This is a genomic window from bacterium (assembly GCA_023230585.1).
Lineage (GTDB): Bacteria > Ratteibacteria > UBA8468 > B48-G9 > JAFGKM01 > JALNXB01.
On sequence record JALNXB010000003.1, the window covers coordinates 1 to 57,671 of the forward strand.

Annotated in this window: 50 protein-coding genes, 1 tRNA gene and 1 pseudogene; 15 read left to right on the forward strand and 37 right to left on the reverse strand. The window is 36.1% G+C overall.

The genetic code is table 11. The annotated features are described in order from the left end of the window. Positions 1-463 precede the first annotated feature (463 nt). From M0P98_01190 to M0P98_01215, 6 genes are all read right to left on the reverse strand, one after another. The gene (locus tag M0P98_01190) at positions 464-1,708 is read right to left on the reverse strand and encodes a DegT/DnrJ/EryC1/StrS family aminotransferase (protein ID MCK9265492.1); all 1,245 of its coding nucleotides are present in this window, start codon (positions 1,706-1,708) and stop codon (positions 464-466) included. Positions 1,709-1,954: 246 nt separating this feature from the next. Then, on the reverse strand, positions 1,955-3,298 hold the full coding sequence (locus M0P98_01195; protein MCK9265493.1) for a DegT/DnrJ/EryC1/StrS family aminotransferase: 1,344 nt from the start codon (positions 3,296-3,298) through the stop codon (positions 1,955-1,957). A gap of 19 nt (positions 3,299-3,317) precedes the next feature. Then, positions 3,318-4,262 (reverse strand): hypothetical protein, encoded by a 945-nt coding sequence (locus M0P98_01200; protein ID MCK9265494.1) that lies wholly within the window; start codon positions 4,260-4,262, stop codon positions 3,318-3,320. After that, the gene (locus M0P98_01205; protein MCK9265495.1) at positions 4,255-5,703 is read right to left on the reverse strand and encodes a hypothetical protein; all 1,449 of its coding nucleotides are present in this window, start codon (positions 5,701-5,703) and stop codon (positions 4,255-4,257) included. The genes M0P98_01200 and M0P98_01205 overlap by 8 nt, the downstream gene beginning before the upstream one ends. Positions 5,704-5,731: 28 nt before the next feature. Further along, positions 5,732-6,742: a Gfo/Idh/MocA family oxidoreductase gene (locus M0P98_01210; protein ID MCK9265496.1), complete on the reverse strand. Its 1,011-nt coding sequence runs from the start codon at positions 6,740-6,742 to the stop codon at positions 5,732-5,734. 84 nt (positions 6,743-6,826) lie between these two features. After that, positions 6,827-10,213 carry a right-handed parallel beta-helix repeat-containing protein gene (locus tag M0P98_01215; GenBank protein MCK9265497.1) on the reverse strand — a complete coding sequence of 1,129 codons (3,387 nt, stop codon included), beginning with the start codon at positions 10,211-10,213 and terminating at the stop codon, positions 6,827-6,829. Positions 10,214-10,320: 107 nt separating this feature from the next. Here M0P98_01215 and M0P98_01220 point away from each other — a divergent pair, with 107 nt between their 5' ends. The 11 genes and pseudogenes from M0P98_01220 to M0P98_01270 all read left to right on the forward strand — a co-directional run bounded on the left by M0P98_01220 (position 10,321) and on the right by M0P98_01270 (position 21,077). Next, complete coding sequence (locus M0P98_01220; protein MCK9265498.1) at positions 10,321-10,965, forward strand: SGNH/GDSL hydrolase family protein; 645 nt, start codon at positions 10,321-10,323, stop codon at positions 10,963-10,965. After that, positions 10,962-11,765 (forward strand): amidohydrolase family protein, encoded by an 804-nt coding sequence (locus M0P98_01225; GenBank protein ID MCK9265499.1) that lies wholly within the window; start codon positions 10,962-10,964, stop codon positions 11,763-11,765. The genes M0P98_01220 and M0P98_01225 overlap by 4 nt, the downstream gene beginning before the upstream one ends. A gap of 31 nt (positions 11,766-11,796) precedes the next feature. After that, a complete protein-coding gene (locus tag M0P98_01230; GenBank protein ID MCK9265500.1) occupies positions 11,797-12,567 on the forward strand; it encodes an AAA family ATPase in 771 nt (256 codons plus the stop codon). Then, positions 12,564-12,779: a hypothetical protein gene (locus M0P98_01235; GenBank protein ID MCK9265501.1), complete on the forward strand. Its 216-nt coding sequence runs from the start codon at positions 12,564-12,566 to the stop codon at positions 12,777-12,779. The genes M0P98_01230 and M0P98_01235 overlap by 4 nt, the downstream gene beginning before the upstream one ends. Before the next feature lie 58 nt (positions 12,780-12,837). Then, positions 12,838-14,547, forward strand: coding sequence for a GspE/PulE family protein (locus M0P98_01240; GenBank protein MCK9265502.1), 1,710 nt, complete (start codon positions 12,838-12,840; stop codon positions 14,545-14,547). Between the two features lie 3 nt (positions 14,548-14,550). Beyond that, positions 14,551-15,681 (forward strand): PilT/PilU family type 4a pilus ATPase, encoded by a 1,131-nt coding sequence (locus M0P98_01245; GenBank protein MCK9265503.1) that lies wholly within the window; start codon positions 14,551-14,553, stop codon positions 15,679-15,681. A gap of 10 nt (positions 15,682-15,691) precedes the next feature. Next, complete coding sequence (tadA, locus tag M0P98_01250) at positions 15,692-17,410, forward strand: Flp pilus assembly complex ATPase component TadA (protein MCK9265504.1); 1,719 nt, start codon at positions 15,692-15,694, stop codon at positions 17,408-17,410. Positions 17,411-17,440: 30 nt separating this feature from the next. Beyond that, the gene (locus M0P98_01255) at positions 17,441-18,730 is read left to right on the forward strand and encodes a type II secretion system F family protein (protein ID MCK9265505.1); all 1,290 of its coding nucleotides are present in this window, start codon (positions 17,441-17,443) and stop codon (positions 18,728-18,730) included. Positions 18,731-18,746: 16 nt separating this feature from the next. Then, the gene (locus M0P98_01260; GenBank protein ID MCK9265506.1) at positions 18,747-19,499 is read left to right on the forward strand and encodes a DUF1559 domain-containing protein; all 753 of its coding nucleotides are present in this window, start codon (positions 18,747-18,749) and stop codon (positions 19,497-19,499) included. Between the two features lie 12 nt (positions 19,500-19,511). Next, a pseudogene (locus M0P98_01265) lies at positions 19,512-19,616 on the forward strand (prepilin-type N-terminal cleavage/methylation domain-containing protein). A gap of 711 nt (positions 19,617-20,327) precedes the next feature. After that, positions 20,328-21,077: an undecaprenyl-diphosphate phosphatase gene (locus M0P98_01270; GenBank protein MCK9265507.1), complete on the forward strand. Its 750-nt coding sequence runs from the start codon at positions 20,328-20,330 to the stop codon at positions 21,075-21,077. Positions 21,078-21,262: 185 nt separating this feature from the next. On the opposite strand, the gene M0P98_01275 is transcribed toward M0P98_01270, so the two are convergent. From M0P98_01275 to M0P98_01320, 10 genes are all read right to left on the reverse strand, one after another. Continuing rightward, complete coding sequence (locus M0P98_01275) at positions 21,263-22,396, reverse strand: GNAT family N-acetyltransferase (GenBank protein MCK9265508.1); 1,134 nt, start codon at positions 22,394-22,396, stop codon at positions 21,263-21,265. Between the two features lie 421 nt (positions 22,397-22,817). Beyond that, positions 22,818-23,954 (reverse strand): GNAT family N-acetyltransferase, encoded by a 1,137-nt coding sequence (locus M0P98_01280; protein ID MCK9265509.1) that lies wholly within the window; start codon positions 23,952-23,954, stop codon positions 22,818-22,820. Positions 23,955-24,205: 251 nt separating this feature from the next. After that, complete coding sequence (locus M0P98_01285; protein ID MCK9265510.1) at positions 24,206-25,519, reverse strand: alginate export family protein; 1,314 nt, start codon at positions 25,517-25,519, stop codon at positions 24,206-24,208. Between the two features lie 331 nt (positions 25,520-25,850). Then, positions 25,851-26,276, reverse strand: a complete 426-nt coding sequence (locus tag M0P98_01290) for an ACT domain-containing protein (GenBank protein ID MCK9265511.1) — start codon at positions 26,274-26,276, stop codon at positions 25,851-25,853. A gap of 3 nt (positions 26,277-26,279) precedes the next feature. After that, on the reverse strand, positions 26,280-27,575 hold the full coding sequence (locus M0P98_01295) for a phenylacetate--CoA ligase (GenBank protein MCK9265512.1): 1,296 nt from the start codon (positions 27,573-27,575) through the stop codon (positions 26,280-26,282). A gap of 65 nt (positions 27,576-27,640) precedes the next feature. Further along, positions 27,641-29,155, reverse strand: a complete 1,515-nt coding sequence (locus M0P98_01300; protein ID MCK9265513.1) for a sodium:solute symporter family protein — start codon at positions 29,153-29,155, stop codon at positions 27,641-27,643. Between the two features lie 107 nt (positions 29,156-29,262). Beyond that, positions 29,263-29,448, reverse strand: a complete 186-nt coding sequence (locus M0P98_01305) for a hypothetical protein (GenBank protein ID MCK9265514.1) — start codon at positions 29,446-29,448, stop codon at positions 29,263-29,265. A 5-nt stretch (positions 29,449-29,453) separates the two neighbouring features. Next, positions 29,454-30,821, reverse strand: a complete 1,368-nt coding sequence (locus M0P98_01310; protein ID MCK9265515.1) for a hypothetical protein — start codon at positions 30,819-30,821, stop codon at positions 29,454-29,456. Between the two features lie 160 nt (positions 30,822-30,981). Then, positions 30,982-31,413, reverse strand: a complete 432-nt coding sequence (locus tag M0P98_01315) for an ACT domain-containing protein (protein ID MCK9265516.1) — start codon at positions 31,411-31,413, stop codon at positions 30,982-30,984. A gap of 56 nt (positions 31,414-31,469) precedes the next feature. Beyond that, positions 31,470-32,768, reverse strand: a complete 1,299-nt coding sequence (locus tag M0P98_01320) for a phenylacetate--CoA ligase (protein MCK9265517.1) — start codon at positions 32,766-32,768, stop codon at positions 31,470-31,472. 238 nt (positions 32,769-33,006) lie between these two features. Here M0P98_01320 and iorA point away from each other — a divergent pair, with 238 nt between their 5' ends. Then, positions 33,007-34,788, forward strand: coding sequence for an indolepyruvate ferredoxin oxidoreductase subunit alpha (gene iorA / locus M0P98_01325; protein ID MCK9265518.1), 1,782 nt, complete (start codon positions 33,007-33,009; stop codon positions 34,786-34,788). After that, the gene (locus M0P98_01330; protein MCK9265519.1) at positions 34,778-35,350 is read left to right on the forward strand and encodes an indolepyruvate oxidoreductase subunit beta; all 573 of its coding nucleotides are present in this window, start codon (positions 34,778-34,780) and stop codon (positions 35,348-35,350) included. Before iorA ends, M0P98_01330 begins: the two co-directional genes overlap by 11 nt. A gap of 83 nt (positions 35,351-35,433) precedes the next feature. Here the strand turns inward: M0P98_01330 and M0P98_01335 are convergent, their stop codons facing one another. After that, entirely contained in the window at positions 35,434-36,438 is a 1,005-nt protein-coding gene (locus M0P98_01335; GenBank protein MCK9265520.1) for a hypothetical protein, read from the reverse strand. Between the two features lie 220 nt (positions 36,439-36,658). Here M0P98_01335 and M0P98_01340 point away from each other — a divergent pair, with 220 nt between their 5' ends. Next, positions 36,659-37,090 carry a hypothetical protein gene (locus M0P98_01340; protein ID MCK9265521.1) on the forward strand — a complete coding sequence of 144 codons (432 nt, stop codon included), beginning with the start codon at positions 36,659-36,661 and terminating at the stop codon, positions 37,088-37,090. A gap of 50 nt (positions 37,091-37,140) precedes the next feature. Here the strand turns inward: M0P98_01340 and M0P98_01345 are convergent, their stop codons facing one another. The 18 genes from M0P98_01345 to M0P98_01430 all read right to left on the reverse strand — a co-directional run bounded on the left by M0P98_01345 (position 37,141) and on the right by M0P98_01430 (position 54,704). After that, on the reverse strand, positions 37,141-38,580 hold the full coding sequence (locus tag M0P98_01345; GenBank protein MCK9265522.1) for a hypothetical protein: 1,440 nt from the start codon (positions 38,578-38,580) through the stop codon (positions 37,141-37,143). Positions 38,581-38,650: 70 nt separating this feature from the next. Then, positions 38,651-42,856 carry a right-handed parallel beta-helix repeat-containing protein gene (locus M0P98_01350; GenBank protein ID MCK9265523.1) on the reverse strand — a complete coding sequence of 1,402 codons (4,206 nt, stop codon included), beginning with the start codon at positions 42,854-42,856 and terminating at the stop codon, positions 38,651-38,653. Positions 42,857-42,911: 55 nt separating this feature from the next. Next, a complete protein-coding gene (locus M0P98_01355; GenBank protein MCK9265524.1) occupies positions 42,912-43,832 on the reverse strand; it encodes a V-type ATPase subunit in 921 nt (306 codons plus the stop codon). After that, entirely contained in the window at positions 43,832-44,410 is a 579-nt protein-coding gene (locus M0P98_01360; GenBank protein ID MCK9265525.1) for a uracil-DNA glycosylase, read from the reverse strand. The genes M0P98_01355 and M0P98_01360 overlap by 1 nt, the downstream gene beginning before the upstream one ends. Beyond that, positions 44,379-44,948: a hypothetical protein gene (locus M0P98_01365; protein MCK9265526.1), complete on the reverse strand. Its 570-nt coding sequence runs from the start codon at positions 44,946-44,948 to the stop codon at positions 44,379-44,381. The genes M0P98_01360 and M0P98_01365 overlap by 32 nt, the downstream gene beginning before the upstream one ends. A gap of 15 nt (positions 44,949-44,963) precedes the next feature. After that, the gene (locus M0P98_01370) at positions 44,964-45,440 is read right to left on the reverse strand and encodes a V-type ATP synthase subunit K (GenBank protein ID MCK9265527.1); all 477 of its coding nucleotides are present in this window, start codon (positions 45,438-45,440) and stop codon (positions 44,964-44,966) included. 14 nt (positions 45,441-45,454) lie between these two features. Further along, the gene (locus M0P98_01375; protein ID MCK9265528.1) at positions 45,455-46,636 is read right to left on the reverse strand and encodes an FAD-binding protein; all 1,182 of its coding nucleotides are present in this window, start codon (positions 46,634-46,636) and stop codon (positions 45,455-45,457) included. A 7-nt stretch (positions 46,637-46,643) separates the two neighbouring features. Further along, on the reverse strand, positions 46,644-47,429 hold the full coding sequence (locus M0P98_01380) for an electron transfer flavoprotein subunit beta/FixA family protein (GenBank protein ID MCK9265529.1): 786 nt from the start codon (positions 47,427-47,429) through the stop codon (positions 46,644-46,646). 169 nt (positions 47,430-47,598) lie between these two features. Then, positions 47,599-47,943 carry a YraN family protein gene (locus M0P98_01385; GenBank protein ID MCK9265530.1) on the reverse strand — a complete coding sequence of 115 codons (345 nt, stop codon included), beginning with the start codon at positions 47,941-47,943 and terminating at the stop codon, positions 47,599-47,601. 6 nt (positions 47,944-47,949) lie between these two features. Next, complete coding sequence (rplS, locus tag M0P98_01390; GenBank protein ID MCK9265531.1) at positions 47,950-48,279, reverse strand: 50S ribosomal protein L19; 330 nt, start codon at positions 48,277-48,279, stop codon at positions 47,950-47,952. A gap of 17 nt (positions 48,280-48,296) precedes the next feature. Beyond that, entirely contained in the window at positions 48,297-49,286 is a 990-nt protein-coding gene (locus tag M0P98_01395; GenBank protein MCK9265532.1) for a Gfo/Idh/MocA family oxidoreductase, read from the reverse strand. Then, on the reverse strand, positions 49,286-49,990 hold the full coding sequence (gene trmD / locus M0P98_01400) for a tRNA (guanosine(37)-N1)-methyltransferase TrmD (protein ID MCK9265533.1): 705 nt from the start codon (positions 49,988-49,990) through the stop codon (positions 49,286-49,288). The genes M0P98_01395 and trmD overlap by 1 nt, the downstream gene beginning before the upstream one ends. Continuing rightward, positions 49,987-50,250, reverse strand: a complete 264-nt coding sequence (gene rpsP, locus M0P98_01405) for a 30S ribosomal protein S16 (GenBank protein ID MCK9265534.1) — start codon at positions 50,248-50,250, stop codon at positions 49,987-49,989. The genes trmD and rpsP overlap by 4 nt, the downstream gene beginning before the upstream one ends. Before the next feature lie 103 nt (positions 50,251-50,353). Continuing rightward, positions 50,354-51,427, reverse strand: a complete 1,074-nt coding sequence (locus M0P98_01410; protein ID MCK9265535.1) for a Gfo/Idh/MocA family oxidoreductase — start codon at positions 51,425-51,427, stop codon at positions 50,354-50,356. Between the two features lie 121 nt (positions 51,428-51,548). Further along, positions 51,549-53,099 carry a DUF1846 domain-containing protein gene (locus M0P98_01415; protein ID MCK9265536.1) on the reverse strand — a complete coding sequence of 517 codons (1,551 nt, stop codon included), beginning with the start codon at positions 53,097-53,099 and terminating at the stop codon, positions 51,549-51,551. Next, positions 53,074-53,616 carry a hypothetical protein gene (locus tag M0P98_01420; protein MCK9265537.1) on the reverse strand — a complete coding sequence of 181 codons (543 nt, stop codon included), beginning with the start codon at positions 53,614-53,616 and terminating at the stop codon, positions 53,074-53,076. The genes M0P98_01415 and M0P98_01420 overlap by 26 nt, the downstream gene beginning before the upstream one ends. A 58-nt stretch (positions 53,617-53,674) precedes the next feature. Beyond that, positions 53,675-53,748 (reverse strand) — tRNA-Arg (locus tag M0P98_01425). A 347-nt stretch (positions 53,749-54,095) separates the two neighbouring features. After that, positions 54,096-54,704 (reverse strand): hypothetical protein, encoded by a 609-nt coding sequence (locus M0P98_01430; GenBank protein MCK9265538.1) that lies wholly within the window; start codon positions 54,702-54,704, stop codon positions 54,096-54,098. 155 nt (positions 54,705-54,859) lie between these two features. On the opposite strand from M0P98_01430, the gene M0P98_01435 reads away from it, so the two are divergent. After that, the gene (locus tag M0P98_01435) at positions 54,860-56,605 is read left to right on the forward strand and encodes an IS1634 family transposase (GenBank protein ID MCK9265539.1); all 1,746 of its coding nucleotides are present in this window, start codon (positions 54,860-54,862) and stop codon (positions 56,603-56,605) included. Positions 56,606-56,957: 352 nt separating this feature from the next. Here the strand turns inward: M0P98_01435 and M0P98_01440 are convergent, their stop codons facing one another. Continuing rightward, on the reverse strand, positions 56,958-57,386 hold the full coding sequence (locus M0P98_01440) for a hypothetical protein (GenBank protein ID MCK9265540.1): 429 nt from the start codon (positions 57,384-57,386) through the stop codon (positions 56,958-56,960). A 43-nt stretch (positions 57,387-57,429) separates the two neighbouring features. Then, positions 57,430-57,594, reverse strand: coding sequence for a hypothetical protein (locus M0P98_01445; protein ID MCK9265541.1), 165 nt, complete (start codon positions 57,592-57,594; stop codon positions 57,430-57,432). Positions 57,595-57,671 lie beyond the last annotated feature (77 nt).

Here is a 57,671-nt window from a genome sequence, read left to right on the forward strand (position 1 = left end):
CCCGAACGCCCAAACTTGTCATCCTGAACTTGTTTCAGGATCTCTCACTTAACCTACGTAAAGTAAGTAGTACAAAACGAGATTCCGGATCAAGTCCGGAATGACATGCAGGGGAAGTCTCCTATTTTATCCTTACTATTGTTTAGTCTCTCGTTTTCTTTTAGTCTGCACAAATCCCCCCTCATCCTTGATCCTTCTCCCTCCAGGGGAGAAGGCAAAGAGAGGTGCATTCCTTTTCCGCCTACGGCGAGATTGCCACGCCAAAAAACGGCTCGCAAAGACGGAATGGGGGGGCTGTTAACAAAAGGTCAAGCCTTTTGTTCCCCTCCTCTGAGCCTGTTGAACCCTTCGGAAATGCTTTATATACAGAAGGGTAAGTTCTCAGAGTGCCCGATTGTTAAGTAGAAGGTGTATGCGCCGTAGTACCAGAGTGAGTAGATAACACCCCATACTTTTTTGTCCCTTATTTTTTCAAATAATAGTTTTCTACCTTTTTAAAGGCTTTCAATGTTTGAGTTATCTCACTTTTTTTCCAGCTTTCATTCATATAAAAAGTAAGATGGTCAAGTAGAGCTTTTTCAGCATTAGGACATGTACCTTCATAAGTTATATCCCTTACGCCTGGCAAAGTCCAAGGAAGTTGAGAGGAACCTAAAGTATTACGTTCCAACAACCATTTAGAACTTGTCATAGGTTTTGTATAATGAGCGCCTACATATAATCCTTCCGCTCTTAAAGCTTCAGAAACAACAGAATTGTCTTCCTTTATCTTTTTATTGTCTATATGTATAAAACAGAACCAAGGGTTAGGTTCAGTTTTGGGGAGATTTTCCCACAACCTAAACGCAGAAAGTTCTTTTTTAAAAAGTTCTTTTAACTCTGAATATACTTTATATCTATTCTTTCTTACCTTATCCAATCTTTTTAACTGCACCCTACCTATTGCAGCTTCAAGGTCTGTCATTCTATAATTTAAACCTGCAATAATACAACCGCTCTCCTTAGTGCCAAAGGGTTTACCTCTATCAGCAAATCTTTTTGCTTTCCAATAAAGGTCTTCTGTATTTGTTAAAACCATTCCACCCTGTCCGCCACTTGTAGTATGTTTGCTACCCATCATACTAAAACACCCCATATCTCCTATTGAGCCAACAAACTTATTTTTGTAGACTGCTCCGTGTGCCTGTGCACAGTCTTCAATAACGAACAATTTATGTTTCTTTGCTATTTTCATTATCTTATCCATATCTGCTGGCATACCGGCAAGATGTACCACAATTATAGCTTTTGTTCGTTCTGTAATATTTTTTTCTACGGATTCTGGAGATAAATTAAGAGTTTTATAATCCACATCAGCCAAAACAGGTATGCATTGCTGAAAAATCATTGGCATAAGAGTTCCATTGTCTGTAATAGGAGTTGTAATAATTTCGCTACCCGGTTCAAGGTTTAGTGCAGCTATCGCTGTATGTATTGAAGCTGTTCCTGAACTAACAGCAGTAGCAAACTTTGTACCAAAATACTCAGCAAACTCTTTTTCGTATGCATCTGTTTCAACCCCACCATACCTATCCAAACCACTTCCTGAGGCTATAACTTTATCTAAAACTCTTATGGCTGCTTCTTTCTCTTCCTCGCCAAAATTATTTCTTTTCGGTAGAGGAGTTTTTCTTACTGGCTTACCACCATTGATAGCAAGCTTTTCCATTTTATCCCCCTTCTGTTGTTGTTCGTTCTGCCAAATTTGGCTATACTTTCAGTAATGTTTCTCTTAGTATTTAAATGTTTTCATAGGAATTGCGACGTGGTAATTCCTTCGTCTTTATCCCTATTATGTTTTTATCCTTGCCTTTTCCGCCTACGGCGAGATTGCCACCTCATTAAGAAATCCTTAAAATTTATCATAAATACGCAACTCAAAAACAAAATAAGAATAGGATGAAAAAAAGAGAAACTATTTTTTCTTCTTTGAAGGCGCTTTTATTCCTGAAAGCCCCCATCCACCCATATTTTTAGGGTCTCCTTTATCTCCAGGGAGAAGTTCTTTATAGTTTTCTACCACTTTTTTAACAGCATTTGCATGTTCTTGAATTATTTTTTTGTAACATTTTTTCAAATAAGGCGCACTTATTACTTTAGTTTGTATATTCTCAGCAACAGGAAGCGGTCCTTTATTGGTTCTAACATCCCAATTAGAGTTAGCTATTCTGGTTGGTTTCCCATCGTTATAAATATCAACAGTATTGAGCAACGGATGGCTAAACCCGCCTTTGTTACAACCTGCGTGAGTTGGAACACCTTCCGCTGAGACTGCTTCTACAAACCTTGAGACCGAAAGCCCTCCTAACTCTTCTTTATTATAGAGTGCTTTCGGTACATACCAGCCACCCATAGTTGAACCAGAATCTTTAGGCACTCTGAGAGATTTTACTCCCGGCACACCTTCAAGAAGGTCCCAGTAGTAGTTCATTGCTTCATCTATCTCGTTCATCTCTTTTTTATATTTTTTCAACTGAACTATACCTACTGCTGCAGAAAGTTGGTGCATTCTATATTTATACCCACCCCAGGGCAACCCTGATGCGGCTTTTAGTTCTGGTATTGTAAGGTTAGCGTGTCTTTCGTAATGTCCAAAAACTATAGCACGCTCATAAATTTCTCTACTGTTGGTTATGAGCATACCAGCTTCGCCAGTAGCAAAAGATTTGCCACTCATACAAGAGTATGCAGCAACATCGCCAAATGTCCCTACAAGTTTACCTTTATACAAAGCGCCGTGGGCGTGAGAAACATCTTCTACTACTTTAAGTTTGTGTTTCTTTGCTATCTTCATAATTTTTGTCATATCTGCGGGTCTAGCACAATAATGAACCACAACAATTGCTTTTGTTTTATCTGTAATCCTCTTTTCTATATCGTCAGGATCTATATTTAGAGTGTCTGGCTCTACATCAGCAAAAACGATAGTCCCTCCAAGTGCAAGTATAGGCAGGTATGAAGCCCAGTAGGTAACTGCTGTACAGATTACTTCGTCTCCTTTGCCTATACCTATACCAAAGAAAGCAGAATGAAGCGCTGAGGTACCATTGTTATGCCCCAAACCATATTTCATTCCATGCCACTTTGCAAACCCTTCTTCAAATTCTTTTGTAACTTCAAGATTTGACATTGTTCCGGCCCTCAATATCTCTAAAACTTTTGTTTCCATCTCCTTGTTTACGATAGGCCAAGTAAAAATATCCTTCACGTCCGACTTTACTGCTTTAGGTCCACCTAAAAGAGCCAATTTGGATTTCATAATTTTATCCTCCTTATGTTCACCTATTGTTTTTTATATACTTTAGCACTCTTTTTGCGTTATTATGCCATCTATCAATTCTGTCAACTGGGATATAATTAAATAGAGGAAAAACTATCTCCTCATAAGTTTTCTGTCCCATTTCACTCAACTTTGAAGGTGTAATTATATCTGCAACCTTTTCAAGGTATGGTAAGGTTACAATGTTTTGCCATTTCCCTTTGTTTAGCGGGCAAACCTCTTGACACACATCGCACCCATAGAGCCACGTACCCATTTTCTTGCATAGTTCCTCAGATATCTCTGCTTCTTTTCCGTAAGTAAGAAAAGCAATACATTTATCCATACGCATAGTATAAGGAGCGCTTAATGCTTTCGTTGGACACGCTCTTATACATATATCGCAACCCTCAGGACATATAGTACCTACCGAAGGGTTGTCTGGTTTAAGTTCTATATCAACAATATAGGTAGATATATTAAACCACGAACCACATATCTTTGAAAATGCGAAATTGTTTTTACCTATTGAAACAACCCCTGCTCTTTTGGCTGCTGCCCTATCTGGAAGCCCGCCTTTTTTTACTCTTATGCCTGAGTTTTTCAAATATTGAGTAAAATTTCTCGACATTTGGTACTCAGGGCTATGGAGTACCCTTGAATCAAATAGATAATTGCGCCCTATATAACCTTTAATAGTTTTAGGTATCTTATATTTAGCATAACTCCTTAAGCACACTATTATTGATTTAGCCCAAGGAACATTCTTTTTAATATATGCCTTTCCTTCCATAGAACTATACAAATGTTTAGTTTCTGGGAAAGAAGATAACATCCTATCAATAGTTTCTTTATAATCATTAAAATCTGATACATCGGTAATACCGCAATCTACGAAACCACACTTCTTAGCATACGCCTTTATATCATCTTTTGTCAATATTTTGCTTTTACTATCATTCAAGGTCTGGTCCCATCATACCGTAATCCCACGGAGGTATCGGTTCTTTAATTTTAGGTATTGCAGGAATAGTTCCCGGCTTAAACATTTTTGATAGTTCTATACAACCATTGGCAATCTGCCGTCCTGCAGTAATTTCAAGGTTAGAATGCATAGTTAAAACAGTTTCATAACCTCCCCCTTGAGGAGTAAAAGATTTTTCGTCGGGAATGTAGCCACTAGACCCATTCGCTATTTCAACAACAAAGGTGCAAGGAAATTCTGATGCTTCTTTTATATCAAGCCCAAGTTGACAGAAAAGTTCACCTGGGTTCGACAGATATATAGCCCCACCAACCTGAACCGCTTGTAATTCTATTGTTGCAACAGGTTCTTTACTAATCATATAATCGGCTAAAAGTATTTCTTTAGCAAATAACCAACGTGCATCGGCATCTTTTGATTTGTTAGATTTTAACCCTTCTTCAACTATAACACGGCTCTCTGCAACACGTTTTGGGGATGGTCTTCTCTTTTTTATTTTAAGAAATTTTTGCCCGTAAGCAACCGGAGACATATCTCCTTTAGGTGCTCCAGCCATAACCTTTACGGCTTCTGCGCCTACTCTGGTGCCAACAATATCAGCGTATCTTTCGCCGCTTTCTCTTTCGTTTAAAGAAAGATTGTTCACCTGAGTTATGTCACCACTTGCGCCGTTAAGAAAGACAGTAACAGAATCCTCTCCCATAACACCTCTTATTGTTTTATCCATAAAATATATCCAGTCGGCTGAGGCTCCTTCCCATAAAGTTGTGCCGTGGCAGGAATAATTAACAACACAACCTAAAAATTTGTTGTCCATATCCCAAGCAGACAGAACACCAACATCTGGGTCAATAGGACCAGCAAACCCAAGTATATCTGGGTTACCTTTACCGGGGTGAGTATAGACTCTTCCGTTTCTCATTTTACAACGGCGATTGAAAGCTACTTTATCTTCAAAACCGACCCCACAAGAAAAGACTGCTTTTTTTCTTCTTCTGTCGGCTTCGCACACTGCTGTAACTATCTGGTTAATAACATGTTGTGAATAGTTGATATTAGGAATAATACTATACTCCTCTATCAATTTTTTGATAAGGTCAGGCGCATCTTTATATGTTTCAGGTAGAAAACCGTGGCAAGGTCCACCTGAATGGGTATGTGAAGCACCTATCATAACAGAACTACCTTTTATGCCAGAAAACTTTTCAATCTTTGAGCGTGCTTCAGCTACACATTTTGCAGATTGGAGACTTCCTGTATCCACACCAACCAGAGCTACTTTTTCTTTTCCATCAGAAATAACTGCAGCTCTAACTTTCAATGGGTCTCTTATAGATTCAATATAGATTTTATAATAACTTGCAGGTCGCTCCATACCTATACTTGGAGTAATATCTGTCTCATAAAAACCTACTTCCATTATTCTCCTCCTATGGTTATATGTCGTTCTATTGTATCTTTTCAATCTTAACAGGTCTTCCCTCTTTTACAGATTGAGCAGCAGAGAGAGCAGCAATTACCGTTTTTGCCCCTTCAACTTCATCCATTGGTATAGGTTTGTTGTTAAGAAGGCAATCAACAAAATCAGCAATTTCATCTGCAACATTATGGTCTGCTACCTCAGTAGGTAAAGTCATAAATGTAGGTCTTTTTCCAAAATAACCTTTCCGACATACCTGTATAGAAGGGGTTCTGTTATCACATACAATGGTTCCATCGACTCCATAAAATACACTTCTCATTGTGTAAGGTCTTATACACCCTATTGAAACAAAGACTTTACCTATAACATTATTTTCAAACTTGTAGATAGCTACCGTACAATCATTTACAGGCCATGTTGTTAAACATTTGTGGTTAGCATAAGCAGAAACTTCTTCCGCCTCCCCTGCTATCCATCTTACAAGATCAACAGCGTGGCACCCACCGCCAAGAAAAGGTTCTCTACGTGGGTCAACACGCCAGTTTCCTACACCCGGTACTCCTGAATAATCGTGGGCATACTCAGACTCTACAAAAAACAACTCCCCTATATCTCCTTTTTCTACCAGTTTTTTGGCAAAAGCAAATTGAGGGCTATATCTGCAAACCTGACCAACCATAAATTTTCTGCCTGTCTTCTTTACTGCGTTAATTATATCTATTGCTTCTTCCACGGTTGGAGTCATAGGTTTATCACAAAGAATATCTTTCCCTGCTTCCATAAAGGCAATAGACTGTTCAGCATGTACAAAATCGGGTGTAACAACTGAAACAATATCTATATCTTTATTGTTAAGAAGTTCTCTATAATCTGTCACAGCAATAGGTACATTATACTGTCTCTTTTTTTCTTCAAGAATTTTAGGGTCAGTATCACATATAGCCACTATCTCTGTGTTTGGATTCTTCTCATACCCTACAAGATGGTAATCCCCCATTTTCAAGCCTAAAACAGCTGCTCCTAACTTTTTTGACATAAATCCTCCTATAGTATTTGTTTAATTTAAAGTTTATAATATATCTTTAACAATAAAATAGTCAATAAAAACAATCTTATGCTATTATTTTTTCTTTAAAAATTTCCCAGCAGGCAGTCGGTTCACTGGCCAACTTGCTCTAAGAGGTGAATCGTAAACTCCAATTTTTTCAAAAAGTATCGGGTCTGCTCCAATAACACCAAAAACAGGCGACCCTATTCTTAACCTAAAATCCATCGCTTCTACATCCATAAAAAATGGGTTACTTTCTTCCCAGTTATCTTTTATTGTATTCTTCTCTTTCTGCAATACTCCTGTCATAAATGAAGACCCAACGCAAATATTTCTTTCTATTGAGTTGTTTTCAATCTTACCAAAAGGTAGGTCAGTTTCAAGAATACCTGATAATTGAGGGTATCTATTGCCCCGAGGAGGAAATTTGTTACGAGAAACACCCAACCTTTCTACCCACGGAAGAACTAATCTGTTAAGTTGTGAAGAGTCCAGTAGCCATGACCTGTCAGATAAAGTTATACCAAGTTGATTTTCCATAAAAACATTATTTTCTATGCGGTTATCAGGTCCATGCGCAAACATTGCTCTTTCTGTGCAACGATAAAAAATATTCCCAATTTTTGTCACTCCACCGTTTAAAGCATCAACATAGATACCTGTCACTTGATGAGTTTTAACTGGTGAAGATTGTTCTGTCAGATGATGTATAAAGTTGTATCTCAAAACATTTCCTCTATTCAGAAGGTATTTGGGTTCACCGTATGTATATATACCGCCACCATCTCTTGCTTCGTTCATTACATCATATATTTCGTTATACTCTATAAGGTTATCGTTGCCGTCAAACATTATACATATATACGGACTATCATGGAGAAGATTGTTGGCTATTATGTTACCTATTCCAGATAAGTTTATCCCCATCCCTCCGCCGCCTCCAAAACTAAATCTATTGTATCTGTATATATGATTGTTTTTAATAATATGACTGCCCGGTATAAGTTTAGAGTCTGGCACATACCTATTAAAACCTTCACTATTCAGTTTTATAGCACCTTCTCCTGTTTCATAAATATCGCAACCTGTTATAATATTATTCCAACCTCCATCCACAACAATCCCTACATCTCCAGTGTTTCTTATAACGCTCCCTGCAACAATATTATTACTGCCACCATTTATCTCTATACCGTTTCTTCTTGTAACCTCAACTGTTAAGTTGAAAAAGATTATGTTTGAAACCTCTTTAGCATTTAAAATAGGTTCATCGAGAGTCGAAACTATTATATCCTGCCCTTTTATTCCTTTAGGTGGATAAAAATATAGTTTACCTGTTTCCCTATCTACATAAAACTCTTCTGGAGCAGAAAGTTCGCTTAGTATGTTATAGAAATAGTATGGAGCATCGTTTCTAACAGGCATATCATAGGCAGAATACCCTTTATTATGCCTTATATCGGGCGATAATGTTACAACCCCTTTTTCTGTATCAAAAGAGATTACCTTTGTATGCACTCTATCCCATTCCCTCATAAAATAACCTACTGCCCAAATATCTTTCTCTTCTTTCCATCTATTTGGTCTATCATCCTCAAACTTGAAGAGCCCTTTATGGATAGGCATATTCCCAACCTTCAAATCCCCTTCAGGGGTTACCAGTAGAGTTCTTTTCCATCCATCCTTAGGCCAACGAGCAAGTTTCATAGGTTTTTCGTTATAAAAAAGTTCCATAGATGCTGGCTGGAGAGGACCGTTTGAATGACCTCTATTCAGAAGAGTTCCATAGTCTGTTATTCCCAAAGTTTTTAAATCTGATACCCACACTTTATTATGTGCTTTAAGTGGTAACCTTTTAAGAATTTCCTTATCTGTTAAAAGTGTAAAATTAGTGACTGGTTTACCGCCTATTAAACGGACTTCTTCACCAGGGTAACTCCGATATACTATTGGGCTATTTTCTATACCAGAATCTTCTTGTGTAAAAACAATACTTTCATCAAGAAAATATCTTCCTTGCCTTAAAATTACTGCAACCCCTCCATTAGGCAACCCTTTCTGTTTAATTTTACGAACCTCTTCTTGTGCCCTCTTTAATGTTGCAAATGGGCTGGTCTTTGTTCCTCTATTTCCATCTTTACCTGAAAGAGAAACATATATTTCGTATTTAGGACCATTTATCTGTCTTAAAATTTTAGTTTCCCATTTCTCTTCTGGTTTACCGTCAACAATACCTTCAATCTCATTTAATCTTTCCAGAATATCTTTTCTATAACTTTCATTAGGAAAATCTTTAGATTCCTGCTCTATCAAAAGTTTTTCGTACTCTGCCCGAGCTTGCCTATATTTTTGTTCTACCCTATACGTATCTGCAAAAAACAACTTTCCTTTAAATATATGGTTATCTCCTGCTTCTTTTAGTTTTAATAGACCACCATATATATCTCTTGCTTTACTATAGTTTTTCTGTTCGATATATACCTCTGCTTGCCTAAATAGCCCGTAAATACGGTAGTAATCGGTTAGATTAGGTAAAGAATAGATTTCTTGATAGGTTTTATGAACGTTTTTATAATCTTTTGTAAGCCGATATAATTCTGCAATATTAAATAATGAAATCTCTTTAAGATAATCTCTATTATCTGAGAGTTTCTTTAATTTTTCGTACTCTGCCCGAGCTTGCCTATATTTTTTCTGCTTTATAAGCAGGTCTATTTTAGGAAAAATGTTTTCTGTTCTTTTATCTGTTGTTTCAAGTTTTTCAAGTTGTTTTGCCTCTTCAATACTTGCCGTAATCTGCTCTTTATCTTTTGATGTTACTGCAAATTTTAATGCTTGGTTATATTCCTGCAAAGCCTCACTATACTGCCCAAAATTGTATTTTACTTGCCCTCTCCCTTGGTAGCGTCCTGCTTCAATGTTATCCCATCTACTTGCTTCTATATAATTGATTACAGGGTAATCAAAGTATGCGCCTGTATTGCTTGCCATTACAATAATTACAGCATCAACTGAATTTTTACCTTTCACATAACTTTCTTCATCTTCAGACACTTTAGGAATTTTTACAACCCCCGATAAATTTGTCCATTCCTTGCCTACTTTTTGAGTAAAACCAGTTATAATTCCACTATATTTTAATGCTCCACCCTCCTGCCGGGAGTATGTATATAGTAGACAAGAAACATTTTTCTCTTCTGAGTCTTTTGCATAAAAAGATATTTCAAGTTCATCCCCGCCTAATACATTAAACTGATTACTCATCAAATGCCCTCTCACAAAAGCATAAGAACTTTTTGTGTATGAACCTGTATCATCAAGGATTTCAAACTTTTTTTCAATATTTGGAGGCGTGCCAGTATTTAAACTCCATCCTTTAGGGAAGTATAGGTAACTTGGTAATGTCCAACCTTTTGAAACAAAAAATAAAAAAATAAAAAGAAAAAACCTCTTTTTCATTTTCCATTTCTCCTATTATTTACATCATTATATTCTTATATTTTGACACTTTGTTTTTATATATTATAATTTAAAAAGATAATTTTGCAAAAAACAAGGAGCAAAAAATGAAATTCGCAATAACAAGTGGTCAAAAGATTCTTTTTATGGGAGATAGTATAACCGATTGCAGTAGAAGAACAGAACCATCTGGACTTGGCAATGGGTATGTAAAAACGTTTAAGGATATGGTAATAGCAAATATGCCTGAATTAAAAATTGATATCATAAACAAAGGTATAGGTGGGAATACTTTGCTTGATCTTGAAAATAGATGGTCGGATGATATCCTCTATTTTAAGCCAGATTGGTTATCTATCCTTGTTGGAATTAACGATGTGCATAGAGTATTGAGAAAAACAGAATTTTGGGAAGAACTTGTCCCCGAAAAATATGAACTAAGATATTCCAAACTCATAGACTCAACTATTAAACAAATAGGTTGTAATATCATATTAATAGAACCCTTCTATATGAGTACAGATAAAACTGATTCACACAGAGGGGTTGTCCTAAAGAGGTTAGAACCCTATAGAGAAATTGTTGCAAAATTGAGCAAACAGTATAATACAAGAATTATTAAAATTCATGATATATTTCAAGAACATCTTAAATATAGAGAAGCAGGAGCTTTTGGAGCAGAGCCAGTACATCCTAACGATACAGGACACCTTATTATAGCTCAAACCCTCTTTGATTTACTAAAACAATGAACGGTATTATAGATTTCCATACACACGCATTTCCTGACTCTTTAGCTCATAAAGCAATAAAAGTTCTTTCAACTGAAGGCAGAATTGGAGCTGAACTTGACGGAAAACTTTCATCTCTTATATCCTCAATGGATGAAACTGGTATAGAGAAGAGTGTTATATGTTCTATAGCTACAAAACCTTCCCAATTTAACTCCATTCTTGAGTGGTCAAAATTGATACGTTCAGATAGAATTGTACCGTTGCCTTCGGTACACCCTGAGGACCCTGAAGCGGTAGAAAGAATTGGCATTATAAAAAAAGAAGGGTTTTGTGGTATAAAGATGCACCCGTACTACCAAAAGTTCAATTTGGATGACCCTAAGATGTTTTATTTGTATGAGAAAATCTCTAAAGAAAACCTTCTGCTTGTTATGCATACAGGTTTTGATATAGCATTTGAAAGAATAAGGAAAGCCGACCCTGAAAAAATAATGAAAGTTGTTAACAGATTTCCTTCTTTAAAAATGGTTTCAACACACCTTGGTGCTTGGGAAGATTGGGATGAAGTTGAAAAATTTATGTTAGGGAAAAAGGTGTTTATGGAACTCTCCTTTTCATTGGGATTTATAGATATAGATAAAGCTAAAAATATTATTTTAAAACATCCGCAAGAGTATATACTTTTTGGGACAGATTCCCCATGGGCGTCTCAAGAAAATACTCTTCAACTTTTTAAGAAACTTTCTCTTGGAGAAGAACTGGAAAACCTTATTTTGCGAAAAAACGCTCTTTCTCTCTTAAATTTAGTCAGAAATTGATAATATAAGACAAATATACTATACTTTAATTATGAAAATAATTTCTTTTTCTAATCAGAAAGGTGGTACAGGAAAAACTACTGTTTGTGTCAACTTAGCTGCCGCTCTTGTTAAAAGTGGCGAGAGAGTGCTTCTAATAGATATGGACCCGCAAGGTAATGCTACAGTTAGCGTTGGTGTAAACCTAAAACCTGAAGACCTAACTATGTCAGAGTTTTTACTTGAAAAAGCACGGATACAAGATGTTATGTTAAGTAGTTATTTGGGGGATTTATCTATTATTCCTTCTAATACAACTTTAGCGCATACAGAATTTGATTTAGTAACAAAAAATAAGAACCAGTTCTCTCTAAAAAAAATCCTTGAAAGAAATAAGGATATTTTACAATCTTTCGACTTTGTGCTGATAGATTGCCCACCTTCTTTATCCTTGCTTACAGTCAACAGTTTATGTGCATCAAACTATGTAATGATACCTATACTTTGTGACTATCTTTCCCTTGAAGGGTTGTCCCATATTATGAATACAATAGATGAGATTAAAAAAAATCTTAACCCTCAACTCCAAATACTTGGGATTTTACCCAATATGATAGACAGGCGATTAAGAATTACAGAAGAAAGCCTGTCTTTGCTCAGACACAATTTCGGGAATCTGGTATTTAAGAATGGCGTTAGTGTTTGTAGCAGGTTAAGAGAATCACCCTCATTTGGTAAAGCTATATTTGATTACGCCAGCAGTTCTTCTGCTTCCGAAGACTTTTTTTTAATTGCTAATGAATTTAAAAGGAGAATAAGATGAGCAGATTAGGACCTCAGGCAAAAAAACTCTTTAATGTTTCTTCAAAAACAAAAAGCCAAACAAAAACAGCAAAAGAGATGCGAAAAAAATATACCTTTATATTATCTAATGCTCTTATGAAACAGGTGAAACATTCGGCTGTTGAACAAGACAAAACTATCTCTCAATGGCTTGAAGAAGCAATACAAACAAGACTTACAGTTTCTAAATAAGATTTTAATAACTACTGAAATTATTGACTAATTAGAGTTTATCTGTTAGCATATAAATATGCCTACAAAAAAAGAGATCATAAACGTAATAAAGAATGTAGGGCTATGGGATACAAAATCCATTGACGGAGCCCTCGAGGAGCAAGAAAAGACAGGCGCTCCAATAAAAGAGATTTTCCAGAATAGAGGTATGTTACCTTTTGGAGAAATATCTCCTTCTTTCTACTTTCAAATGGGTGTTGTACAAAGAGAATTACCTGCACAAGAGATACCTCAAGAAATCTTAACTGTTATCCCTCCCAAAATAGCCAAAAGCCACAGAATTGTACCTTGGGAAAGAAGGGACAATGGCAGGTTGGTTATAGTCTCTGATAACCCTATAAATATATTATCTTCTGAATATTTTCTTTCTATTATAAACAATGAGGGTATCACATCTGTTGATGTTATCATTACCTTTCCTGAAGAGATGGACCAACTGTTAGACAAATATTACGCCCAGGAAGATATGGAAGACCTTAGCCAAATGCTACAAGAAGCTAGCAGTGCTACAATTGACCTTGACGACCCTATTGAAGAAATCGTAGACGATGAAGATGAGTCCCTTGCTTTACAAGCGCCTGTTGTTAAGATTGTCAACCTTGTCTTTGTTGAGGCGTTAAGGCGCAGGGCAAGTGATATACATTTTGAGCCTCTTGAAAAAAAGTTTAGAGTAAGGTTTAGAATAGACGGTCTTCTGTATGAGATAGTAGCGCCACCAAAAAGAATTGAAAGACCTGTTTTAGCAAGAATCAAACTTATGGCTAAGATGGACCTTTCTGAAAAGAGGTTACCTCAAGATGGCAGAATAATGCTTGATATTGGCGGTAAACCGATAGATTTTCGTGTTTCGTCGCTTCCGGGTGTGTATGGTGAAAGCATTGTTTTAAGAATTTTGGATAAAACGGCTATGATGAAAGGGCTTGAAGAACTTGGATTTCTCGAGGATGACCTCAAAATCTGGAACGGATTGCTACAATACGCGGGGGGGCTGGTACTTGTTACAGGACCCACTGGTTCAGGTAAAACAACAACCCTTTATGCTTCTCTGCAAACCCTAAACACTATGGACAGAAAACTGATGACAGTTGAAGAGCCGGTAGAATACCAAATTCCTGGCATTAACCAATCCCCTGTTAATTCTGAGATAGGATTGACTTTTGCGGCTATATTAAGAGCATTTTTAAGACAATCTCCTGACGTTATCCTTGTTGGAGAGATAAGAGATTTTGAAACAGCAGATATTGCGTTAAGAGCGGCTCTTACAGGGCACCTTGTTTTTAGTACTCTACATACCAACAATGCTCCGGGCGCTATCACAAGATTAATAGATATGGGAGCACCACCATTCCTTATAGCGTCTTCTGTTCAAGGCGTTATGGCTCAAAGGTTGGTGCGACTCTTATGTTCATATTGCAAAGAGAAGATTGAACCAGATGAACAGATGAAAAAAACATTGAACGTTCAACCCGGAGAAGAATTAAATATATGTAAACCTAAAGGATGTAATGAATGTAATTTCACAGGATTTCGAGGTCGTAAAGGTATTTTTGAAATATTTTCTATGAACGATGAATTAAGAGAATTGACATTAAGGAGAGCCAGTGTTGGTGAATTAAGAGAAGCTGCTATTAAAAACGGTATGCACCTTATGTATAACGATGGTATTAGAAAAGTTAAACTTGGAATAACAACGCTGGAAGAAGTATTAACTGTTACAGGAGATTGATGTATGCCAAAAAGTATAGAAGAACTCTTAACAATGCAAATAAAGGAAGATGCAGCAGATTTACATATCAATGTTGGGTTACCACCCACATTAAGGATGAGAGGCGGACTTCATCCTGTAGGTGATATACCTGTAACTCCTGAAATTGCTACCAATTATATGAAGGCTATCACCTCAAGGGAGAACCAAGAAGAGTTACAGAAAGTAGGAGGTACAGACTTTGGGTTTGCTTTTAAAGATTTAGCAAGGTTTAGAGTAAGCGTATTTAAAGAACGTGGAAATATTGCCTTAGCTTTGCGTCTGATACCTTACAAATTTTTAACATTCGAACAGATTGGTCTTAACCCTGAAACAATGCAACAACTTTTGACCCGTCCAAGAGGACTTATACTTGTTGTAGGTCCGACTGGGTCAGGAAAAACAACAACCCTTGCTTCTATGGTTAACTGGATGAATGAAAATCTTAGTAAACATATTATAACCATTGAAGACCCTATTGAATATTTCCATCATCACAAAAAATCTGTAATAACCCAAAGAGAACTTGGAGTTGATGTACCAACTTTTGCTGAGGCTCTAAGAAGGGGGTTAAGACAAGACCCTGATATATTTTTGGTTGGGGAAATGAGAGACTTGGAAACTATTGAAGCAGCAATCACAGCGGCAGAAACAGGGCATATCGTGTTTGCCACACTACACACAACAGGTGCTCCCAGAACTGTTGATAGAATTGTAAACGCTTTCTCTGTTGCACAACAAGAGCAGATAAGGGTTATGTTATCTGTATCTATACTTGGGGTAATTTCTCAGGTATTACTAAACAGAGCAGATAAAAAAGGTAAAGTAGCCGCTTTTGAGTTGATGCTTGCAACTACATCTATTCAAAACCTGATACGAGAAAGAAAAACATACAGAATAATCTCAGAGATACAGACAGGCGGTAAGATGGGTATGATAACAATGGACACTTTTCTTATAAACCTATTTAAGGAAGATAAGATAGTCTATGAAGATGTTATGACTTATGCCAATGACCCTGTTTCTACAAAAGCTGAACTGTTAGCTCAAGGGCTAATAGATGAAGCATCAACAGCTGAGATAGACGAAAAAATTAAAGAGATGAAATCAATCTAAAAGGCAAAAAATGAGTGAAAAAAAACTTCTGGGGCAGATGCTTATAGCAGATGGAGTTATTACTCAAGAACAGTTGGAAACTGCATTAGAACAGCAGAAACAGACTGGTCATTTTCTTGGTAGAATTCTTGCTGACCTTGGATATATAGATGAAAAAACCCTCAAACGATTTTTAAGTATGCAAGCCGGCATTGATATGCTGGACTTAAAAAATATTGTAATTGAAAAGAGAGCTATCGAAGTTTTTCCCTCCGCACTTGCAAAAACCTACAACGCAGTACCTATCTCGCTTGAAAAAAACGTATTAAAACTTGCTGTCGGAGATACTCTTAGCCTTAATATACAAGACGATATATCTTTTGTTCTTGGGTACAAAACACAGATGGTATTGGCTGATGAAGACGATATAAAAGAAGCTATTGAAACTCATTATGGTAAAGAGATAGAGACCATAGACGACTTAGTAAAATGGCTTGCACAAGATATTGAAGAACTTGAAGAGTTGAACGCCTTAGCAAGCCAAGGCGAGTATGCCACAATCACTTCCCTTGAAGAAATTGCTTCTCTGCCTCCTGTGGTAAAACTTTTTGATTTAATTCTTTTACAGACAGTCAGAGATAATGCTTCAGACGTTCATCTTGAGCCGTTTGAAAACGATTTTAGGGTCAGGTATAGAGTTGATGGAGTATTATATGACTTAGTTCACCCACCTAAAGGGTTATCTTTTGCTCTATTTTGCAGATTTAAAATTATGGCTGGTATGGATATCGCAGAAAGAAGGTTGGCTCAAGACGGAAGAATAGAGTTATCAATTATGGGCAGAGCCGTTGACCTTCGTGTAAATACTGTGCCTACTGTTTTTGGAGAATGTCTTGCTATAAGAGTTCTTGATAGAGGAAAAACTATTTTTGAACTTGCAAACCTTGGTCTATCTGAAAACAATAGGAACGAGATAAATGCTGTAATAAACAAACCTAACGGAATAATACTTGCAACAGGTCCTACTGGTTGCGGCAAAACAACCACTCTTTACGCTATACTTAGGACACTTAACACCCCCGATGTGAAAGTCATAACAACAGAAGACCCTGTTGAGTATATGCTTGAAGGAGCGTTACAAGTCCCCATAAGAGAACAGATAGGTCTTACCTTTGCAAGATGTTTAAGAAGTATTCTTAGGCAAGACCCTGATATAATCTTAGTAGGAGAGGTTAGAGATTTTGATACAGCTCAGATGGCTATACAATCCTCTTTAACGGGTCACTTAGTTTTGAGCACATTGCATACTAATGATGCCCCAAGCACCGTAATGAGACTTATAGATATGAAGATTGAACCTTTCCTTCTATCTTCAACAATTGAAGGTGTTATTGCTCAAAGATTATTAAGAATGTTATGCTCAAGATGCAAAGAAGAGTACACTCCGCCAAAAAAAGAGATTATAGAACTTTCTCTAACTGATGAAGATGTTAAAGAGATGAAATTTTTCAAAGCTAAAGGTTGCCCATTTTGTAGAGGTGGGTATAAAGGAAGAACAGCTATTTTTGAAATACTCAGACCAACAGAGGCTTTTTGGCAAGCTGTCTTTGAAAAAAAACCTCTTGGAGAAATAAAACGGATAGCAGTTGAAGACTGCAAAATGAAAACTTTACTTGCAGATGGACTTGATAAGGTAAAAGAGGGTATAACATCATTAGAAGAAGTTGCAAAAGAAATACACGGATATTAAAAAGGTCATTAGTTTACAATTAGGAGAAAAATGGCACAATTTCAATATAATGCAATGGACCCTGCAGGAAAACCTGTTACTGGTATCATTGAGGCTTCGCAGGTACAGGAAGCAATATCCAAACTAAAAGGTATGGGGTACTTTGTTACCAATGTTGCTCCAGCGAAAGCTGCTGCCAAACCAGCTAAAGGTAAAGAAAAAGCAAAACCAGCAACTGCCCCAACTACTAAAGCCAAACCTAAGGGTAAAGGTAAAGGTGCTTCTATTTCTTTTGGCTCCGCAGTAATAAAAACCAAAGAACTTACAATTATAACAAGACAACTTGCAACCCTTATAGGTTCAGGTTTGCCACTATTGAGGTCTTTAAGAGTTTTAAGGGAACAGAGAAAAGGTGGAGCAAGTGCGGTTCTTGCAAAACTGTCTGAAGATATAGAAAGCGGTGCGCTTTTTTCTGAAGCTTTAGCAAAAAACCCTAAAAGTTTTCCTAAAATTTATGTAGCTATGGTAAAGGCAGGAGAAGCTGGTGGAGCTCTTGAAACTGTTCTAACAAGGTTAGCAGAATTTATGGAAAAAGAAGCACAGTTAAGAGGTAAAATAAAATCTGCTATGGCGTATCCTGCTGTTATTGTGGTAGTTACAGGCGGTATTTTAGGATTTATTATGATGAAAATTGTACCCACCTTTATAGAAATATTTAAGGATATGGAAGCAGGCGAACTACCAGGACCTACTCTTCTCTTGATGAAAATCTCAAACATTATGACTCAAAAATTTTACTTGATTATTATCTTTTTTGTAGTTATAATTGTTCTCTTTAAAATACTTAACAGAATAAAGGTAACTAAATTCTATATAGATAAGATTAAAATGAAACTACCTGTCTTTGGACCCGTAGTTTCAAAAACAATAGTAGCAAGGTTTGCAAGAACTTTTGCAACCCTTATATCAAGTGGTGTCCCTATATTGCAATCTCTTCAAATAGTACGAGATACCACTGGAAACGAAGTCGTATCTAAGGGTATAAATGAAGTTAGAAACAAAGTTAGAGAAGGAGAAGGGATAGCAGGTCCTATGCTGAAAACAAAAGTGTTTCCAGCTATGGTAACAAATATGATGGCTGTCGGAGAAGAGACAGGTGCAATGGACGCTATGCTTGAAAAAATAGCCGAAGCTTATGAAGCAGAAGTAGACGCTGCTGTTGCCGCTATGACCTCAATGATAGAACCTATTTTAATTGTTTTTATGGGAGGCATTGTAGGATTTATTGTTATATCATTATTTATGCCTCTAATAAAACTTGCTATGGGCTTATCAGGATAAAAAAGGAGGTGAAAATATGAATAAAAAATATAGTCTGAAAAAGAGAATGTTTATATATTCTGGTTTTACGCTTGTGGAAATGCTTATAGTCATAGCTATTATAGGTATACTTGCAGCTTTACTTCTACCATCACTTTCAACTGCAAGAGAAAAAGCCCGTAGAACAACCTGCTTAAGCAACCTTAAACAATTGTCGCTTGCTTTTGAAATGTTTGCAGAAGACCATTTTGAAAAGTTTCCTTCAGAACCAGAAAAACTGTTTTTAGGAAATAATGCTATATATCCTCATTATATAAATACTCTAAAAACTTTCTGGTGTCCCTCAAGTATAGTTAGACACGGAAGGGCTCCAAAAACCCTTGAAAACAACGGAGAGGAAAATTGGAGAAACGATAATTATTGGGATAATTGGTATGGTAGTTATGCTTTTGTTTTTGGTTTAAGCGCTTCTAACCGCGCAAATTGGAGAGTTCCAATTATAAGCGATAGAGGGTTATTTAATACATCTAAACTTAGCAACTCAGAGTTTATCGACAAATATAATACCAACGGTAACCTTACGGGTGCTAATGTAGAAACAGGCAACCACGCGTATGGAATGAATGTCCTATATATTGACGGGTCGGCAGAATGGGTCAACCTTTCAGATATTATTTTTGCTAAAGAAGATATGCAAACTGGAGATATACAACCAACAGTTGCTTGCATGAAAAATGGTTTTTCAGTTATAGTTGACACTGAAGAAGAAACAAAGTTTTGGGGACAATAAACGGAGGGTTAAATGTATAAAAGAAAAAAGGGGTTTACGTTAATTGAACTTCTTGTGGTGATGGTGATTATAGCTATTCTTGCAGCATTACTCTTACCTTCCATAAGACGCTCCAGAGCAAAAGCTCTGGTTGATAAAACAAAAGCAGAGGTGTCTGCTCTTGCTTCTGTAATGACAATGGTTAAAATGGATATAGGACATTATGTGAGATTATGTGATTTGTCAGACCCTGCTCTTGCAGGAAATTCTGTTTCTATTTCTCCTCACTATGGACCTCATTGGGGTGGTCTTTCTGGTGATAGTGCTTTTGCTTATTATGACCCTGCCGCATTTGACCATACTACAGATGTAGAAAGCGAATTAACTCAAAATCATAATTGGGATGGCCCCTATCAAGTTTATCAGACGGGAGCTACTTTGAGCCCTAACCCTCCAAAAGGAAACAGACCTATACCTAATATAGATAATGATGAGGAATTTAACGGGTGGAAAAATAGTAATTTTCCTGAAGGCACCCCTCTCGATTCTTGGGGCACAGCTTACGGGCTTGCTTACAATAGTGCCGAGAAGGTTATGATAATATACTCTGGCGGGCCAAACGGTATTATTGACACACCAAAGGGAGAAGTAAAACCTGAAAATGATGATATAATACACAAGTTTCGCTAATACCGTTAATATAATTTTTGCACCTACCTAAATATAAAATAAAGATATATCTTTGTAGGTGCTATATTTTTTTGCCTTCGATATCTCCGAGGGAATTGCCACGTTAAGAAACACTCGCAATGACAAGCATAGTAGAGGGAAAAAAGAGAGGTTAAAACATTGAAATTAACAGACGTTATAATATTATCTATTGTTCAAGGTATATCTGAGTGGTTACCTGTAAGCAGTTCAGGTCACCTGGTCTTATTTAGGCATTTGATAAATCTTAATGGAGATGTCTCTTTTGATATATTTTTACATTTTTCTGCCCTCTTTGTTATATTAGTCTTTTTTTGGAAAGATATACAGAACATTTTTAAAGGGTTAAAAACCGATAGAAAAAGCCAAGATAGTAGATTACTTTTATATATTATTCTTGCTACTATACCTACTGGTATTTTAGGTCTTTTTTTACGAAAATATATGGATTCTCTTGCAACTGTTAAAACCATATCTTTCACTTTACTTATTACTTCGTTACTATTATTTGCATCTGCAATCCGTAGTAAAAATAGAAAAATTACAATCGGTAAGGCTTTATTTATTGGGTTAATGCAAGGGTTTGCTCTTTTGCCGGGAATATCTCGTTCAGGTGCAACTATTTCAGCAGGGAAAATGGCAGGACTAAGCAATGAAGAGTCCTTTAGGTTCTCTTTTCTATTAGCAGTACCTGCTATTACTGGTGCTATTGTGTTAGAAGCAAGAAAGATAACAAGTTTACCTATCCCTTTCCTTATAATAGGGTTCTTTGCATCATTTTTACTTGGACTTATTTCGCTCTTCTTTTTGCGTAAAATTCTTGTCAAAGATAAATTTTATCTATTTGGGGTTTATACTCTGTTTTTATCTATTATACTCTTTTTATTGTAGTAGTTCGCCCACTCTCCTATGCTTGTTTTTGCAAGTCGTATTTTGGCGTAGGTTGAAGTGACTTTTAAGACTACGGCAATCTTTCTTTTATCCTTACTATTGTTCCTTCACATTCCTTTTCCGCCTACGGCAAGTCTTGTCCCGAATGACATACAGGGGGCAGGAACTTACGGTTTTAAATGGCTTTAAACGGTATCTGTTGGCCAGACAAAAAAACTAAATGGAAGAAATCTTTGCAATAAACGTTTCGTTGGAGTATCAATATTATTAGGAGCCCAAAAAGTTAAGCCAAACAATAACCTTACCATATCTTGTTCGCTCAATATAATCTCGTTTTTACCCTTCTTCCCCTCAACATAAACAGTTCCATCTGTTTTATAAACAGTGACAGATTCCTTATCTTTTATTGTAAAAGTTATCTCTTCTCCATCAGGGAAACTTACATCTGTTTGTCGCATAAAAAGGTTTAAGGTTTCTTTAAGGTCTATTATTTTTAGGTCGCACATATTGTGTGCACTCCAACTGGAAGCAGAGTTTAATATAACGTCAGGGATTTCAATTAAATTTGGGTATGTAAAGATAAAAGAGTTCTGCCCAAACCTTACACTAAGATTTTGGAGCAGTCCAAGTAGCAACTCTGGATTGCCCCCAAATTCATAAAGAGCCCCTCCGCCTGAAGATTCAGTAGAAGGCAATGTAACATAAGCAAAACCTTGATTTTTAATGGTGTAATAAGTCGCAACACCTCGCTTAAAGTAAATAGTCTCAAAATCCTTGATAGTACGTTCTCTTTTATAACTGTTAGAATTATAAAGATTAATTATCTTCTCAAGAATTGTTTTATCTCCAAAAAATCTTTCGGCTTCTGCTGGTTTTATGCCTAATTTGTTTATTCCTCTTGCATTAACAGATAATTTAACGCAAGAACCACATTTTTCATACCCAAAAAATCCGTACCTATGTCTATCTCCCCATAAAATAGATATAGGAATTTTATCTTTCTTGATTTGTAGTAAAGCTTCATTAAGAAGTTTAGACATATATCCTTTGCCTCTGTGTGGATACAAAGTAGCAACATTTCCAATACCTGCACTCTTTATTGTCACATCTTTTAGTTGAAACGTTAAGGGAAATATTCTCACAAGCGAAACGATTATATTGTTATCTCTTACCAGCAATACATTACGAAAATCGGCATACTCTTTTTTCCAAAACTGAGGCCATCTTTGGGGAAACGATTCTCGAGAACTACCGTAAGCATCTTCTAAAAATTGTTTTACTTCATTATATTGCGATAATTTTGCGTTTTCTATTTTCATTTTTTCCTCTCCTCCAATAATTTGCTTCTGCTTTCTTCTTATTCCTTTTTGTCATACAGAACTTGTTTCAGGATCTATAATTTACCTCACATTGGTAATAGACGCAACGTAAAAAACGAGATTCCGGATCAAGTCCGGAATGACAAACAAGGGGGAATTCTCATCTCTTGTCCTTGCCTGCTAACAGCCCCTCCTCCTACGCTAAAATACAAGCTTCGGCGGACAAGCCTCATCCCATTAACCTCTCTGCAAACACCTAAGGATTACCTATACCTATAAGTCCCAAGGGTAGAGGGGAAAAAAGGGTAGTGAGTGAATGAACACCACATACGTTTCTCTTTTATGCCTTTATCTTTATGAGCATTGTTTTTTGCACAACCTTTTCAACTCTATATTTAATTTCAAAAATTTAAGAATAACATTAAATGTAGTCGGTTGGCCAAACAAAAATCTTAAAAGGAAGAAAACTTCTTAGCAGGTTAAATACTTTTGAGTTTATATTAGAAGGAGCCCAGAAGGTAGAACCAAACAGTAGTCTTACCATATCATTTTCATTTAAAAATATCTCATTTTTACCTTTACCTTCTTTGACAGAAACAATACCATCTGTTTTAGAAACAGTAACAGATTCCCTGCCTTTTATTGTAAAGGTTATCTCTTCTCCGTCAGGGAAACAGGCATCTGTTTGTCGTATAAAAAGGTTTAAGGTTTCTTTAAGGTCTATTATTTTTAACATTAAAAAAGTATGTTTTATATTCCAGGCAGAAGAAATATCAAGTAGATTTTTAGGAACTTCGTTTAAGGAAGGAAAAGGTAATGTGAAAGCAGATAAACTGAACCTTTCACTAAGATATTTCAAAATACCGAGCAATAGTTCTGGGTTACCTCCAAACTCAAGGATATTTCCAGCACCAGAAGATTCGGTTGAAGGTAGAATCAGATAAGCAAACTCTTGATTATGAAAAGCGTAGTACGTAGCAGAACCTCTCCTGCTAGAAATATCAATAAATTCTTTCTTATTGCGTTCTCTTTTGTAGTTATTTGAATTGAAAGTCCTTATCATCTCGTTCAAAGCAGGTTCTTCATAAAAAAACCTCTCTGTTTCTACTGATTTTATTCCAAACTTATTTAATCCTCGAGATTTGATCGACAATTCTACGCAAGTACCACAATTCTCATAACCAAAAAAACCGTACCTATGTCTATCTCCCCATAGAATAGATATCGGCATTTTTTTGCTATCCATCAACCTAAAAGACTCTTCTAAAAGTTTGGACATATACCCTTTACCTCTATGAGAATACAGGGTAGAAACGCTACCAATACCACCACTTTCTATTGTTACACCGTTCTGGTTGAGAGTTATAGGGAATACCCTTAAAAATGCTACTATACGGTTCTCCTCACTTATTAAAAGAGAGTTATCAAATTCTGTGTTTTCTTTTTGCCAAACCTCGAGCCAACCTTCCTTAAAAGCCCCAGCAGAATGTCCATAAACCTCTTCAAGGAACTTTTGTAACTCTTCATATTGACAAGGTTTTGCTCTCTCTATTCTCATTTTTCCTCTCCTCCAATAATTTGCTTCTACTTCCTTCCCATTCCTTTTTCGTCGTTGCTTGTCATTGCGAGCCGAGTTTTGGCGTGGCAATTCCCCTCACAAATACTATCGGGACAAGCCCTCGGGGGTACTCGGGATAAACTCATCTTTTATCCTTAAACTCGCAAAGACGGCAACAAGACGAAGACCCGACCTTCGTGATTATTCCATACTGTTTTTACCTTCTCATTGTTTTTTGTACAACTAATAATTTAAAAGTTCATCTGTAACTGCCATCTAAAAAATAGAGCGTTATCTCTGTCTGAAGCATAAAAATTTCCCGGCTTGAAATATTCAAGTAACATTAGACCATCTATATTTTTGTTAAACTTATGAAACAATTGTACCTGTCCCAGATGTCCTCTCTCTTTGCCTGTTCCAAAAAAGACTGCAGGCGCAGGGTTGTCGTTTGCCCTTAAATAATTGTAAGCAAGACAAAAACCTGTTTTATCTGTTATCTTCATATCAGTTTTCGCTCGCCATATCTGCAAGTTTGTCCAATACCCAACCTCGTTCCTTTCTATAACTGAATGGAACACGTACAGTTCACTTAACCAGGGCCATTTTGAAAAGAGTGGGTTCCACCCTTTATCTTTATCTCCTGCATAAGGGTTACCATCGCCTGAAAGATAAGCATAACCAATATCAAGGGTAGGTGAAAGTTTTGCTTCTGTAAAAGCTCTTTTTAAGAAAATATAGCCACCTAAACCGCTCCTATCTCTGTTATCATCGTATTCACCAAACTGGTACGCAAGTTCGCCCCTTAAACTCCAAGGAGCAAAATTATAGACAGCCCTATTTCCAACAGTGTTAAGTTTAAGTTTTTCTATATAATTACCTGCTCTTGTATGAGCATCTTCAGTTTTATGTATATAGTATGGTTCAACAGAGAGGTTATCATCTACCTTAAATTTACCGTAAAGAATAACTGCTCTTTCATCCATTTTAGGGTATATAATGTTTCTATCTTGGTCGTTTATTAAAGGAAGGTATTCATCTTGATAAGTGTTCTGAGTGTATATAATATCAAGCGAGTTTTTTTCATCAAACCTTAGGGTAGCCTTTGCTGCGTTAAAATATAAAGACCTACCTCCATCGGAAGGAGTTCCATCCATTATTAAGAACCCTTCACCGTGGGTCATAAGAAAATCTTGTCGCCCTAACCTCAAATCGACAGGCATCCCAAAAGCGTTTTTAACATCAAGGTATAAGTTATCAAAAAATATTTCTTGATCTTTCAATTCTTTCCCACCCGACATCTGCCCGGTTGTACTCAAGTAATACTTAGGTTCTGTTGTAAGTTTTACAAACATATTCACATCATCAGAAAAATTCCATTTGCCCCAAACACTTGCTTTAAGACGAAAATAATTGTCATCACGCATTATATTGGCTTTATTAAAGTCAAACACATTCTCTACGCACTCTTGTCTGAGTCTTAAATAAAAACCGTAATCAAATACTCCGTCCGCAAAAACTGTGATAGAAAAACTCAAAAATACCAGAAGCAATTTAACTTTTCTCATTATTTCCCCTTTTTATAATAATGTTTTACCAAATTTGGATATTTACCCACTTTTACTTTTTCCTTTACATCCTATTTTGTCACCTCTATAGCGGTAGTGAAGACAAGATTCCGAAGCAAGTCCGGAATGACATACAAGGGGTAAAAGCACAAAGCCCCTCCACCTACGCTAAAATGCAAGCTTCGGCGGATAAACCTCATCCCATTAATCTCTTTGCAGACCCCTGAGGGCTCTCTATCCCAAGTACCTCAAAGGGGAGAAGGTAAAAAAGGGAAGGTGTATGCGCCGTAGTCCCAGAGTGAGTAGACACCCCATACTTTTTTACCTCTTTTTAGACATTAAAATTTTCAACACTTCTATAATTATTCTTCTTTAAAATATCTTCCGCTTTTTCTATATCTGTTGAAGCGACCTTAAGAATAAGGGCGGCTTTAACACCTTCATCCATTATAAATCCATAGGCGTCTTCTATGTTGATACCCTCATCCTCAAGAATTTTGGCAACCTTATGGAACGCCCCAACCTTATCGGGCATCTCCACCACGACAACTTCTTGGAATGAAACAAGAAAATTTTCTTCTTTTAAAATAGCAAACGCTTTATCATTATCATCGGTTATCAATTTTATAATCCCAAAACTTCCGCTATCGGCTATTGTCATAGCCTTCATATTTATTTTGGATTTTTCAAGTATACCAGTTATTTTATTTATTTTACCAGGTTTATTTTCTACAAAAATAGAAATCTGTTTACCCATTGTTCACAATCTCCTTTTATCTAATACTCTTTTGGCTTTACCAGTAGAGGTTGGAAGAGTACCAGGCTCAACAAGTTCAATCACAGGGGTTACAAGAACCACTCTTCTCAAATTTTCTCTTAAAGTTTCTTGCAAATTTTTTAACTGTCTTAACTCACCTTTAAAATAAGTTTTCTGAATTTCAATCTGTATTAATAATATATCTAAACCTTCTTTTCTGTCAAGAATTATCATATAGTTCTTGTCTACTCCAGGCGTCTCCATCAGTACAGTTTCAATCTGAGAAGGAAAAATATTTACTCCTTTAACTATAAACATATCGTCGCTTCTACCTTTTATACGAGCTATCCTACGACATACCCGCCCACATTTACATCTACCATTCAAGAATTTTGTTATGTCTTTTGTCCTATAACGAATAATAGGCATACCTTCTCTTTTGAGAGTGGTTAAAACAAGTTCGCCTTCTTCACCGTCAGGCAAAACCTCCCCGGTGATTGGGTCTATTATTTCTGCTAAATAGTTATCTTCCCAAAGGTGCATACCGTTTTGATGTTCACATTCAAAAGCAACACCAGGACCGTTCATCTCGGAAAGCCCATAACAGTTATGGACCTTTATATTAAATATCGTCTCCAGTTTTTTTCTGGTAGCTTCGGAGTATGACTCTGCGCCCATTATAGCTATCTTCAAGTCAAAACTTTTAGCAGGAGATAAACCTTTCTCTTCGAGAGCGTGCCCTAAATGTAAAAGATAACTTGGGGTGATATGGGCTACTGTTGTTTTAAGGTCTTTTAAAAAACTTATTTGTCTATCTGTATTTCCTGTGCCTATAGGTATAACCATAGCCCCTATTTTCTCTGCACCATAATGTAGCCCCAGCCCGCCAGTAAAAAGTCCGTAACTCATCATATTTTGAAAGATATCGGTTTTTCTTACCCCTGCAGAATATAATCCCCTTGCAACTAAATCTGCCCAGTTATCAACATCCTTTTTTGTATGAAAAATAAGTGTAGATTTACCCGTAGTACCTGAAGAAGCGTGCATCCTAACAACATTGTCAAGAGAGGTTGCAAGCATCCCTGAAGGATAACTTTCTCTTAAATCGTCTTTAAAAGTGAAAGGATATTTTCTAATATCTTCCAATTCAACTATATGAGCATCCAATTTGTGTTTCTTAAAAAAACTTTTGTAATATACAGATTTATTCGCTGTTGAAACAGTTTTTTTTAATCTTTCCAGTTGAATGTTTTTCAACTCGTCTTCTAATATAATCTCTTCTTTCTCTTTCCAGTACATTATTTTCCTTTCTTTTACATAAATATCATAAAAATTATTTGCAATTTAATATATATATCATTCTTTCATCTAATAAACATACCTGTTTTACTTTCTTTAATAAGTTTTTTAGATGGTTTAGATGTAAATAAACTAACAATTACCATTACCAAAATTGATATTAAGAAAGCATAAAAACTAAAATGGAACGGTAGAGGACTCTTAAATTTTGCGTACGCTCCAAAAACAAAAGCAAATATATACCCAGTAACCATAGACCATATAGCGCCGTGCTTATTGGCTCTCTTCCAATATAGTCCAAACAATATAGGAACAACAAATGTAGTTAACATTATTCCTATACCCATCCATATAAGCCACGCCAAAAGTGCAGGCGGGTTAATAGCAAGAAGAAAACTGATTAAGCCAAACACTATAACTGCCACCCTGCTTACAACAGTTACTTTTCTATCATTAGCATCTTTTTTGAACAACTGTTTATAAAAATCCCATCCACAACAGGTACCTATAACAAGCAATAACCTATCCGTTGTTGACATAACAGCAGCAAGTATGACCACAGCAAAAAAAGCCCAAGTAGCTCGAGGTAAAGCATATTTAATCCCAACAAGAAACGAATCGTCTGGTTTTTCTATTACAACAAGCCCGTTTTCAACTAGTGTTCTTACTGCCATCCCTGACATTTTAATCAGGTACATTATCATTATATACATAACAAAAACTAATAGAGGCGCCCACTTAAAATGTTTTTTATTTTTTACTGCTATAACATTGTTGACTATATGAGGACCTGAACCAAGCCCAAAAGTCAACAAAAAGAAGAATGAGATAAGAAACAATGGTGTTGTGAAAGCATAACCAGGAACTGGTGGATGTGCCTGAGGATAAGCAATTTTAAGCATATTAGGGTCTATATTTCCCATTGTTGTATTTATAGCAGACAACCCTCCTGCACTCTGTATTATAATAGGTGCTACAAGCAGAACTCCAAAAAATATAATGAACCCTTGAAAAAGAGTTGTCCAGGAGACTGCATATAGCCCGCCAAGCAAAACGTAGATAACAACGATTACAGCCCCTATAAACAATGCTTGAGTTTGAGGAATTCCAAGCAACCATTTTAAAACAATGGCTATTGCTGTATATTGCCCGACTAAATATATTAAAGAGGTTGTAAGAACAGCTATAGAAGAGATAGTTCTAACAACTTTAGGGCTTTCAAATCTGTATGCAAGATAATCTTGAAGGGTAAGAAACTTTTTATCTTTACATACTTCATATAATTTATATCCGTAAAATATTATTGCTACAGCACAAGTGAGTGGAACAAAAATCTGTTCCCAAAAAGTTGGCCATCCTGCTATATATCCAAGCCCAGAAACACCAAGAAGAGTCATCCCGCTTGTTGTAGAACCAAGTATAAGCATAACAAAAAGCCAAAAACCTAAATTTTTTCCTGCCGCTATATAATCTGAAGCAGTTTTAATCTTCTTACTTGAAACCATTCCAATAACAAGCATAAAAACAAGGTAAAGAACAACAACAATAATACTTCCTAATCCCATATTTCCACTGTCCATAAATTCCTCCAAATCTTTATTTAAATGTTAGAGCCCACCAGAGAAGCCAAACTATACCCGCTAACGGTAATACCAAAAAAAACATAAGAAAAGTCGATAAAGGCAAATTAAACATTTTTCCCTCCAAATAGTTTCTTCAATGTTTCTTCAGAAACAGGTTTTGTCAATAAACTTACAACAAAATATACTACACCACAACCAATAAGAACTATAAACTCCAAAGTACCCATACCTATTTTATTTTGTGTTACAAATATACTACCAATTAAGGTTGAAACAACTCCATAAACCATACAAGCTATAGCCCCAGCAGCAGTAGCTCGTTTCCAATAAAATGAGACCGCTGTACAAAAGATAAAAATACCTCCCAACCCAATAGAAGCGTATCCCATAAATACGGCAAGTAAGGTGGAGTATTCTTAAATGCCCAGTAAAAAGGAATGAAAAGGAAAATACCTATAAACACTTTTGTCAGTTTTAATAAAGTGCTGGAAGATGTTTGAGGACGCCAAATATATATAATATCCCTTGTAACATTTCCTGCCATAACCATTATCATAGCAGAAAGAGTAGAAAGAGCAGCCGCAAAAACGCCTGTTACATATAAAATCGTTAAAGGTTTTCCTCCTGCAACCATAGCAAGAAATGGAGCAGCAAGGTCCCCTTTCCAGGGGTTAATATTCAGCAACTCTTGACCAAAAACAGCTCTGCTACATAAACCTGTTATAGCATTAAGAAATATTGGAGGTCCAGCTACAAGAAAAACCATAAGGGTTACAAGAAAGAAATCTTTCTTATTCAATTTCTTCATACCTACAAATCTTGCCACATTATGGGGGAACCCGGTAGCCATAGTCAAAAATATAAAAAGAGTAGCGAGAACTCCAACAGGGCTTGAAAATAGTTGAGCATTACCTACCTTTGGCAAATCGTCTCTAATTAGATTAATAAGAGCTGGGTTTTCTGCTGCAAGTTTCATATTTAAAGCAGTCGGTCCCCCAACAAAAATAAGGGATACTATCCCAAGCGCAAAACAGGCAATTCCAAGTATAGCTCCCTGTATAGCAAGAGACCATTGTGTGCCAGTATAACCTCCAACCACCATATATATAAAAACTACAACACCTGATATTAGAAGACACCATAACGCAGGAAGTTTTGTCACAGCATACCATATAGTTGCACCAGCTTTAAACTGACCAACCGCGTAAAGAATCATAAAAAATATCATAATAAGAGCTGAAAGGGATTGCACCACTTTGCTGTCAAATCTTATGCAGAGCGCTTCAGAAACAGTTTTTGCCCCAAATTTCTGAGAATACATCTGCATTTTTTCCCCTGTAAAAAAAAGGCAAGGCATAATACCTACAATTGTCCATATACCTGCAAACCACATACCAGACCAACCAAAAGAATAAGTTATTCCCATCATTCCAAGAGCAGCCCACCCGCTTAACCAGGTTGCTCCAAGAGCAAGTCCGGTCACAATAGGACCTATATCATTATGTCCTGACAAGAAAGATTCAAAAGATTTGGCCTGTTTTCTACTTAAAAATCCAACAGTAATACATACCAGCAACATTAAGCCAATACCGACAATTGCCCATAACGCATACGATTTATCAGGAGCAAGAAGGGTTTTTACTATATTGCTTGCCTCAATCATTTTTCCACCCCCTTATCCTTAAAATCAGCCCAACAATTGTGAATACTGTGCTTAATACAACAACAATCCACCATGTTGCCCAATTTTTGTCCATATATCTCCTTTGTCCCGTTTGTTACGAAAGTTTTAAGAAAAAACGTCACAAGGTGTAATTAGTTTATTATATTCTTTCTATATCCTCTCTTTCAAGAAGTTTTATGTTTTCTTCTCTTAATACTGTCGCAGCTTTTTCTGGTTCCTCCACCCTTACCACTACCAGAGCTTTGTCTCCTGATTTTTCTACAAATGCGTATATATATTCCACATTAACAGAGTTGCTCTCGAGAGGTTCTATTATAGCCAGAAGACCGCCAGGTTTATCTATAACTTCCGCAACAATCACAGGAGTAAGGTTTACAGAGATATTTTCATCTTTAAGAATTTCAACGGCTTTTTCTGTCTCTTGCACAATGAGTCTTAACATACCGTAATCTGATTTTTCAGCCAACGACATGGCTCTTATATTGATTTTATTTTTACTTAAAACAGCCAAAACTTCTTTAAGTCTACCCAACCTGTTTTCAAGAAAAACAGAGAGTTGCATAATAAACATATTCTTCACCTCCTCCTATTGCTCATATTTTAAGGTGTTTGAAAGATTTTTGTTTTTTATCTTTTATCTATAACTCTTTTGGCTTTACCTTCACTTCTTTGGATACTTTTTGGCTCTACAAGTTTAACTTTAACAGATATCCCGAGAGCACTTTCTATTTCTGAAACCATTTTTATTTCTAACGTCTCTAATTTTTTGATTTTATCAGAAAAAATATTTTCATTCATTTCTACCTGAACTTCCATTTTATCAAGGTACCTTTCTTTTGTTATAATAAGTTGATAATGGGGCGCAACTTCTGGCATATTCATTAAAACTGTTTCTATTTGAGATGGAAAAATATTGACCCCTCTTATAATCAACATATCATCAATCCTACCTTTAATTTTACTTATCCTTGGCATTGTTCTACCGCAATGAGTACACGGTTGGTTAGTCAAAGTAACAATATCTCCTGTTCTGTATCGTATCAACGGTAGAGCTTCTTTAGTAAGTGTTGTTATAACCAATTCTCCTTCTTCATCTTCTTCAAGAACCTGCCCTGTTGAAGGGTCGATAATTTCTGGATAAAAATGGTCTGCCCATATATGTAAACCTTCTTTACCTGCACACTCCATAGCAACGCCAGGACCTATAATTTCTGATAAACCGTATATATCGAGAGCCGTTATATTCCATTCTTTTTCTATCTGTTCTCTCATCCCTTCTGTCCAAGGTTCAGCACCTAAAATACCAACCTTAAGTTTAGTAGTAAAAGGGTTGAAACCGTATGCTCTCGCTTCTTCTGCCATAAAAAGCGAATATGAAGGAGTACAGGTTAAAGCCGTGCTACCAAAATCTTTCATTACAGCAAGTTGCCTTTTTGTGCCACCAGCAGAAATAGGTATTACTGTTGCACCCAGTTCAAGTGCCCCGTAATGGACTCCCAACCCGCCGGTGAAAAGACCGTATCCATAGGCGTTTTGTATTATATCGCCATTCCCAATATTGGCACAAACAAGAGACCTTGCCATAACCTCTGACCAGAGTTTAATATCTCTCTGAGTATACCCTACAACAGTCATTTTACCAGTTGTACCCGTTGAAGCGTGTATTTCAAAAACTTCTCCCATAGGCACAGCAAAAAGAGAAAACGGGTAATGGTCTCTCAGCGTTGATTTGAGCGTAAAAGGTAAATATTGTAAATCTGAAAGACAAGAAAACTTTGAAATGTTTATCTTCTTTTCATCAAAAGATTTACTATAAAATGGCACCTTTTCTGAAACGTACTTAACAACATCTTTTAGTCTCTCAATTTGTATTGCTTTTAATTGAGCAGAAGCAGCAATCTCAATATCTTTGTTAAAATAGTTCATACCTTCTCCTATAATATTTCTTTGCAATTATACCAATATTATCTTATAATAATCTATTATTTATCCTTATAATTTAGACTCTACTTGCTTTTTTGTCAAATATTCCTTCCTTACTTTAAAAGGAAAACAGGAATCCCCCTTAAACAGGTACGGTTAAGTTTGCAAACAATAGTGGAGAGTAGAAAAGAGGGTATAAAAGAGTGGAAATAGCAATAATTGTAATAAGGAAATAAAAGATATGACTAAAAAATATTTACTTGGAAATGATGCTATTGCGTATGGTTTAATTGAAGGTGGAGTAGAAGGTGTCTTTGGATACCCAGGAACTCCTTCATCTGAAATAACACAAAAACTTATTGAACTTTCGAAAGAATATAGGTTTTATGCAGAGTGGTCCGTGAACGAAAAGGTTGCTTATGAAAACGCCTACGGCGCTTCTTTGACAGGCAAAAGAACGGTTGTTATTATGAAGCACGTTGGCTTAAATGTTGCTTCAGACGCTTTTATGACATCCGCATACACAGGAGTAGAGGGAGGGTTTGTTATAATTGTAGCAGACGATCCTTTTGCTCACTCTTCACAAAATGAACAAGATTCCCGCAGGTACGCTATATTTGGTAAAGTTCCTTACTTTGAGCCGTCTTCAATACAGGAAGCTAAAGATATATCCACATTTGCTTTCTCTTTCTCAGAAAAGATTGGGCTACCTGTCATTATAAGAAGCGTAACAAGAATATCTCATGGTAAATCGGATGTGATATTAGGGAATATCAATAAGAACTACTCTAAAACTTCTTTCAAAAAAAATCCTGAAAAGTTTGTTATGGTCCCTGCCAATGCAAGGACTGCACTAAAAAAACTTAATGAGAAACAAGAATATATTAAAACAGAGATAGAGAAATTGCCTTTCAATTCAGAAGAGAAAGGGGATGCAACAGGAATAATAGTTTCAGGTATTTCTTACCAATATGTGAAAGAAATAAAAGAAAAACATAACCTATCTTTCTCGCTTCTAAAAATATCTTCATACCCCATACCAGATAAACAAATAACCAGTTTTATCAAAGATAAAAAAGAAGTTATAGTTTTTGAAGAAGGAGAACCTGTCATTGAAGAAAATATTTATATTATCGCAAAAAAATATGGTTCAAATATCCTTATAAAAGGTAAGTTAGAAGGAACTCTCCCCATAGAAGGAGAATATTCTCTTGAATTGGTTGAAAAAACTCTTGTTGGTCAAAACATCCACACCTCAAACCTAACATCAAAATCTCAACCTTTGCCAGTAAGAGCCCCTGTGTTGTGCCCAGGATGTCCGCATATAGGGTCTTTCCATATACTTAAAAAAGTCTTTGGAAAAGATTCTATCTTTCCTGGTGACATAGGATGTTACACTCTTGGTGTACAGTTGGGAACTATTGATACTTGTCTATGTATGGGGGCAGGAATAAGTATGGGGACAGGAATATCAAGATTTGAAAAGGATAGACCTGTTATATCAATAATAGGTGATTCTACCTTTTTTCATTCAGGTTTAACTGGACTTATAAACGCTTGCTATAATAAAGCAGACCAGATTGTGGCTATTTTAGATAACAGAACAACTGCAATGACTGGTCACCAACCTCATCCAGGAACAGGAGAAACAGCTATAGGTGAACCTACAATCAATATCAATCTTGAACAGTTAATTCTTGCAATGGGTATTGAGAAGGTTATAACAGTTGACCCTTATTTCATTAAAGAATCTATTGAAAAATTAAAAAACTTCAAAGACTATAAAGGGGTTAGGGTAATTATTTTTAAGAGAAATTGTATTTTCGTAGGTAAACAACCTAAAAAACAGTTTTTTGTTGATAAGAACAAATGTACTGGGTGTAAACTATGTTTGCAACTTAAATGCCCTGCTATTATTTTTAAGGATGGGAAAGCAGAGATAACCAACCAATGTAGTGGTTGCGGGATATGTGTAGAAATATGTCCTTTTAACTCCATAGAGGAAATTAAAGATGGAAACTAAAAATAGGTGCGATATTTTAATATCAGGAGTTGGGGGTCAAGGTATTCTTTTATGTTCAGATATACTTGGGGAGGCTTCTATTTATGAAAACCTTCCAGTAAAAGGTGCTGAAGTTCATGGTATGGCACAAAGAGGCGGTTCAGTTGAAGCTCACGTGCGTATAGGTTGTTCTTATGGACCTATGATACCTCTTGGTAAAGCAGATATACTATTAGCAATGGAACCTCTTGAAGGTGCAAGGTATTCTTACTATTTGAAAGAAGGTGGGTTTGCAGTAGTAAATACTAGAAGAATCCCTCTGCTCGGAGAAGAGTATGATATTGAAAAGACGCTCTCAATTATAAGAGAAAAAACATCAGATATTATAGCAGGGGATTTTTTTAACTCAGTTCAGAAGGTATCTTCCGGTAAAGCATTAAACATTTTTATGTTAGGTATAGCGTCATCTAAAATACCACTCAAAAAAGAGTCTTTACTGTTAGCAATAGAAAAGAACGTAAAAGAAAAATTTGTTCAGATGAACCTAATGGCTTTTGAGGAAGGAATTAAAATAGGTACCTAAAACCTATCCTGCTATTGTGGCAACATAAAAAAGAGAAATTCTCTCCAACTTAACACAAGTTGCTAACCCTTGATTAGAGCAAGTTAAATGCTTTTCTTTATATATTTCATCTTCTTAGTAATCTCTTTAGAGAGTTTTAACGCTATCTCTTCCATACCAGCAAGTGATGGGTGCCCTAAATCAAATGATAGCCCGGAAATATCTGTAATAAACTTTCTTCCATCAAGATGAATAACCTTATCAGAATTGATACTTTTTACGAGAGCCTTTACAATCTTTCTGAACTTTTTAGGTTTATCAGGGTCTGAAAGAATATAAGTTTTAAGGTAAGGGAATATATCAATACAGAAGAGATACTTGTTGGGATGCTTTTTATGAACTCGCCATAGAAAATATTCTACTCTCTCCTTAAACTCCGCCACATCAGACCGGTGAAGCATATTCACTCCTATCTCAAAAGAGGCAAAATCCCAATCGTCTCTTTCAGATATATAGTCTGCAAACTGGTTTTCAAAACGGGCTCCACCTCCAAACCCAAGATTAAACAGGTTAACCCCAAGCATAGTAGCAGTTCTCATAATATATGTTCCTGAGGAACTAACAGCGCTTGCACCGTGAGTTATGGAAGAACCATAAGCAAGATAGTTTAACGAAGGTAACTGGGACTTAGAGGGAGGTTCAAAATCACCTTCAATATCAATAATTTTCATCTCTCCGTTGTAAGGGAGTATTACTCTGGTAAGAGAAGTATCAAAAGGTAGGTTTCTACCCTTAGACAGGTGATTTAAATGTTCAATATTAGCAGGAAGAGTTATAGGAATTGTTACGATTTTATTATCTATCAAATGAACACTCTTCTGAAAAACTCCCTGATAAACCTCCACGATCCCATTGGCAAGAAGCGTTATTTTAGCGTCCTTGCTTTTCAGATTAAATCTCATTTCACACCCTGAAGCCTGTCTTGCACCTATAACCACAGACGGGTTTGAGTTTAACCTCAAGCTTTCTGGAATCCTGTTTATATAAAAGCCTCCATCATCCTCTATAAGTTCAACCACATTATGAAACAAAATATTCTTATATATCATATTATCTCCATTTGTTAAAATTCTTCTAACAAATTCAACGTATTTTACCCTCTCCCCGCCCTACTTTGTCAACATCTATTGAGCGGTAGTAAAAACGAGATTGCCACGTCAAGAAGCGCTCGCAAAGAGAGACCTGACATATTTTTTGTATATTTTAATCTATTTACGTAAAATATGTTACAATAATTAAAATGTTTTAAACTCTTTAATAAGGAACAATATGAAAAAAACACTCTATTCAGGACTATTCTTATTACAGTTTACAATCTTATTTGGGCTCTCAGGATGTAAAACCCCAGCAAATATCAACGTCGATACAGACAATGCCTCAGTCTATAACAACTGGCCACAGGTTCAGTTTGAAGGTTGTAGAATACTTCTTGCTACAGAACCTCAACTTGCACATCAAGGGTTTGCTATTGCTTCTTATAGGGATTTTGACAACACTATTATTATATTCCCCAACATATCCGAAGGCACAAAATTTATTAACCATAACCAAGGATATGGCGCTGTAAAAAGGGACCTAAAAATAGTCTTTTTTGATTCAGAAATGAATATACTTAAAGAAGATATAATGACAAAAGAAGACGGGTTTTCTGTAGCGCCACCTAAAACCAGTTTTGCCATTGAAGGTTTGCCTGCCAAATAAATACGGTTGCAAAAACTTCTATGTATATCAAGTAATCTTCACCTTTAAAATTATTCTTTATCTGGACCTAAAATTCCGTAATCCCAAGGGGTACCTTTCTTATCTACCTGCGGAGTAGAAGGAAGTTGTCCGGGCTTAAATTTTTCAGCAATCTGAATGCTTGCTTCAACAATCTTATCTCCTGCTCCTTCCTCAAGATTGGAATAACTTGTGAGAATAGTCTCATACCCTCCACCTGTAGATGAAAAGGCTTTTTTATCTGGAACATAACCAACACCTCCATTGGCAAGTTCCACAACAAAAGTAAGAGGGAACAATGAAGATTTTTTTATTTTCAGACCAAGGTTACAAAAAAACTCAGCAGGGTTAGCAAGGAACACAACAGGGCCTACTTGTATACCTTGAACTTCAACTTCTTTAATAGGCTCTTTCTTGACAAAATAATCTGCTATAAGTAACTCTTTCGCAAAAGTCCATTCTGTATCAAACCTATTATTTTTCAACCCATCTTCAACAATTTTCAAACTTTTTGCAAGACGTTCTTTTGAAGGCTTTCTTCTTTTAAGTTCTAAGAATTTTTGAGCGAAAGATACAGGTGAACAATCGCCTTTTTCAGCGGTAACCATAACCTTGATAACTTCTGCTGCAACACGAGTACCCACAAAATCAGCGTATTTTTCCCCAAACTCTCTCTCCGACATAGACAAGTTGTTAACCTGAGTAACATCTCCGCTTGCTCCATTAAGAAAAACTACAATAGAATCTTTACCCATTGCTCCTTGAATTCTTTTTTCTAAAAAATATATCCAATCAGCCGTGACCGCTCCGTAGTTGGTTGTTCCGTGGCAGGCATAATTTACAACGGTACCAAGAAGGTTACCTTTCATATCCCAAGCCGCAATAACGCCAACTTCTGGGTCTATAGGACCTGCAAAATCTATTATATCAGGATTACCTTTACCAGGGTGTGTATACGCCCTTCCCTGTTTCATTTTTACCCGACGGTTAAAAGCAACCTTATCTTCATAACCAGAACCGCAAGAAAGAACCGCTTCTTGCCTTCTTGTGTAAGCTTCACATATAGCTGTAACTGTTTGCCCGATTAAATATTCATAATATAGGGAATCTGTTACAGTTGAATGTTTTGAAATAAGAGTTTTAATTGGTTCAGGAACATCTGCATACTCATCTTCTCTAAGCCCAAAAAAAGGACCTCCTGCGTGAGTATGAGAAGCACCCATAAGTATAGCCCCTGCTTTTATACCTGTCCGTTTCTCTACCTCTTGCCTAATAATTTTAACAGGTTCAGCCGATTGTATAATGCAACTATCAATACCAACCAGAGCAACAGATTCTTTTCCACTTGAAAAGACCGCAGCCCTAACCTTAAGATTATCCCTATAACTTTTTACGTAACTTTTACCGTAACCACCGGGTTGTTCCATTCCAAGAGAAGGGGTTATATCTGATTCGTAAAATCCAGCTTTCATTTTGTTATCTCCTATAATAAATATCGAGGTTAATAACTTGTTCTACTTTTAAGTTGTTTATAAAAAGTATTTATTTAGCAAACTTTATAAACCCAGCATTTTCAACTCGCCATATAGATGTCCCCGTTGCTACCCAAGCAAACCAGTCAGTTTTCTTGTATGCTCCCATATTAAACGCCAACTGCTCAACTTCTTTCAGATCGATCCCTAAAGACTTAAATGGTATCTTCACCTCGGCAGTCCAGACCTTATTCTCATCATCAAGTACAACCCTCTTATATTCTATGTTTTTTTCTATCTCTGCAACATCTTTATAATTCATTTTAAAAAGATTGTTCACTCTATATTCACCATCATAAAAGAAACTCATTGTATATATTGGTCCTGTAACCATATCATCAGACCACCAACTACTTGTCTGTGAACTATGCTGGCTCTCAATAGCAACCTCAAAAAGCGGTGAATGTTTCTTCATTCGGGTAAGCATACCTTCTTTAAACGGATCAGGATCGTTTTTTATCGCTATATACAGATTCTCATTATCGTGTAACAGCCATACATAACTTTTAGCACCCTCTACCTGCTCTCCTTGAAACTGCTGTTCAATAACCATTGCTTTTTTTATATCAAGGTTACCCCACTCTTTAACATCAAGTTTACCATCTATAGTTACAGGGTTTTTCCTCACAGGGATTGTATAGGTAGAAGGAGATTTAACCCGCTTTAACGGAACAAGTATCGTCTTAGAAAGTTCGTCCATAGGTTTCCAGTCTGTATAGTAATATTTACCTATATCTTCTTGGCTTCTACTGATAGGCCAACTTGCCCTTAAACTGCTTTTGTATACACCTATACCATCCATAGTTATTGGTTCTGCTCCTGTTAACCCATATACAGGAGAACCGGGCCTGATTGCTAAATCTCTACCTTCCCTATCAAGAAAGAGAGGCTCATCTCCATCCCAGTTATTCTTGACTATATTATGCTCCTTTGCACCTCTGGAGAATGTAATAAACGGTCCACCTGTATTGATATTCCTTTCAATAAAGTTGTTCTGAGACAAACCTATAGGCCGTTCTCTGTAGAGCATATCAAACAATTGCGGATATCGATAACTCCAGGGCGGTTGTTTGTACCTAACATAAGCTAAACGTTGTGAAGCAAGATGTGATATAGTTCTATACTTTGGAGTTTCATCTTGGTTATAAAAAAGTGCCGACCTGTCCCCTTGAGATATGGCTCTTGCCTCAGAATCTATAAATACGTTATTCTCAATACGGTTTTCCGGCTGTGCATTAGAGACTCCATTAGGAATTCTATAGAAGAAATTTTTCTCTATCACAAGTCCGCCATTGATAGCATCAATATGTATCGCATTAAGTCCCTGGTTAGTATTCGGTGAAGAATGGGTACTTATATGATGAAAATAGTTGTTCCTTATAACCGTACCCCTGCTCATCAGATACCACGGTTCTCCGTATATATATATTGAGCCTAACTCTCTACCTTCATAAACAACGTCGTGCATCTCATTAAACTCAACTATATGGTCGTTAGCATTAAAGTATATACCTTGCATTGGTGAATCGTGTATAACGTTATGAGATACTATCTGACCTACCCCATCTATCCTAACACCCTGCCTGTAACCTCCATCAAACCGGTTAAACCTGTGTATGTGGTTATTGATAACAAGGTGTCTTGCTGGAATCAGTTTTTTTCTGAAAGGTGTTGTTTTACTTCTACCACCTAAAAAATCTAAAGAAACCCCTCCTTCACCTGTATCAAAAATATCACACCCAACAATAGAGTGTTCAAACCCGCCGTTTATATTAACTGCCCATTCCCCCACATTCTTTATTGTGCTTGCAACTATATAGTTGTTCCTACCTCTCTTTATCTCTATACCGTGGGTACGGGTTGCTTCAAAAGTAACACCAAAAAATATAATGTAAGAAGTTTCATCCATACTTATCAAAGAAGTGCTCAACATAGAGGCTATGACTTCGCTATTTTCAATCTTATCAGGTGGATAAATATAGAGTTTCCCTGTTTCTCTATCTACATACCATTCTCCAGGGGTATCAATCTCACTTAACAGGTTATATACATAATATGGAGTATCTTTACTTATCGGCACACTGTAAAGTGGATAGGTTTCGCCCCATCTTGTGTCGTAATATGTATTTATAACCTTGTTTTTTGTGTCTATTGATTTTAGTTTTACGTGGTCTTTAGAATATACATAATGCCAGAATCCATGTAACCATACATCCTTTTCTTCCAACCACCTCTCTGGCCTGTCCCCCGAATAGACAAATCCTGCCTTTTGAAACTCTCCCCTACCAACACCATCAACTCTAAAAAGGCCAGCAACCCGTGCGTGCCCCTCATTAGGCCAACGGGCAAGCCGCATTGGAGCCCCGTTAAAGAAGAGTTCCATAGCTCCCGGAACATCTCCTCCGTGTCCACCTCTGTTTAAAAGTTCTCCGTAATCTGTTATCCCTTGAGATTTTAAGTCAGCAGTCCAAACCTTACCCTTGGATTCTTCAGGTAAACGCTTAATAATAGCAGGGTCGGTAAGAAGTTTAAACCCTTTTACTTGCTTACCTCCAATAATACGAACTTTCTCGTTAGGGTAACTTCTATATACAATAGGAGAGTTTTCTGTGCCTGAATCTTCTTTCCCAAAAGAGATGCTCTTATCTATAAAGTATCTTCCTTCCCTAAGATAAACAGATATTCCTCCGGCTGGTATTCCACCGCTTGCTTTGATTTTTCTAACCTCTTCCTGTGCCCTCGTAATGGTTGCAAACGGTCTTGCCTTTGTGCCAGAATTTGTGTCTGCGCCTTTAGGGGAAACATATATAAACCTTTTAGGACTTTCTATCAATTCCTCTATCTTTTTATCCCGACTCTTTATCTGAGAACCGTCTTTCAGGTCTTCTATCTCTTCCAACCTGTTACGTAAATCGAGCCGGTACCCTTCATGTGGCAAGGGAAGGCTCTCCTGTTCTACCAATAGCCGTTCATATATCTTTCTTGCTTCTGAATATTTTTTTTCGTCCCTAAATGTATCTCCAATTTTCTTATAAGAAGTAAACAGGTGATGCTCAAGAGCGTCATCTGTTTTTATAATTTGGTTATACAATTCTCTTGCTTTAATATAATTTTTCTGTTCAATATATACTTCTGCCTGCTGAAAAAGACCATATATACGGTAATAGGTAGATAGATTTGGGATTGAAAATATTTCGTTATACGTTTTATGCACATTAGCATAATCTTTCTCTTTCCTATATGATTCCGCTATATTAAAAAAAGATAGTTCCTTACCATAACTCGCTAACCCTTTAAGTTTTTCGTATTCTACTCGAGCTTTCTTATAATCGCCCGCCTTAATATATGTATCGGCTCTCATAAAAACATCGTCTTGAGAAACCCCAGAAGGTCCCCTACCGAGAACAGAGACCTCTTCCTCACTTAAAACCCTGTTATATATAACAACTTCATCTATATCAAGTTTGAGAGAACCAACTCCATGTTCAGAAAACCCTATCTTGAAAGGATAATCTGTTTTAACATACTCTCCTGAAAACTTGTTGACCTGTTGAGCTTTTCTATCAACCATCTCTGTCATAACCTGTTCCACAAATTTCCCGTTAACATACATTTTCATTTGGTTACCGTCCCAGGTCACCACAAGATGGTGCCAGGTGTTGTCAGGTAAAGGTGTTTTGGTAAAAAGGTTGGCAGAACCAACTGGTTGCCCAATAGAGAAACGTATACTTAAATCACGCTCGTAAGCTGTAATAATACGCCACCCTCTTGTGTACCCTGAAACTCCCAAAATAGTACCATCCTGCCTTTTCATTGCTGCCACTATGCTTCCCGGACCTTGCCTTCTAAACCATACCTCAACACTAAACTGCTTGTCTTGTATGTTGTACGCCTCTCCTTGATAAAACCCTCTATCTAAACTTACTGCTTTTTTTTCTGGCCACCTACCTTCTATTACTTTTAAATCGTTAAACTCTTCTTTGGTGGCAGGGTCCTTATAAGGAACAAACTTTAATGTTTTTCCTTCTTTACCTAAATCAGTTACCACGCTTTCAGAATCTTTAACGTCTTCAAATGTGTAGTACCTCATAACTGTGGCATCTTTAATTAATGATTCTCTTCTTTTTAACCATTGAGAGTATCCTTGGTTTTCGCTACAAAGAGTACAACTCAAGGATATGCAAAAAAGAGATATATAACCGAATATTTTTGACATAATTCACTCCTTTAGGTTGTATATAAATTCACAGTGTACATTTAATTAAATTCTGTTAAACATATTGATACGGGAATGCTCCCCATTCAGATAAGATTTGCGGTTCAATATTGTAAAACTTTCCTATAGCTATTCTTTTTACATTTTCAAGTTCAATATCTCTGGCTAAAAAATAGAAAAACAGTGGTTCCATACCGTATGGCACAATCCTTACACGGCTAAGGTACCCCATCAAAACTTTGAACCTTTCTCTATCAAAAATATCTATTTCAATAGGAACATCTATATTTTTATAAACGTTTTTTACTGTTTTCCATAAAACTTCTTCTTTCAAAAAATGCTCTTTCTTTATATTTCCACCATCTATAAAATTTTCCTGTTCAAGATGTTTACCGGTAAGTCTCTTATGCATAAATAAAGAAATATTAGAAAAATCTATCTCAATTTGCAGAAAATAGTTTATCATAGAAGATTTTTGAGTTTTTAAGAGAAGACCTGCTACCTCATAGTAAGATTGTTTTAAAGATAAAGATATTTCTTCAAAACTTTTATCTTTTAGTTTATTAAGAATAGAAAGTGCAGGTTTAAGAAAAGCCGGTATATTCTTATGGTTATTTGTTTTAAAAGATGCCTGAAGTATTTTGTAGTTTACAATTGAATAATCAGAAAAGTTTTCGTTCTTTCCGTTAGCAACAATATTTAGGTTATGATAATCATATTTTAAAACAAAATATTGGTATAAAGGGATAGGAAGATTTTTTTTAGACTCTTCAATTAGGATAGTTTTTTTGTTATTAAATAGTTCAGTAAGAGTTTCAATAGTTTTGATATTGTTAGGAATCTCATAAGGAGATTTTTCAAGGATAGTACTAAACTCGTTAAAATCTCGAGATAGAACCAATTTTTCTATTCTATCTGCCCTCAAAAAATGTTTCTCAAGAGATTTTATACGGCTACTAACGGACAAAATATTCATTATATCTCCTTCAAGATACTAAAATCTTTCAAGAGAAGAGGCAATTGGTTAGGGTTATATACAGCTACAGCAGGATGATACAGCACAACGATTTTTATCCTGTTAAAAATATCCTCAGATTTTTCAAAAACTTGCCCGTGGAGACTACTTATAGTACCTTCAACTTTTATGTCAAACTTGTTAAATATATTCTTAAAAGCGTGCCTACCAAGACAACAGATAACTTCGGGGTTTATAATCTGTATCTGTTTTTCAAAAAACTCTTTACAGTTTTCAACCTCTTCATCTTGTGGGTCCCTATTCTTAGGAGGTCTACATTTTATAATGTTTGTTATATAGATTTGGTTTCTTGTAAGTTGTACAGATTCAAGAAGAGTATCTAAAATATTTCCAGCTTTCCCGCAAAAAGGGATACCTGTTTTATCTTCGTTAAAACCGGGAGCTTCACCCACAAAAAGTATTCGAGTATTTACATCCCCTGCACCAAACACAACATTATTTCTTGTTTGCCAGAAATTGCACCTTTTACAACCTACCGCTTCCGCTTTAAGTATCTCTATTTGTTTTATTTTTGTCATTATCTTCAAAAAGTTCTTTACCAATTTTTTCTCTTATGTATCCCTCTATAGATTGGCTAAACCGTTCCCAATTAAAGAGAAGTTTCCAGTTTTTTCCTTCCAAAAGAAAAGAATCGGTAATATTAGCGTCTTTTACAATCTTCGCACCTTCTATATTTATATCAGAAGACGCCTCTGGAACTTTTATAACCAAATTTTTCTCTTCAACATCTTTCAGAAGACCAGTAATAATACTGGTTATATTCTCTTTTATGAAAAGATTGAACTTTTTTTTCAGTCCATCCATAACCTCTTTTATCAATACATTTTGAAGTAGAAGCAACTCTTTTTCTTTCTCAAGCCGAAAAAGACCTACCTCGATTTCTTTTTCTTTATCTATATTTTCTTTCGCAGATAAAAGTTTTACTTCAAACTCTTTAGTAATAAGTTCTTTTCTTTCTAATAGAGTTTTTTCAAGTTTTTCAACTGCTTTTCTTATAGTTTCTTCTGATTTAGTTTCAGAGTCCAAAATAATTTTTTCTGTGAGTCGTTTTACCATTTTACTTTTTAATATTTAAAGGGTTATTGAAAAGAGTAAAAATATTGAAACAACAAGAGCCAAAATAGCGTACGTTTCAACCAAAGCTCCATATACCAACGCTCTCATACTTGCCTCTGGTTGTTTAGAAGCAACGGCTATACCCGCCGCACAAACCTTACCTTGGTGTATTGCTGAAAAAAGACCTGATACCGCAATTGGTATACATGCAACAAGTATCTGCAACCCTTTTACTACATCTACAACTGCAACATCAGCGCCCCCAAGGATACCAACCTTTATAAGTACAAGGAAACCTGTTAAAAACCCGTAGATACCTTGAGTCCCTGGCAAAGCAACCAGAAGAAGCATTATCCCAAATTTATCTGGCTCTTCAGACAAAACTCCGTTAGCCGCGGTTCCCGCGTACCCTATACCTATACTTGAGCCAGTTCCACACAAAAATACTGCCAAAGCAGCACCCGCAAGCGCATAAATCATACCCAGTTCCATTTAATTGCCTCCATTTACGAATTTTTAGCCTTAATCTTTTTAAGCAAGGCAGGTACGACTTCAAAAACATCTCCTACTATACCCACATTAGCTACCTTAAATATAGGAGCGTCAGGGTCTTTGTTTATTGCTATAATATAATCTGAGGTTTGCATACCTGCAAGATGTTGTATTGCACCTGATATACCGCAAGCAATATAGATTTTAGGTTTAACAGTTTTACCTGTCTGACCTACCTGGTGTGGGTATGGCATCCACCCTGAATCAACAGCAGCCCTTGAAGCTCCCACAGCTCCACCAAGAGCATCTGCCAGTTCTTTAATAATAGCAAAGTTCTTAGGGTCTTTAAGCCCCCTACCACCAGAAACTATAACCTCAGACTCTTGTAAATCAACAATATTGTCAATTTTTTCTCTACCACAAAATGTAACCTTATTTTTTATTTTTGACTTATCAAGTTCTTCAACAACAACTTCTGCTTTTCCTGATATTAATGGTGCATCATCAAAAACTTTAGGTCTTATTGTTGCCATTTGAGGTCTATGGTTTTTACATATTATCTTTGCCATAAGGTTACCCCCAAAAGTTGGTCTTGTCTGCAACAATAGTTTTGTCTCTTCATCAATGTCTATGCCTGTACAATCGGCTGTTAAACCGGTCTTAACAATGGCCGCAACCATAGGAATAAAAGCTCTACCCATCATTGTTGCACCAGCAATAACAATATTAGGAGTATATTTTTCTATAAGTTGTGCCATAGCAAAAGCATAAGGTTCCTCTTGAAAATAATCTAAAGCAGGGTCGTCAATAACATAAACCTTATCAGCACCTCTTTTACCAAGTTCTTCAACTAAACCAGTAACATTGTTACCTAAAATTATACCAGACACCTCTTCATCAAGACTCTTTTTAAGTTTAAGAGCCCCGTTTAACATTTCAAGAGCAACCGAAGATAGTTGCCCGTCCCTACTTTCAGCAAAAAACCATATACCTTTATAATGGTCAATATTGGTTTTAAAGTCTTCTTTTTCTTCTTTATAGAGAGCGTCTTCAGGGCAAACCTTAACACATAAACCACATAAGGTACAGTTTTCGTTTATATATAGCCTACCATCTTTTATTTCAATTGCTTCAAAAGGACATTCGTTAATACATTCCTTACAGAGAGTACATTTTTCGTATATTATTTTTACCATAGCCATTTTACACTACCCCCAAATCTTCAAGTTCTTTATATAAAGCCGATGCAAGTTCTTCTGGCTCTCCTTCAACTTTTTTTCCTTCTTTCTGCAACTGTTCAGTCCAAACATCAACAACTCTTGTTGGAGAACCTTCCTGCCCAAAATTGCATTTTTCTCCTTCTACATCGCAACAACGACAAAACCCTACCTCAGCCTTTTTTGCTTTCAACATACCTTTAAGAGAAGGTATCCTCGGTTGGTTGATTTCTTTAATAACTGTTATAAGAACTGGTAGTTCTGCTTTTAACTCTTCATAATGGTCTTCCATAAGACGCACACAATGTATCTGACCAGAAGAGATATCTATTATTTTGCTCACATAAGTAATATATGGAATACCAAGGTGATAGGCAGTTTCTGGTCCAACCTGCCCTGTACTACCGTCAAGAGTCTCTCTACCACACAGTATAATATCAAAATCTTTCAATGTTCTTATACCACAACTTAATATATAAGAGGTTGCGAGAGTATCGCTACCTGCAAATTCCCTATCACTTAACAGAAGTGCTTCATCAGCCCCCATAGATATAGCCTCCCTAAGAGCTTTTTCTGCCTGAGGCGGTCCCATAGATACAGCCGTGACCTTACCTCCAAACTTCTCTTTTATTCTAACTGCTTCTTCTATTGCGTAAGTATCATAAGGATTTATAACACTTTCAACGCCTTCTCTTACAATCCTGTTGGTTTCAGGATCTATTTTTACTTCAAAAGTATCAGGAACCTGCTTAATGCAGACAATTATATTCATATACAAATCCCCTTGTAAACGAGTTTTAGAATAAAAACTCTTCTTTTTCAAGTTTCTCTTTATTTAGAAAATTTATTATAGCACAAAAAGAATATATTTTAAAAAGTAACCTCTACTATACTCATACCTGTTAGCACCAACTGTTTACAAATTACCAGTCGTTTAAAAATCATTCAATTGGAACTATATTAAATAGATACTCTTCTTGGCTTGCCATTACAGCCAAAATTTCATACCTGTACGGTTTATCAGTTTTTGATTTAAAAAGATAATATTGAGACGCTTTGAAAAGGTGCTTTTTCTTTCTATTAGTAACCGCCTCTTCCGGGTATCCAAATTTTAAAGAACTTCTTGTTTTGACCTCAATAAAAACAATCTCTTTTTTATGTTCAGCAATAATATCTATCTCACCAACACGAGTCTTAAAATTCCTACAGATAATCTTATAACCTTGTCTTTTTAAAAACTGTGCCCCTTTTTCTTCCCCTTTAGCGCCTAACTTCTGTTTATCCATCAAAAATTATTTAGCTTTTTTTCTAACGTAGTACATCTTTGCTCTTGGAGCCATTCTATTATTTTTACGTGTTTTAGTAATTTCTATCTTAACAACGTTCGGAGAATAAAGCATAAAAGTTCTTTCAACACCTTCACCATAAGAGATTTTTCTTACTGTAAAAGTTTGTCTCATCCCGCTACCTTTTTTACCAATGCATAACCCATTAAAGACCTGTATTCTCTCTTTTTCCCCTTCTTTAATTTTTACGTGAACAGAAATATCGTCACCTGGCCAAAACATTGGCACCTCTTTATCAGGGATTAACTCTTTTTCAAGTTCTTCGATTTTTTTAATCATTGTTTTCTCCTTTTTCAAAAACTTATATGTTTTCCTGTCTGAGCAGAAAGATACGCTGCATCTATAACCATCATAGTATCAAGAATTTTTCTACCACTCGAAATGGGTTCAAATTTTTCTCTTATAGCTCTTACAAAATGGTCAACTTCTTTAGTATACGGACTTACATCTGTTTCGGCTTTTTCGCAAACCCCAGACGGAAAATATTTTAGTTCTCCATCTTTACCAGCAGAACAAGCCCCTTTAACTATAACTGTGGATTCACTCCCTAAAATTTCAAGATTGTTAGAAGAACCCTTTTCTCTATACGAACCTTGAGCTATTCCCAAAATACCGTTATCAAACTCAATCATAACTATAGAACCACTCTCAACAACAGAGCCTTTTTCTGTCTGTAAAAAAGCTGTAACTCTCTGTGGTTTACCAAAAAGGTATACAAGAAGGTCTATACAGTGAGAATTAACATTCATAATCTGCCCACCACCTGACATATTCTTGTTCTCTCGCCAACCATCAGAAAGAAGCCCACCTGGAATATTAAAAGACCAAATTGCCCTTGCAGAAGATATTCTACCGAGTTTACCTTCTGAGATTACCTCAGCAGTTCTTATGTTGCACGCCTTAAAACGTAAATGGTGTGCAACCATAAAAGTAACCCCTGCCTTATCACACATATCCACCATAAGACGTGATTCGACCATATTAAGAGCCATAGGTTTTTCACAAAGAATATGTTTACCTGCCTCTGCTGCTGAAATAACATTAGAACAATGTAAATTGTTGGGAGTAGCCAACAACACAGCTTCTATCCGACTATCAGAGAGCATCTCTTCATAACTTTTGTAACATTTTACATCTGGTTCCACAGAAGCAAGTTTGCCACATCTATCTTTATTTTTATCATAAACACCAGAAATCTCTGCATAGTTAGAGGCTTTTATACCTGGCTGATGAAACTTCTCTGCAATAGCACCATACCCCACTATGCCAATCTTTAATTTCATCAAATATTCTCCTTATCTGACCTTTTTAGATATTTCTTATAAAGTTCTGGTTTTCTTTCTTTTGTTCTTTCTAAGGCTTGTTGTTGACGCCATTCTTCTATTTTTTTATGGTTGCCAGACAGAAGAACATCAGGCACCTTCATTCCTCTAAATACTTCTGGTCTTGTGTAGCAAGGCCAGTCCAGAAGTCCTTCAAAAAAACTCTCATAAGAAAAAGACTCTTCAGGTAAAACTCCCTGAAGGAGCCGAACAACTCCTTCTGTTACAACCATTGCAGGCAGTTCTCCGCCGGTCAAGATGTAATCCCCAATAGATATCTCTTCATCACAGATAGATGTTACCCTTTCATCTATACCTTCATAATGCCCGCAGATTATAATTATCCCTTCCTCTTTACTAAACTCTTTGGCTTTATTCTGAGTAAAAAGAAGACCCTGAGGAGTAGTCAGTATTACTTTTGCATCATTATTCTCTTTCTTAATTTCTTCTACAGCTTTAAAGATAGGCTCACATTTAAAAACCATACCTTTCCCACCACCATACGGAGCATCATCAATTTTTTTATGCCTATCTGCAGGGTCAGCAAAATCTCTTAAATTCCATATCTTAATATAAACTAATTTTTTTTCTCTTGCTCTACCTATTATGCTACTTTCCAAAGGAGTAAACATCTCTGGAAAAATAGTTAATATATCGATTCTCATTTATCAACATTAGCTGGAATAAATATACCTTTCTTCTTCATCAAACTTTTAACCGTAGGTGAAGGTTTCGCTCCAACACTAAACCAGTATTGAACTCTATCTTCTTTAATTTCAATTACCTTTTCCTTTGGTATAGGGTCGTAATGTCCCAATATTTCAAGAACATCTCCTCTCCCATCTTTCTTTTTACTTATTGCCACAATTCTAAAAAATGGCCTATTTTTTTTACCTTTTCTTACTAACCTTATTGTTGCGGACATATTTATTTTTCTCCTTTCTAATATTTTTAAATAACAAAAACACAGGTTAAACTATTTTTAACTTTAATAGAAAACCTGAGACTAAAAAATTATTGTACAACTACTAACCTACCTCCTCTACCTTTCCACTTTCAAGAGACTTATGAACAGCAACACCTATTTTTGTTGCTTCAAGCCCGTCTTCTCCTAAAGCAGTTATCTCCTTTTTTATATCATTAAGAGTTCCACCTTTTCTAAGACGTTCAAGATTATACACGAAATCTGCAATACTTTCAATACCGTAACCTAAATATTTTATTCCTCCTGATTTATCGCTTTCTTCATATATAAAAGCAGGATTATATGTCATAACACCAGATTTCTCATAAAAAACCCTTGTTCCTCTGTCTTGACTGTCGCACTCAATAACACCTTTATCACCTACAAGTTTAAAACCTTGGTTAACAATCGATTCAAATTTTTCAGGAAAAATCCATGATACATCAAAATTTATTATAACCCCATTTTTAAACTCTATCATACTGGACACAAAATCATAGGTATCTATTCCCAAACTTTTTAACCTAACCTTACTACCTTTAGCATAAACGGTCTTTCCATCACTACCTATTAGCCACCTCATAAGATCAAAAAAATGTACCCCAAGAAACCATACTGGAGAACTTTGAGCAGCCCAAGAAACAAACCAATCTCGAGGTACCACTATCTTATCTTCCATATAAGCGTACCCGTATTTCAAGGTACCGGCTTTGTTCTTCTCTATATCTTTTTTGACAGCCAGATGGAAAGGGTCAAACCTTTTATGAAAATCTACTTGTAGCAGAAGTTTATTCTTTTTACAAACCTCTATCATTTCCTGGCACCCCTCAACTGTTATATCAAGAGGTTTTTCTACAAAAATATGTTTCCCTAAATTGGCTGCATATAAAACAGGCTCTCTATGGAAAGGGTCTGGTGTAGCAATCGCAACAGCGTCAACATCTTTTTCAGACAACAACATCTCTTTATAATCCAGATATCCCTTTTTTCCGTATCTCTTAGATTGACTTGCAAGTAGATGGGGGTCTATGTCGCACAGTGCAACAAGTTTACATCTACCCTGCTTTTCCATTTGAGAAAACGTGTTCAAAATATTGGTGCCAAACCTTCCTGCCCCAATAACAGCCAGTTTAACCATTAACTTCTCCCATTTTTAACTATTTTCTGCCAAATTCAACAAGCTACCCCACACTTTCTATAACAAAAAAACACACTTCGCACTTATTTTAACCCCGCACCTATTTAAAATTAAGCATATCTTAAAAGACAAGATTACTAGAAGGGAAAGCTCCATCCGTTGTAATATATATTCGAAGATTCCTTAACCCTATCTCATCCCCAGGGATAGGAATATGAGTAAAATGAGCATCGCAACCTGAAAGTTCGTTAAGTTTTGCCATAGCAACCTCAGCTGAAGGATTTGTTGCCGCAGAAAAACTTAATACTATCAAAGTTTCCGCAAGATCAAGAATTTCGCTTTTAAGGTTCAGAATATCCCTTTTCATAGTGGCAATATTCTCTATTACGTGTGGTGAAAGAAGATGTATCTGGTCAGGTATACCTGCCAAATATTTTATAGCGTTAAGTACAAGGGAGGAAGCAGCACTCATCAAACAAGAATTTTTTCCTGTTATGATAGTATCATCTTTTAATTGTAAAGCAGCCCCCCAACTTATTTTCGGAAGATTTATTCTGTTTTTCCTTTCCTCAGAAGCAGCTTTTCTTGCTGGTTTTACAACCAACCTATCCTCTATTTTAGTTCCACATTCTTCCATTAGAAGAATCGTCTTATCAACAATCTCTTTACCTCCAACGCCAAGTATAGATTCATACCTATGCCTAAAATATCTTCTTATAAGTTCCTGTTGAGCCGCCTGCCTAACAAGACTATCATCTATAATTGCTGCTCCAACACGGTTAACCCCCATATCAGTAGGAGAAGAGTAAGGTATCTGCCCGTTTGTTATCTTTTCAAGAATCCTTTTTAGTACAGGAAAAATTTCAACATCTCTATTATAATTAACAGTACTTTTTCCGTAAGTATTAAGATGAAACGGGTCTATAACATTGGCATCGTTCACATCTACTGTTGCTGCTTCGTAAGCAAGGTTTACTGGGTGTTTTAAAGGAATATCCCATACAGGAAAAGTTTCAAATTTAGCATATCCCGAACGTATTCCTCTCTTATGGTCGTGGTAAAGTTGAGACAAACAGGTTGCCAGTTTTCCGCTTCCAGGACCAGGACCTGTCACCACAACAACAGGGTTGTTCGTCTTTATATAACTGTTTTTACCGTAACCTTCCTCACTCACAATAGTTTCTATATCTGTGGGATACCCTTTTGTAGCAGAATGAAGATATACAGTAATATTATGGTTCTCAAGTCGTTTTTGAAAATTTATAGCTTGTGGTTGGTTATCAAAACGTGTTATAACCACCCCAAGAATATCTAACCCATAATCTCTAAGCCCGTCAATAAGTTTTAGAGTATCTACATCATAAGTAATCCCAAAGTCTCCCCTAATATGCCCTTTTTCTATATCTTCAGCATAGATACAAAGTAGAATATCTATCTTATCTTCAAGTTGTTTCAAAAGTTTAATCTTGACGTTAGGGTCGTACCCGGGCAAAACTCTGGCAGCGTGGTAATCATAAAGAAGTTTCCCGCCAAACTCTAAATAGAGTTTCCCTTCAAACATATCTATACGTTTAAGGATTTCTTTGCTCTGCTCTTCAAGATACTTTTCATTATCAAAACCTATACCAGTAATCATACCTTCTCTCTTATTTGTAAATTTTTTCAACATCATCAACTATCTTTTCAATCGTAGCAAGACGACCTGTCCCTTTCTTGCCTGACGCAAGTTCCCCTGCTTCTGGTTCAACAAATAGATATCCAACCTTTTTTAACTTCTCTACATTTTCAGAAAGGATTTTATTATTCCACATATTGTCGTTCATAGCAGGCGCAAAAATCACTTTCCCCTGAAAAGCAATAATCGTGCTGGTCAATAAATCATCACACACGCCAGAGGCAAGTTTTCCTATCACATTTGCGGTGGCTGGAGCTACAAGAATAATATCCGCAAATTCAGATAAAGATATATGGCTTATATCGTTAGAGGTGTACGCTTCTTTTGAAAACATATCCAAGTATACAGAATTTCCAGAAAGGGTTGCAAGGGTAAGAGGCGTAATAAAATGAGAAGCCGCCTTTGTCATAACAACCTTGACATTCCACCCTCTCTTTTTCAACTGCCTAACTATTTCACAAGATTTATAAGCAGCAATAGAGCCACAAACCCCAACTACCACATTTTTTCTCATTAGCAACTCCTTAAAATTAGAAACCCCTCCTAAATACACTTTTTTATAATAAAACAAGTACCCCTGGCCCGATTCGAACAGGCGACACACGGTTTAGGAAACCGTTGCTCTATCCATCTGAGCTACAGGGGCATTTTTTTTGCACTCAAACAGAAATATATATTTATATTTTACCACATTTTTTTTTTTTAGTCCTGCATCACCTAATATTTTTCTTAAAAGTTGAAAAAAAGATTAAATAATACAGATAGAAACGAAGGTTATTCCTCGGAGGTACTCGGACAAGACACAGTAGGAGAGGAATGTAAAGATTGTCCCTTATATGTCATTCCGGATTTATCCCAGCTTTTGCCTTCTACCCTTGGGGGAGAGGGATTAAGGGTGAGGGGGCTATAGAGAGGTTAATGGGATGAGTTTTATCCCTCGGGGATACTCTGGACAAGTCGCCGAAGGCGAAAAGGGATTGGGACATCTATAAATTAACTATTATTTGCTTTCGGCTTGCTTATTTCAATCCAACCACCATTCTTGTATGCAAAAAATTCCCAGAAAATTTCTCCATTGACTCTTGACCCCAAGATTACTAAATGTTTTCTCATCGTTGAAAAATCATCAAAAACATCGGCTTTTTTGAGAATCTCAGCATACGCATTTAGATACACATCTTTATCCCTACCTTCTGGATAAGTAATGAGAACCTTAAGAGGGGAATTAAAAATGGATAGTTTATTCATCTCAAGGCTACTATCCTTCATATTGTTTTCATGCTCAATGATTACAGGCAAGTATTCTGCACAAGAATAAGATGGATTCATCAATTCCTTTCCTTCTTTCTCGTAAAAAGTAGTGTATAAAACAGCATCCAATAACCAGTATTCCCTGTAATACTTCAATTCTAATCTCTCTACCACCATATACAGCAAACTCTTGTCGTCAGCTGTTTTTACAACCATATTCTTAGTAAAATTACCGGGATAATTCCATGAATCTATCAATAATTGCTCAAAATCTTTATCTTTTGCTGTGTTCTCTTTAGGTGCGTCTTTCTTTGGCTCAAGAGCATCCTCCCCTGTTGTGCTAAAAATCACATACTTTAATACAATAAGTTTGGATTACCCCCTAGCGTGAGTTTCCCACTTTCATAACATAAAATAATACAAAATTAAGTAAGGATAAGGGTTTCCGCTTATTTTTTATGTATATACTAAAATAAATAATTAAAACAATATTATATACTCTTAAAATGCTTGTTATTAAAAAGAATAAAAATATATTTGACAAAATAAAAAGGTATGTATATACTAATGTTATTATGGCAACATTACAGAAGAAAAAAGTAAATGGCAATGAATACTGGTATATAGTGGAATGCAGAAGGATTAATGGCAAACCTCAACCTGTTGTGCTTGAATATATAGGCAAGGTAGAGAATTTATTGAAACGTATTGAACAACAACGTGATAGAACAGTGAAGAGTTTTTCTCACGGCGCAGTATTGGGGTTATTAAATGCAAGTAAAGAGATAGAATTGCTGAACATACTTAATAAATATTTTCCTAAACAGAAGCGGGATGGGCTTAGCGTTGGACAGACCATCTTACTGGGAGCAATTCACCGGGTTGTCAAACCTGCAAGCAAGAGAAGTTTTAGTCAGTGGGTAGAGACCACCACTTTGCCTGAACAATGGGGTTTTGATGTGCGACGGATAACCAGTCAGCATTTCTGGGACCAGATGGATAAAATAAGACAAGAAGATATAGAAAAGATAGAGGAGGAGATAATCAGGACGGTAGATAAGAAATATAGGTTAAACTGGTCTATATTGTTTTACGACAGCACAAACTTTTATACTTATATTAATACCAGCAACTCAAAGAATACCATCGGGCAACGAGGCAAAAATAAACAGAAGAGAGATGACCTACGGCAATACAATCTCGCTCTTTTAACCACGAAAGATTTTTTTCTACCCATTTTTTCGTATATCTATCAGGGTAACAAGAATGATGTTTCTATCTTTCCTGAGTATTTGGAAAAAATGCTGCAAAGGTTGAAAAGCATTGTCGGGCAGGTTGAAGAAATAACGCTTGTTTTTGACAAGGGCAATAACAGCTCGAAAGGAATGGACATATTAAAGGAAAAGAAACTTGGGTATGTGGGGACACTCTCTATTTATTCTCATTCTGACTTAATAAAAATCCCTTATAAAAAATATGAACAAATAGAATTAGCGGACGGTAAAAAGGTTCTCGTCCACAGAGCTGAAAAAGAATTATGGGGTAAAGAGCACAGGATAATAATTAAGAGAAGCGAAAAACTAAAAGACGGACAGATAAGAGGTTTCTTTTTAGATATAGATAAAAAAGTCAATTCCCTGGAGTTGTTGAAGGAAAAGCTGAATTCGCCTGGTGCAAGAAAAAGAAACAAAGAACAGCTTCAAGAACAGATAAGCAAGATTATTTCTGGAAAGCTGCTCAAAGGAGTTATAAAGGTAGAAATAAAAGAATCTGCAGAGAATAAAAGTGGGTTTGATGTATTATGGGTGATTGATAAAAAAGCCCAGAATAAAATAATAAATGAAGTTTTCGGCAAAAAGATATTTTTCACCAACAGGATGGAATGGACAAACGAAGAAATAATTGAAGCATATCATGGGCAAAGTAAAATAGAAAGAATATTCAGGCACCTTAAAAATCCATATCATTTTAGTGTACGACCTCAATACCACTGGACTGACCAAAAGATAAAAGTACATACCTTCATTTGTCTGCTGGGATTATTGATAAGCGAGCTTTTGAGAAAAAAACTCTTTGACGCCGGTATGAAAATGTCGCTGGAGGAAATCATAGAACGATTATCCAATATAAGAAAATCAACCACAATCTATTATACGGGTAAAAAGGGTAGACCAAAGGTTGAAAGCCAGTTGGAATCTATGAGCGATATAGAAGAACAAATGTGGAAAATAATACAAAAAACAGCAGTTTAGTATATACAAGTCAAAATTGCTGTGTTATAATTATATCAATGGGTTCGACGCTTTTTTCCTTCTAAAGTGGGAAACTCACGCTAGCTAGCTCCGACTACTGGACTTTGTCCGAACCGTAGAGAAATTGATAAAATGACATAAGCTGTTTATATCTTAATAGTAAGCTTCTTGCGTGAATTTGCGATATTTTTCCAAGATATTTCGTTTTCATGTGCTAAGCGATCTAATACAATATCAACGCTTATTCTATGACTCTTAGCAAAGTTTACGACTTCTTGTTTGTTAGAGTTTTGTAAATAGTCATCATCTTTAGTGGTAGCGAGGATTTCACTTACTATTTTTATAGAAAACCTCAAAAAAGAATACCCCCGCGGTGTTCATCCCATTTAGCAAGCTGAATTTTGCGATTAGTCATATACTCAAGCATGTCTTCACGCTGATATTTATTTATAATATTGTTTAAATGCACACTTAACCCTTGGGGAGATATCAGAATTGCTTGTGAAGGTCTTACAAGCTTTGAATAGACAAGGATTTGAGCAAGATGAGAAAAGTTTAAAGCTCCATATTTCACCTCTATAAATATCAATCCATACTTGTCTTTTTCTTTTACAACGCCTAATAAATCAATTTTGATTTTATATGTAGGATAGTCCGGAAAGTTTTTTCGAAACGTAGTTTTTGTAAAAAAATCGCTCAAGTAGATGTTATGAACATCATGAACCGTAACCTCAGCATTCCGATTCTTATTTTGCAGATAATCACAAAACCATTTTTTCATCGGTACATATAAAACAATCTCTCGTTTGGAAGTGTTTCCCTGCCTATTCATTTTCTGTAATAGTAATTAAGTAATTTAAAAGTTCCCTCCAATGGTTAAAATGTCGCCCTCGAAGAAAAACAGGTAGTTTTTCTGAAATTTCCTCTTTATGTTCTGGTTTTTCTTTTATCCTGTATGCCTTTTTTTTTCCTGCTGAGCGATAAATCATATTGCGATTTTTACTCGCCAATTCTTTAAGTACTTTATCTTTATGATTTAAATAGGAGCCTACCAGGGCAAATTGAT

Coding starts and splice junctions, on each gene's coding strand:
- M0P98_01230 (MCK9265500.1), top strand. CDS start 11,797: ATGAAAATAATTTCTTTTTCTAATCAGAAAGGTGGTACAGGAAAAACT.
- M0P98_01260 (MCK9265506.1), top strand. CDS start 18,747: ATGAATAAAAAATATAGTCTGAAAAAGAGAATGTTTATATATTCTGGT.
- M0P98_01295 (MCK9265512.1), bottom strand. CDS start 27,575: ATGTACTGGAAAGAGAAAGAAGAGATTATATTAGAAGACGAGTTGAAA.
- M0P98_01420 (MCK9265537.1), bottom strand. CDS start 53,616: ATGAGAAAAAATGTGGTAGTTGGGGTTTGTGGCTCTATTGCTGCTTAT.
- M0P98_01210 (MCK9265496.1), bottom strand. CDS start 6,742: ATGTCAAAAAAGTTAGGAGCAGCTGTTTTAGGCTTGAAAATGGGGGAT.
- M0P98_01320 (MCK9265517.1), bottom strand. CDS start 32,768: ATGAACTATTTTAACAAAGATATTGAGATTGCTGCTTCTGCTCAATTA.
- M0P98_01225 (MCK9265499.1), top strand. CDS start 10,962: ATGAACGGTATTATAGATTTCCATACACACGCATTTCCTGACTCTTTA.
- M0P98_01345 (MCK9265522.1), bottom strand. CDS start 38,580: ATGAAAGCTGGATTTTACGAATCAGATATAACCCCTTCTCTTGGAATG.
- M0P98_01275 (MCK9265508.1), bottom strand. CDS start 22,396: ATGAAAATAGAAAACGCAAAATTATCGCAATATAATGAAGTAAAACAA.
- M0P98_01415 (MCK9265536.1), bottom strand. CDS start 53,099: ATGATGTTGAAAAAATTTACAAATAAGAGAGAAGGTATGATTACTGGT.
- tadA (MCK9265504.1), top strand. CDS start 15,692: ATGAGTGAAAAAAAACTTCTGGGGCAGATGCTTATAGCAGATGGAGTT.
- M0P98_01340 (MCK9265521.1), top strand. CDS start 36,659: ATGAAAAAAACACTCTATTCAGGACTATTCTTATTACAGTTTACAATC.
- M0P98_01335 (MCK9265520.1), bottom strand. CDS start 36,438: ATGATATATAAGAATATTTTGTTTCATAATGTGGTTGAACTTATAGAG.
- M0P98_01300 (MCK9265513.1), bottom strand. CDS start 29,155: ATGGACAGTGGAAATATGGGATTAGGAAGTATTATTGTTGTTGTTCTT.
- M0P98_01235 (MCK9265501.1), top strand. CDS start 12,564: ATGAGCAGATTAGGACCTCAGGCAAAAAAACTCTTTAATGTTTCTTCA.
- M0P98_01245 (MCK9265503.1), top strand. CDS start 14,551: ATGCCAAAAAGTATAGAAGAACTCTTAACAATGCAAATAAAGGAAGAT.
- M0P98_01440 (MCK9265540.1), bottom strand. CDS start 57,386: ATGAAAAAATGGTTTTGTGATTATCTGCAAAATAAGAATCGGAATGCT.
- M0P98_01280 (MCK9265509.1), bottom strand. CDS start 23,954: ATGAGAATAGAGAGAGCAAAACCTTGTCAATATGAAGAGTTACAAAAG.
- iorA (MCK9265518.1), top strand. CDS start 33,007: ATGACTAAAAAATATTTACTTGGAAATGATGCTATTGCGTATGGTTTA.
- M0P98_01355 (MCK9265524.1), bottom strand. CDS start 43,832: ATGAATATTTTGTCCGTTAGTAGCCGTATAAAATCTCTTGAGAAACAT.
- M0P98_01240 (MCK9265502.1), top strand. CDS start 12,838: ATGCCTACAAAAAAAGAGATCATAAACGTAATAAAGAATGTAGGGCTA.
- M0P98_01285 (MCK9265510.1), bottom strand. CDS start 25,519: ATGAGAAAAGTTAAATTGCTTCTGGTATTTTTGAGTTTTTCTATCACA.
- M0P98_01380 (MCK9265529.1), bottom strand. CDS start 47,429: ATGAATATAATTGTCTGCATTAAGCAGGTTCCTGATACTTTTGAAGTA.
- M0P98_01435 (MCK9265539.1), top strand. CDS start 54,860: ATGCTTGTTATTAAAAAGAATAAAAATATATTTGACAAAATAAAAAGG.
- M0P98_01370 (MCK9265527.1), bottom strand. CDS start 45,440: ATGGAACTGGGTATGATTTATGCGCTTGCGGGTGCTGCTTTGGCAGTA.
- M0P98_01350 (MCK9265523.1), bottom strand. CDS start 42,856: ATGTCAAAAATATTCGGTTATATATCTCTTTTTTGCATATCCTTGAGT.
- M0P98_01220 (MCK9265498.1), top strand. CDS start 10,321: ATGAAATTCGCAATAACAAGTGGTCAAAAGATTCTTTTTATGGGAGAT.
- M0P98_01195 (MCK9265493.1), bottom strand. CDS start 3,298: ATGAAATCCAAATTGGCTCTTTTAGGTGGACCTAAAGCAGTAAAGTCG.
- M0P98_01395 (MCK9265532.1), bottom strand. CDS start 49,286: ATGAAATTAAAGATTGGCATAGTGGGGTATGGTGCTATTGCAGAGAAG.
- M0P98_01360 (MCK9265525.1), bottom strand. CDS start 44,410: ATGACAAAAATAAAACAAATAGAGATACTTAAAGCGGAAGCGGTAGGT.
- M0P98_01215 (MCK9265497.1), bottom strand. CDS start 10,213: ATGAAAAAGAGGTTTTTTCTTTTTATTTTTTTATTTTTTGTTTCAAAA.
- M0P98_01375 (MCK9265528.1), bottom strand. CDS start 46,636: ATGGTAAAAATAATATACGAAAAATGTACTCTCTGTAAGGAATGTATT.
- M0P98_01445 (MCK9265541.1), bottom strand. CDS start 57,594: ATGATTTATCGCTCAGCAGGAAAAAAAAAGGCATACAGGATAAAAGAA.
- rpsP (MCK9265534.1), bottom strand. CDS start 50,250: ATGTCCGCAACAATAAGGTTAGTAAGAAAAGGTAAAAAAAATAGGCCA.
- M0P98_01255 (MCK9265505.1), top strand. CDS start 17,441: ATGGCACAATTTCAATATAATGCAATGGACCCTGCAGGAAAACCTGTT.
- M0P98_01310 (MCK9265515.1), bottom strand. CDS start 30,821: ATGATTGAGGCAAGCAATATAGTAAAAACCCTTCTTGCTCCTGATAAA.
- M0P98_01315 (MCK9265516.1), bottom strand. CDS start 31,413: ATGTTTATTATGCAACTCTCTGTTTTTCTTGAAAACAGGTTGGGTAGA.
- M0P98_01205 (MCK9265495.1), bottom strand. CDS start 5,703: ATGGAAGTAGGTTTTTATGAGACAGATATTACTCCAAGTATAGGTATG.
- M0P98_01365 (MCK9265526.1), bottom strand. CDS start 44,948: ATGGTAAAACGACTCACAGAAAAAATTATTTTGGACTCTGAAACTAAA.
- M0P98_01190 (MCK9265492.1), bottom strand. CDS start 1,708: ATGGAAAAGCTTGCTATCAATGGTGGTAAGCCAGTAAGAAAAACTCCT.
- M0P98_01305 (MCK9265514.1), bottom strand. CDS start 29,448: ATGGTTTATGGAGTTGTTTCAACCTTAATTGGTAGTATATTTGTAACA.
- M0P98_01290 (MCK9265511.1), bottom strand. CDS start 26,276: ATGGGTAAACAGATTTCTATTTTTGTAGAAAATAAACCTGGTAAAATA.
- M0P98_01410 (MCK9265535.1), bottom strand. CDS start 51,427: ATGGTTAAACTGGCTGTTATTGGGGCAGGAAGGTTTGGCACCAATATT.
- M0P98_01385 (MCK9265530.1), bottom strand. CDS start 47,943: ATGGATAAACAGAAGTTAGGCGCTAAAGGGGAAGAAAAAGGGGCACAG.
- M0P98_01330 (MCK9265519.1), top strand. CDS start 34,778: ATGGAAACTAAAAATAGGTGCGATATTTTAATATCAGGAGTTGGGGGT.
- trmD (MCK9265533.1), bottom strand. CDS start 49,990: ATGAGAATCGATATATTAACTATTTTTCCAGAGATGTTTACTCCTTTG.